This is a genomic window from Amycolatopsis sp. NPDC033938 (assembly GCF_055575975.1).
In genome coordinates this window covers 375,961-431,428 of sequence record NZ_JBVIRO010000005.1, presented here as the reverse complement: position 1 = coordinate 431,428, position 55,468 = coordinate 375,961, and the positions used below count along the sequence as shown (strand labels likewise).

The 55,468-nt window shown below is 68.1% G+C and carries 55 protein-coding genes, 1 tRNA gene and 1 other RNA gene (2 of these 57 running past the window's edge); 35 read left to right on the top strand and 22 right to left on the bottom strand.

Annotated elements, in window-relative coordinates; all coding sequences use genetic code 11:
- A protein-coding gene (locus ACZ5ZX_RS17815) for an FAD-dependent oxidoreductase (protein WP_465503081.1) crosses the window boundary here: on the bottom strand, positions 1-1,222 show its 5' portion. Its footprint begins 230 nt before the window's first position; 1,222 of the gene's 1,452 nt are visible here — the first part of the coding sequence; its start codon is at positions 1,220-1,222; the stop codon falls past the left edge of the window.
- Between the two features lie 93 nt (positions 1,223-1,315).
- Here ACZ5ZX_RS17815 and ACZ5ZX_RS17810 point away from each other — a divergent pair, with 93 nt between their 5' ends.
- The 8 genes from ACZ5ZX_RS17810 to ACZ5ZX_RS17775 all read left to right on the top strand — a co-directional run bounded on the left by ACZ5ZX_RS17810 (position 1,316) and on the right by ACZ5ZX_RS17775 (position 7,214).
- On the top strand, positions 1,316-1,909 hold the full coding sequence (locus ACZ5ZX_RS17810) for a TetR family transcriptional regulator (RefSeq protein WP_465503080.1): 594 nt from the start codon (positions 1,316-1,318) through the stop codon (positions 1,907-1,909).
- Positions 1,910-1,992: 83 nt separating this feature from the next.
- Positions 1,993-2,066: transfer RNA gene (locus ACZ5ZX_RS17805), tRNA-Met, on the top strand.
- Between the two features lie 279 nt (positions 2,067-2,345).
- Positions 2,346-2,846 (top strand): PadR family transcriptional regulator, encoded by a 501-nt coding sequence (locus ACZ5ZX_RS17800; protein WP_465460814.1) that lies wholly within the window; start codon positions 2,346-2,348, stop codon positions 2,844-2,846.
- Between the two features lie 66 nt (positions 2,847-2,912).
- Positions 2,913-4,016, top strand: a complete 1,104-nt coding sequence (gene prfB / locus ACZ5ZX_RS17795; RefSeq protein ID WP_465503079.1) for a peptide chain release factor 2 — start codon at positions 2,913-2,915, stop codon at positions 4,014-4,016.
- A 135-nt stretch (positions 4,017-4,151) separates the two neighbouring features.
- The gene (gene ftsE / locus ACZ5ZX_RS17790) at positions 4,152-4,841 is read left to right on the top strand and encodes a cell division ATP-binding protein FtsE (RefSeq protein WP_005168409.1); all 690 of its coding nucleotides are present in this window, start codon (positions 4,152-4,154) and stop codon (positions 4,839-4,841) included.
- A gap of 51 nt (positions 4,842-4,892) precedes the next feature.
- The gene (gene ftsX, locus ACZ5ZX_RS17785) at positions 4,893-5,786 is read left to right on the top strand and encodes a permease-like cell division protein FtsX (RefSeq protein WP_465503078.1); all 894 of its coding nucleotides are present in this window, start codon (positions 4,893-4,895) and stop codon (positions 5,784-5,786) included.
- Between the two features lie 52 nt (positions 5,787-5,838).
- Entirely contained in the window at positions 5,839-6,321 is a 483-nt protein-coding gene (gene smpB / locus ACZ5ZX_RS17780) for an SsrA-binding protein SmpB (RefSeq protein WP_034322147.1), read from the top strand.
- On the top strand, positions 6,318-7,214 hold the full coding sequence (locus ACZ5ZX_RS17775) for an amidohydrolase family protein (RefSeq protein WP_465503077.1): 897 nt from the start codon (positions 6,318-6,320) through the stop codon (positions 7,212-7,214). The genes smpB and ACZ5ZX_RS17775 overlap by 4 nt, the downstream gene beginning before the upstream one ends.
- Here ACZ5ZX_RS17775 and ACZ5ZX_RS17770 read toward each other — a convergent pair.
- The 5 genes from ACZ5ZX_RS17770 to ACZ5ZX_RS17750 all read right to left on the bottom strand — a co-directional run bounded on the left by ACZ5ZX_RS17770 (position 7,204) and on the right by ACZ5ZX_RS17750 (position 11,532).
- A complete protein-coding gene (locus tag ACZ5ZX_RS17770; protein WP_465503076.1) occupies positions 7,204-8,529 on the bottom strand; it encodes an acyltransferase family protein in 1,326 nt (441 codons plus the stop codon). The two genes, ACZ5ZX_RS17775 and ACZ5ZX_RS17770, sit on opposite strands and share 11 nt — an antisense overlap.
- Positions 8,530-8,622: 93 nt before the next feature.
- Entirely contained in the window at positions 8,623-8,874 is a 252-nt protein-coding gene (locus ACZ5ZX_RS17765) for a hypothetical protein (protein ID WP_465503075.1), read from the bottom strand.
- 132 nt (positions 8,875-9,006) lie between these two features.
- Entirely contained in the window at positions 9,007-9,648 is a 642-nt protein-coding gene (locus ACZ5ZX_RS17760; protein WP_465503074.1) for a response regulator transcription factor, read from the bottom strand.
- Positions 9,649-9,700: 52 nt separating this feature from the next.
- Entirely contained in the window at positions 9,701-10,840 is a 1,140-nt protein-coding gene (locus ACZ5ZX_RS17755; RefSeq protein WP_465503073.1) for a sensor histidine kinase, read from the bottom strand.
- Positions 10,837-11,532, bottom strand: coding sequence for a sensor domain-containing protein (locus tag ACZ5ZX_RS17750; protein ID WP_465503072.1), 696 nt, complete (start codon positions 11,530-11,532; stop codon positions 10,837-10,839). Before ACZ5ZX_RS17750 ends, ACZ5ZX_RS17755 begins: the two co-directional genes overlap by 4 nt.
- A gap of 151 nt (positions 11,533-11,683) precedes the next feature.
- Between ACZ5ZX_RS17750 and ssrA the strand changes: the two genes are divergently transcribed.
- The 4 genes from ssrA (at position 11,684) to ACZ5ZX_RS17730 (ending at position 14,377) form a co-directional block, all read left to right on the top strand.
- Positions 11,684-12,056, top strand: a transfer-messenger RNA (tmRNA) gene (ssrA, locus tag ACZ5ZX_RS17745).
- A gap of 159 nt (positions 12,057-12,215) precedes the next feature.
- Positions 12,216-13,196 carry a type IV toxin-antitoxin system AbiEi family antitoxin gene (locus ACZ5ZX_RS17740; protein WP_465503071.1) on the top strand — a complete coding sequence of 327 codons (981 nt, stop codon included), beginning with the start codon at positions 12,216-12,218 and terminating at the stop codon, positions 13,194-13,196.
- A 92-nt stretch (positions 13,197-13,288) separates the two neighbouring features.
- Positions 13,289-14,026, top strand: a complete 738-nt coding sequence (locus ACZ5ZX_RS17735; RefSeq protein ID WP_465503070.1) for an alpha/beta fold hydrolase — start codon at positions 13,289-13,291, stop codon at positions 14,024-14,026.
- A gap of 135 nt (positions 14,027-14,161) precedes the next feature.
- Positions 14,162-14,377, top strand: coding sequence for a hypothetical protein (locus ACZ5ZX_RS17730; protein ID WP_061981184.1), 216 nt, complete (start codon positions 14,162-14,164; stop codon positions 14,375-14,377).
- Here ACZ5ZX_RS17730 and ACZ5ZX_RS17725 read toward each other — a convergent pair.
- Entirely contained in the window at positions 14,365-15,150 is a 786-nt protein-coding gene (locus ACZ5ZX_RS17725) for an IclR family transcriptional regulator (RefSeq protein WP_465503069.1), read from the bottom strand. The two genes, ACZ5ZX_RS17730 and ACZ5ZX_RS17725, sit on opposite strands and share 13 nt — an antisense overlap.
- 284 nt (positions 15,151-15,434) lie before the next feature.
- Here ACZ5ZX_RS17725 and hutH point away from each other — a divergent pair, with 284 nt between their 5' ends.
- The 5 genes from hutH to hutI are packed head-to-tail and all read left to right on the top strand — an operon-like array spanning position 15,435 to position 22,257.
- Complete coding sequence (gene hutH, locus ACZ5ZX_RS17720) at positions 15,435-16,961, top strand: histidine ammonia-lyase (RefSeq protein ID WP_465503068.1); 1,527 nt, start codon at positions 15,435-15,437, stop codon at positions 16,959-16,961.
- Positions 16,962-16,965: 4 nt separating this feature from the next.
- Complete coding sequence (hutU, locus tag ACZ5ZX_RS17715; RefSeq protein ID WP_465503067.1) at positions 16,966-18,618, top strand: urocanate hydratase; 1,653 nt, start codon at positions 16,966-16,968, stop codon at positions 18,616-18,618.
- Positions 18,615-19,811 carry an allantoate amidohydrolase gene (locus tag ACZ5ZX_RS17710; RefSeq protein WP_465503066.1) on the top strand — a complete coding sequence of 399 codons (1,197 nt, stop codon included), beginning with the start codon at positions 18,615-18,617 and terminating at the stop codon, positions 19,809-19,811. Before hutU ends, ACZ5ZX_RS17710 begins: the two co-directional genes overlap by 4 nt.
- Positions 19,808-21,103: a formimidoylglutamate deiminase gene (locus ACZ5ZX_RS17705; protein WP_465503065.1), complete on the top strand. Its 1,296-nt coding sequence runs from the start codon at positions 19,808-19,810 to the stop codon at positions 21,101-21,103. Before ACZ5ZX_RS17710 ends, ACZ5ZX_RS17705 begins: the two co-directional genes overlap by 4 nt.
- Positions 21,091-22,257, top strand: coding sequence for an imidazolonepropionase (gene hutI, locus ACZ5ZX_RS17700; RefSeq protein ID WP_465503064.1), 1,167 nt, complete (start codon positions 21,091-21,093; stop codon positions 22,255-22,257). Before ACZ5ZX_RS17705 ends, hutI begins: the two co-directional genes overlap by 13 nt.
- Positions 22,258-22,284: 27 nt before the next feature.
- Here hutI and ACZ5ZX_RS17695 read toward each other — a convergent pair whose 3' ends face one another.
- Positions 22,285-23,043, bottom strand: coding sequence for a hypothetical protein (locus ACZ5ZX_RS17695; protein WP_465503063.1), 759 nt, complete (start codon positions 23,041-23,043; stop codon positions 22,285-22,287).
- Positions 23,040-23,249, bottom strand: coding sequence for a hypothetical protein (locus tag ACZ5ZX_RS17690; protein WP_061981192.1), 210 nt, complete (start codon positions 23,247-23,249; stop codon positions 23,040-23,042). The genes ACZ5ZX_RS17695 and ACZ5ZX_RS17690 overlap by 4 nt, the downstream gene beginning before the upstream one ends.
- A 116-nt stretch (positions 23,250-23,365) precedes the next feature.
- Between ACZ5ZX_RS17690 and ACZ5ZX_RS17685 the strand changes: the two genes are divergently transcribed.
- Together ACZ5ZX_RS17685 and ACZ5ZX_RS17680 are read left to right on the top strand one after the other, a co-directional pair.
- Positions 23,366-24,970, top strand: coding sequence for a sensor histidine kinase (locus ACZ5ZX_RS17685; RefSeq protein ID WP_465503114.1), 1,605 nt, complete (start codon positions 23,366-23,368; stop codon positions 24,968-24,970).
- Positions 24,945-25,619, top strand: a complete 675-nt coding sequence (locus ACZ5ZX_RS17680; RefSeq protein ID WP_465503062.1) for a response regulator transcription factor — start codon at positions 24,945-24,947, stop codon at positions 25,617-25,619. The genes ACZ5ZX_RS17685 and ACZ5ZX_RS17680 overlap by 26 nt, the downstream gene beginning before the upstream one ends.
- On the opposite strand, the gene ACZ5ZX_RS17675 is transcribed toward ACZ5ZX_RS17680, so the two are convergent.
- A complete protein-coding gene (locus ACZ5ZX_RS17675) occupies positions 25,564-26,685 on the bottom strand; it encodes an FAD-dependent monooxygenase (protein ID WP_465503061.1) in 1,122 nt (373 codons plus the stop codon). The two genes, ACZ5ZX_RS17680 and ACZ5ZX_RS17675, sit on opposite strands and share 56 nt — an antisense overlap.
- A 43-nt stretch (positions 26,686-26,728) precedes the next feature.
- Here ACZ5ZX_RS17675 and ACZ5ZX_RS17670 point away from each other — a divergent pair, with 43 nt between their 5' ends.
- Positions 26,729-27,274, top strand: a complete 546-nt coding sequence (locus tag ACZ5ZX_RS17670) for a TetR/AcrR family transcriptional regulator (protein ID WP_465503060.1) — start codon at positions 26,729-26,731, stop codon at positions 27,272-27,274.
- A 79-nt stretch (positions 27,275-27,353) separates the two neighbouring features.
- On the opposite strand, the gene ACZ5ZX_RS17665 is transcribed toward ACZ5ZX_RS17670, so the two are convergent.
- From ACZ5ZX_RS17665 to ACZ5ZX_RS17655, 3 genes are read right to left on the bottom strand one after another with little or no spacing between them, the layout of a single operon-like run.
- Positions 27,354-28,100: an ABC transporter permease gene (locus ACZ5ZX_RS17665; RefSeq protein WP_465503059.1), complete on the bottom strand. Its 747-nt coding sequence runs from the start codon at positions 28,098-28,100 to the stop codon at positions 27,354-27,356.
- Complete coding sequence (locus tag ACZ5ZX_RS17660) at positions 28,097-29,131, bottom strand: alpha/beta hydrolase family protein (RefSeq protein WP_465503058.1); 1,035 nt, start codon at positions 29,129-29,131, stop codon at positions 28,097-28,099. Before ACZ5ZX_RS17660 ends, ACZ5ZX_RS17665 begins: the two co-directional genes overlap by 4 nt.
- Complete coding sequence (locus ACZ5ZX_RS17655) at positions 29,128-30,045, bottom strand: ABC transporter ATP-binding protein (protein WP_465503057.1); 918 nt, start codon at positions 30,043-30,045, stop codon at positions 29,128-29,130. The genes ACZ5ZX_RS17660 and ACZ5ZX_RS17655 overlap by 4 nt, the downstream gene beginning before the upstream one ends.
- A 135-nt stretch (positions 30,046-30,180) precedes the next feature.
- On the opposite strand from ACZ5ZX_RS17655, the gene ACZ5ZX_RS17650 reads away from it, so the two are divergent.
- Positions 30,181-30,969: an ion transporter gene (locus ACZ5ZX_RS17650; RefSeq protein ID WP_465503056.1), complete on the top strand. Its 789-nt coding sequence runs from the start codon at positions 30,181-30,183 to the stop codon at positions 30,967-30,969.
- A gap of 4 nt (positions 30,970-30,973) precedes the next feature.
- Here ACZ5ZX_RS17650 and hrpB read toward each other — a convergent pair whose 3' ends face one another.
- Both hrpB and ACZ5ZX_RS17640 read right to left on the bottom strand, forming a co-directional pair.
- A complete protein-coding gene (gene hrpB, locus ACZ5ZX_RS17645) occupies positions 30,974-33,361 on the bottom strand; it encodes an ATP-dependent helicase HrpB (protein ID WP_465503055.1) in 2,388 nt (795 codons plus the stop codon).
- Positions 33,358-34,188 carry a glutamate ABC transporter substrate-binding protein gene (locus tag ACZ5ZX_RS17640; RefSeq protein ID WP_465503054.1) on the bottom strand — a complete coding sequence of 277 codons (831 nt, stop codon included), beginning with the start codon at positions 34,186-34,188 and terminating at the stop codon, positions 33,358-33,360. Before ACZ5ZX_RS17640 ends, hrpB begins: the two co-directional genes overlap by 4 nt.
- Positions 34,189-34,279: 91 nt before the next feature.
- On the opposite strand from ACZ5ZX_RS17640, the gene ACZ5ZX_RS17635 reads away from it, so the two are divergent.
- Complete coding sequence (locus ACZ5ZX_RS17635) at positions 34,280-34,768, top strand: MauE/DoxX family redox-associated membrane protein (protein WP_465503113.1); 489 nt, start codon at positions 34,280-34,282, stop codon at positions 34,766-34,768.
- A 2-nt stretch (positions 34,769-34,770) separates the two neighbouring features.
- Positions 34,771-35,568 carry a DsbA family protein gene (locus ACZ5ZX_RS17630; RefSeq protein ID WP_465503053.1) on the top strand — a complete coding sequence of 266 codons (798 nt, stop codon included), beginning with the start codon at positions 34,771-34,773 and terminating at the stop codon, positions 35,566-35,568.
- A 68-nt stretch (positions 35,569-35,636) separates the two neighbouring features.
- On the opposite strand, the gene ACZ5ZX_RS17625 is transcribed toward ACZ5ZX_RS17630, so the two are convergent.
- Positions 35,637-36,521: a LysR family transcriptional regulator gene (locus ACZ5ZX_RS17625; protein ID WP_465503052.1), complete on the bottom strand. Its 885-nt coding sequence runs from the start codon at positions 36,519-36,521 to the stop codon at positions 35,637-35,639.
- Positions 36,522-36,655: 134 nt separating this feature from the next.
- Here ACZ5ZX_RS17625 and ACZ5ZX_RS17620 point away from each other — a divergent pair, with 134 nt between their 5' ends.
- On the top strand, positions 36,656-37,471 hold the full coding sequence (locus ACZ5ZX_RS17620) for a ThuA domain-containing protein (RefSeq protein ID WP_465503051.1): 816 nt from the start codon (positions 36,656-36,658) through the stop codon (positions 37,469-37,471).
- Between the two features lie 71 nt (positions 37,472-37,542).
- On the opposite strand, the gene ACZ5ZX_RS17615 is transcribed toward ACZ5ZX_RS17620, so the two are convergent.
- Positions 37,543-38,250, bottom strand: coding sequence for an RraA family protein (locus ACZ5ZX_RS17615; protein WP_465503050.1), 708 nt, complete (start codon positions 38,248-38,250; stop codon positions 37,543-37,545).
- 9 nt (positions 38,251-38,259) lie between these two features.
- Positions 38,260-39,210, bottom strand: coding sequence for a hypothetical protein (locus ACZ5ZX_RS17610; protein ID WP_465503049.1), 951 nt, complete (start codon positions 39,208-39,210; stop codon positions 38,260-38,262).
- Positions 39,211-39,393: 183 nt separating this feature from the next.
- Here ACZ5ZX_RS17610 and ACZ5ZX_RS17605 point away from each other — a divergent pair, with 183 nt between their 5' ends.
- Genes ACZ5ZX_RS17605 through ACZ5ZX_RS17585 form a run of 5 tightly spaced genes read left to right on the top strand, consistent with a single transcriptional unit; the run spans position 39,394 to position 43,967 of the window.
- On the top strand, positions 39,394-40,587 hold the full coding sequence (locus tag ACZ5ZX_RS17605; RefSeq protein ID WP_465503048.1) for a lipid-transfer protein: 1,194 nt from the start codon (positions 39,394-39,396) through the stop codon (positions 40,585-40,587).
- An 18-nt stretch (positions 40,588-40,605) separates the two neighbouring features.
- Positions 40,606-41,037, top strand: a complete 432-nt coding sequence (locus ACZ5ZX_RS17600; RefSeq protein ID WP_465503047.1) for a type II toxin-antitoxin system Rv0910 family toxin — start codon at positions 40,606-40,608, stop codon at positions 41,035-41,037.
- Positions 41,034-41,879, top strand: a complete 846-nt coding sequence (locus tag ACZ5ZX_RS17595) for a MaoC/PaaZ C-terminal domain-containing protein (protein ID WP_465503046.1) — start codon at positions 41,034-41,036, stop codon at positions 41,877-41,879. Before ACZ5ZX_RS17600 ends, ACZ5ZX_RS17595 begins: the two co-directional genes overlap by 4 nt.
- A gap of 10 nt (positions 41,880-41,889) precedes the next feature.
- Positions 41,890-42,759, top strand: a complete 870-nt coding sequence (locus tag ACZ5ZX_RS17590) for an SDR family oxidoreductase (protein WP_465503045.1) — start codon at positions 41,890-41,892, stop codon at positions 42,757-42,759.
- Positions 42,756-43,967, top strand: coding sequence for an acyl-CoA dehydrogenase family protein (locus ACZ5ZX_RS17585; protein ID WP_465503044.1), 1,212 nt, complete (start codon positions 42,756-42,758; stop codon positions 43,965-43,967). Before ACZ5ZX_RS17590 ends, ACZ5ZX_RS17585 begins: the two co-directional genes overlap by 4 nt.
- A 137-nt stretch (positions 43,968-44,104) precedes the next feature.
- On the opposite strand, the gene ACZ5ZX_RS17580 is transcribed toward ACZ5ZX_RS17585, so the two are convergent.
- Together ACZ5ZX_RS17580 and ACZ5ZX_RS17575 are read right to left on the bottom strand one after the other, a co-directional pair.
- A complete protein-coding gene (locus ACZ5ZX_RS17580) occupies positions 44,105-46,591 on the bottom strand; it encodes a DNA gyrase/topoisomerase IV subunit A (RefSeq protein ID WP_465503043.1) in 2,487 nt (828 codons plus the stop codon).
- Positions 46,592-46,620: 29 nt separating this feature from the next.
- Positions 46,621-48,672 carry a DNA gyrase/topoisomerase IV subunit B gene (locus ACZ5ZX_RS17575; protein WP_465503042.1) on the bottom strand — a complete coding sequence of 684 codons (2,052 nt, stop codon included), beginning with the start codon at positions 48,670-48,672 and terminating at the stop codon, positions 46,621-46,623.
- 284 nt (positions 48,673-48,956) lie between these two features.
- Here ACZ5ZX_RS17575 and ACZ5ZX_RS17570 point away from each other — a divergent pair, with 284 nt between their 5' ends.
- Entirely contained in the window at positions 48,957-49,898 is a 942-nt protein-coding gene (locus ACZ5ZX_RS17570; protein ID WP_465503041.1) for a hypothetical protein, read from the top strand.
- Here the strand turns inward: ACZ5ZX_RS17570 and ACZ5ZX_RS17565 are convergent.
- Positions 49,882-51,309, bottom strand: a complete 1,428-nt coding sequence (locus ACZ5ZX_RS17565; RefSeq protein WP_465503040.1) for a glycoside hydrolase family 76 protein — start codon at positions 51,307-51,309, stop codon at positions 49,882-49,884. The genes ACZ5ZX_RS17570 and ACZ5ZX_RS17565 overlap by 17 nt on opposite strands.
- 158 nt (positions 51,310-51,467) lie before the next feature.
- On the opposite strand from ACZ5ZX_RS17565, the gene ACZ5ZX_RS17560 reads away from it, so the two are divergent.
- From ACZ5ZX_RS17560 to ACZ5ZX_RS17540, 5 genes are all read left to right on the top strand, one after another.
- Positions 51,468-52,553, top strand: coding sequence for an LLM class flavin-dependent oxidoreductase (locus tag ACZ5ZX_RS17560; RefSeq protein ID WP_465503039.1), 1,086 nt, complete (start codon positions 51,468-51,470; stop codon positions 52,551-52,553).
- Positions 52,550-53,134: an FMN reductase gene (locus ACZ5ZX_RS17555; RefSeq protein ID WP_465503038.1), complete on the top strand. Its 585-nt coding sequence runs from the start codon at positions 52,550-52,552 to the stop codon at positions 53,132-53,134. The genes ACZ5ZX_RS17560 and ACZ5ZX_RS17555 overlap by 4 nt, the downstream gene beginning before the upstream one ends.
- A gap of 106 nt (positions 53,135-53,240) precedes the next feature.
- Positions 53,241-53,654, top strand: a complete 414-nt coding sequence (locus ACZ5ZX_RS17550) for a PGPGW domain-containing protein (protein WP_465503037.1) — start codon at positions 53,241-53,243, stop codon at positions 53,652-53,654.
- 29 nt (positions 53,655-53,683) lie between these two features.
- Entirely contained in the window at positions 53,684-54,367 is a 684-nt protein-coding gene (locus ACZ5ZX_RS17545; RefSeq protein WP_465503036.1) for a TetR/AcrR family transcriptional regulator, read from the top strand.
- A gap of 86 nt (positions 54,368-54,453) precedes the next feature.
- Positions 54,454-55,311 (top strand): oxidoreductase, encoded by an 858-nt coding sequence (locus tag ACZ5ZX_RS17540; protein WP_465503035.1) that lies wholly within the window; start codon positions 54,454-54,456, stop codon positions 55,309-55,311.
- A 59-nt stretch (positions 55,312-55,370) separates the two neighbouring features.
- On the opposite strand, the gene ACZ5ZX_RS17535 is transcribed toward ACZ5ZX_RS17540, so the two are convergent.
- Positions 55,371-55,468 carry the 3' portion of an ABC transporter permease gene (locus ACZ5ZX_RS17535; RefSeq protein WP_465503034.1) on the bottom strand. Its footprint extends 727 nt past the window's final position, so 98 of the gene's 825 nt are visible here — the last part of the coding sequence; its start codon lies beyond the right edge, outside the window — the gene reads right to left on this strand; its stop codon occupies positions 55,371-55,373.

The window sequence follows — 55,468 nt, the reverse complement described above, 5'->3', positions numbered from 1 at the left end:
TCAGCCGCGAGCCGAGCGCGGGATGCGAGGTCCCGTAGGTCGTGTAGCGGATCCCGAGACCGGAGACCATGCCCGACAGATACCGGTTCACCTCGGGAAGCGCGGCCAGATCGCCGAAAAGGGCGCGAAGCGCGCGTGACTCGTGAGACCGCGGAGTCAGCCCCAACTGGGCAGCGACGTTGTGCAGCACTTGCGCACCCACAGGGTGCCGTTCGGCCTCGTAGGTGTCGAGGAGATCGTCACCGGCCCAGCCATGCACGGTCGCCGCCAGCTTCCAGCCCAGGTTCATGGCGTCTTGCACGCCCAGGTTCAGGCCCTGGCCGCCGGCCGGGAAGTGGATGTGCGCGGCGTCGCCCGCCAGCAGCACCCGCCCGTCCCGGTAGTGCGCAGCCTGCCGCGCCGCGTCGGAAAACCGTGACGCCCACCGGATTTCCGACACCGTCGCCGCCTCGCCGTACGAGTCGAGCAGCGCCGTCCGGACTTCGTGGTGGGAGACGGCGGACCGCATGTCCGCAGGCCGGGAGGCTCTGTCGCCGTACACGAAGCGGTAGAGACCCGGTTCTCCCAACGGAATCAGGCCTTTGAACGTGGTTGCGCCGGTCGCCTCGCCGATGTTGCGCATCGTTCGCCATTGCTTTTGCGCCGCGTCAGGTGCCTTGTCGAACAAGACGTCCGCGACCACGCCGAAACCTTCGCCGTCCACGCCGGGAAAGTCCATGTCGAGTCCTTTGCGCACAACGCTTCGTGCGCCGTCGCAGCCGACGAGGAACTTCGCAGACAGCTGTGCTTCGCCGCTGTCTGTTCGGTACCGGACAGACACAGAGTCCTTGTCCTGTACGAAAGTGAGTACTTCGCTGCCGCGCAGCACCTTCGTTCCTTGTGTGGCAAGCCGTTCCTCCAAGAACTCTTCGACCTTCGCCTGCGGAATCCCCAGCTGGAACGGGAATCGAGTGTCCCAACCGTCGTAGACGACCGGGATCATCGCGAAATGCCCGTCCCGCACCGTCGTGAACGAACGCTCCTCGACACCGTCCAGAAGTCCGCGTAGCTCCAGCATTTCCGAGGTGCGCGGCTGCAGGTTCAGCGCTTTCGACAGGCCCGTGCGCTCGGGTTGGCGTTCCAGTACCACCACATCGACGCCCGCGAGTGCCAGTTCGTTCGCGAGCGTCAGCCCCGTCGGTCCCGCCCCGACCACGATTACGTCGGTCCTCAGGTTGTTCATACCACTCCTTAACGACGTTAAATTGACCTGGGCCCAGCGTGCCCTTAACATCGTTAAATTGTCAAGGCGGTAGTACGGGAAGAGAGCGAAAAAGTGGGTCTGACCAGGCAGGACATCGTCCGTGCTGGGCTTCGGCTGCTCAATGACGTCGGCCTCAACGGGCTCACGCTCCGGCTGATCGCGCAAGAACTCGGGGTCAAGGCGCCGGCGCTCTACTGGCATGTGAAGAACAAGCAGGAGCTGCTCGACGAGATGGCGACGCAGATGTATGCGGATGCCATGCCGGGCCGTACTCCGGAAGGTATGGGGGAGCGGGGGTCGCTTGAGCTGGCGTCACAGCAGATGCGCCGGATGATGCTCGCTTACCGTGACGGCGCGAAGGTCTTCTCAGGGACGTTTTTGACCGATCAGACGCTGCTCACCGATAACCCGCTGCAAGGGCGGGTCGACGCGGGGCTGGAACCGTACCTGGCCGGACGAGCGCTGTTCACCGTCTACAGCTATGTCGTGGGCTTCACCATCGAGGAACAAGCCGTCTATCCGGTTCCGGGCGAACGGGACCCGCGTTACGACCTCACGCCCACGGCGTGGGTCTTCGATGACGATGTGGAGGCCAGATTCGGCGATGGGCTGACCATGGTGCTCAACGGCGTCTTCGCCTGGCTGGATGACAAAGTCGCGTCATAAAGGCTGGTCAAAGGCTTTTCGCGGAGTTAAGGGTACCCCCGTGAAACCCGGTTTCGGGCCCATGTAATCTATTAACACAACGACGCGGGGTGGAGCAGCTCGGTAGCTCGCTGGGCTCATAACCCAGAGGTCGCAGGTTCAAATCCTGTCCCCGCTACAGAGAAAACGAGGCGCGTGTCTGCGGAAATCGCAGGCACGCGCTTCTTCTATTTCCGGTTCCGCAGCGCGTGTGCCGTCCGGGTCGATCACTCACCGTCGTTGGGCGGGGCGGGGGACGTGTACCGCTGTCCGTGGCGAAGCCTGGTTGCGCAGCGTGTCCGGTCCTTTGTGGACAGGCGTAGTGCGTTGGGCCGAATGAGCGCATATCACTAGCCACAATGGACAGATGTGCTGACCACAGTGGACACAGGTTCCGAAAAGTGGGACCGTAGAGGACGTGTCCGAATTGAATGCAACAGCCGCCGCACTGCTCGGTCTTCTCCACGACGGTCCCGCCACGGGCGGGCAACTGGTCGCGGGGGCGGGTGAGCGTTTCGGCGCCTTCTTCAGCGTGACCCGCAGCCAGGTGTACCGGGAGCTTCCCGCCTTGTCGAAGGAGGGCCTCGTCCGCCTCGGCAAGCAGGGGCCGCGGTCGAGCCAGCAGTACGTCATCACCGCGGCGGGCAAGAAGGCGTTCAAGACGTGGCTGTCCTCAGAAGCCGGTCCTGACCACCTCCGCAGCCCGCTGATCCTGCGTCTCGTGCACGCCGGTTCGCTGACGGTGAAGCAGCGCTCCGCCCTGCTCGAGTCGGCGCGCGCCAGCTACACGCAGCAGCTCGACGAGGCGAAGGCCGCCACCAAGGCCGCCGACGGTCCGTACGCCAAGGCGGTCGCCGAGTTCGCGCAGGCGCAGGCCAAAGCGGCACTGAAACTGCTGGATTCCATCCCCCAGTCCTGACCCGGACAGGTGCCCACGACCGGTTCCCCGCAACCGGTCGTGGGTTTTGCCGTAACCTTGGCCGACGTGAGTGATGAGTTCGATGCGGCACTGAAGGACCTGACCGGCAAGCTGACGCAGATCGAGTCGGTGATGGACCTGGATGCGCTGCGTGCCCAGGTGGCCGAGCTGGAGGAACAGGCCTCCAGTCCGAACCTCTGGGACGACCCCGAAGAGGCGCAGAAGGTCACCAGCCAGTTGTCCCACCGGCAGAGTGAGCTGCGACGCATCTCCGAGCTGCGGCAGCGGCTCGACGACCTGGGCGTCCTGTACGAACTGGCCGAGGCCGAGGGCGACTCCGCCAGCATGGCCGAGTCCGAGTCCGAGCTCACGTCGCTCACCAAGGACATCGACGGGCTCGAGGTCCGCACCCTGCTGTCGGGTGAATACGACCAGCGCAACGCAGTGGTCACCATCCGGTCCGAAGCGGGCGGCGTCGACGCGGCCGACTGGGCCGAGATGCTGCTCCGGATGTACCTGCGCTGGGCGGAGCGGCACAACTACCCGACGGACGTCTACGACATCTCCTACGCCGAAGAGGCGGGCATCAAGTCCGCCACCTTCAAGGTGAGCGCCCCCTACGTCTACGGCACGCTCTCGGTCGAGCAGGGCACGCACCGGCTGGTGCGCATCTCGCCGTTCGACAACCAGAGCCGTCGCCAGACCTCCTTCGCGCACGTCGAGGTGATGCCCGAGGTCGAGGAGGTCGATCACGTCGACATCCCCGAGAAGGACATCCGCGTCGACGTGTACCGCTCGTCCGGCCCTGGTGGTCAGAGCGTCAACACGACCGACTCGGCGGTGCGGATCACGCACATCCCGACCGGTGTGGTCGTGTCGTGCCAGAACGAGAAGTCGCAGCTGCAGAACAAGGCGGCGGCGATGAAGGTCCTCCAGGCGCGGCTGCTGCTGCGGAAGAAGGAGGAGGAGCGCGCCGAGATGGACGCGCTCAAGGACGGCGGCTCCAGCTGGGGCAACCAGATGCGCTCCTACGTGCTGCACCCGTACCAGATGGTCAAGGACCTGCGGACCGAGTTCGAGGTCGGCAACCCGTCGTCGGTGCTCGACGGTGAGATCGACGGTTTCCTGGAGGCGGGCATCCGCTGGCGCAAGCAGTCCGGAGCCGCGTAACAACCCTGCGTGAGAGAGCAAGGGACCTTTGCTATCACTTTCCGGAAGAGAGTGATAGCAAAGGTCCCTTGCTCGCTTGGCCGCCGGGACCGGGCTACCCGGGCTTAACGAGCGGCATGGGTAGTATGCCGAACCGTGATCCGGCTCGAAGAGGTTTCCAAGGTCTACAAGACCTCGACCCGTCCCGCCCTCGAAAGGGTGTCGGTCGAGATCGACAAAGGTGAGTTCGTTTTCCTGATCGGTCCCTCGGGATCCGGGAAGTCGACCTTCCTGCGCCTCCTGCTGCGCGAAGAGGTGCCGAGCAAGGGTCGCGTGATGGTCTCCAACTTCGACGTCGCCAAGCTCGCCCGTCGCCGGGTGCCGCGCCTGCGGCAGACCATCGGCTGCGTCTTCCAGGACTTCCGCCTGCTGTCGAACAAGACCGTCGCCGAGAACGTCGCCTTCGCGCTCGAAGTGATCGGCAAGCCGCGCCCGACGATCCGCAAGGTCGTGCCCGAGGTGCTCGAACTCGTCGGCCTCGACGGCAAGGCCGACCGCCTGCCCAACGAACTCTCCGGTGGTGAGCAGCAGCGCGTCGCGATCGCCCGCGCGTTCGTGAACCGCCCGCTCGTGCTGCTCGCCGACGAGCCGACCGGGAACCTGGACCCCGACACCAGCCAGGACATCATGTTGCTGCTGGAGCGGATCAACCGCACCGGCACGACGGTGCTGATGGCCACCCACGACCATTCGATCGTGGACTCGATGCGGCGGAGGGTCGTCGAACTCCAGCTCGGCAAGGTCATCCGTGACGACGCCCGAGGCGTCTACGGCATCGGCCGCTGACCGGCCCCGCCCTCCTCCGTTACCCACGACTTCCAAGGGACATCAACCCCGATGCGCGCCAGTTTCGTCTTCAGCGAGGTAGTCACCGGCTTGCGCCGGAACGTCACGATGACCATCGCGATGGTCCTCACCACCGCGGTCTCCCTCGCCATGCTCGGCATCGGCCTGCTGGCCGTCGGCACGATCGACAAGATGAAGGCCAACTTCCTCTCCGACGTCGAGGTTTCGGTCTATCTGGTCAACGACATCAGCGCGGGTGACCCGAATTGCTCGCAGTCGGCCTGCCAGTCGCTGCGCCAGGAGCTGCAGGGCAACGAGGGTGTCGAGTCCGTCGTGTACGAGAACCGCGCGCAGGCCTTCGAGCGGTTCAAGAAGATGTTCGAGAGCCAGCCGGAACTGCTCGCGCTCACCGGCCCGGACGCGCTGCCCGCGTCGCTGCACGTCAAGCTGAAGAATCCCGAGCGCAGCCAGGCGATCATCCAGGAGTACACCGGCAAACCGGGCGTCAGCAAGGTCGACGACCAGCAGAAGGCGCTGGATCGCGTGTTCAACGCGCTCAACGCCGTCCGGAACCTCGCCTTCGGCGCCGCGGTGATCATGGCGCTGGCCGCGCTGCTGCTGATCGCCAACACGATCCAGGTGTCGGCGTTCACCCGGCGCACCGAGGTCGGCATCATGCGCCTGGTCGGCGCCACCCGCTGGTACACGCAGCTGCCGTTCCTCTTGGAGGCGGTGGTCGCCGGCCTTGTCGGTGCCCTCATCGGCATCGTCTTCCTGATCCTCACCAAGGTGTTCCTGCTCGACCTCGTACTGACCGGGGACGTGTTCCCGGCGATCAGCATGCTCGAATTGCTGTTCCCGGTGGCGCCGATCCTGCTCGCCGTCTCGGTGATCATCTCGGCGATCACCGGCTATGTGACGCTGCGCCTGTACGTGCGCCACTGACCCGTCCGATAACCACCTGCTCGAATACAGAAACTCACGTAGAGTCGCCATCATGCCCAAGGAACGTGGACACAAGGTGATCGTGTCGAACCGCAAGGCTCGCCACGATTACTCCATCCTCGACACCTACGAAGCCGGTCTCGTGCTCGTAGGTACCGAGGTGAAGAGCCTGCGTGAGGGACGGGCATCACTGGCCGACGCGTTCGCCACGGTGGACGACGGCGAGGTCTGGCTGCGCAACGTGCACATCCCGGAGTACGTGCAGGGCACCTGGACGAACCACACGCCGCGGCGCACGCGGAAACTGCTGCTGCACCGCCAGGAGATCGAGAAGCTCATCGGCAAGACCAAGGAGAGCGGCCTTTCGCTGGTCCCGCTGTCGATGTACTTCAAGGACGGCAAGGTCAAGGTCGAGATAGCGCTCGCGAAGGGCAAGAAGTCCTACGACAAGCGTCAGGACATCGCCAAGCGGGACGCGGACCGCACCATCAGCCGAGCCATGGGCCGGGCGCTGAAGGGCCGGTACAACGATTGATCCACGGCCCAGCCTCGGACGCCGAGATCCCTGACTGGATCTCGGCGTTGGGCATCGACGGACTCGTGGACATCCACCTGCACTTCCTGCCGAAACCGGTCATGGACAAGGTGTGGGCCTACTTCGACCAGGCCGAGGAGCACTACGGCATGGCCTGGCCGGTGCACTACCGCACCTCCGAAGAGGAACGGGTCGAAACCCTGCGTTCATTAGGTGTGCGCAAGTTCGCGCCGCTGGTCTACCCGCACAAACCCGGGATGGCCGAATGGCTGACGTCCTGGGCGCTGGAGTTCGCCGAGCGGGTTCCGGACGCGGTGCCGACGGGGACGTTCTATCCCGAGCCCTCGGCCGTGTCCGTTGTGGACGGAGCACTGCGCGCGGGCGCTCGCTGTTTCAAGGCGCACGTCCAAGTCGGCGCCTACGACCCCCGTGACGAACTGCTGGACGGTGTCTGGGGCGCGCTGGCGGACGCGGGCGTCCCGGTGGTCGTCCACTGTGGACACGGTCCGTTGAAGGGCGCCTACACCGGGCTACGGTTGTTCGAAGAGATTCTGGTGCGGCATCCGGATCTGACGCTGGTCCTGGCGCACGCCGGTATGCCGGAGATCGACTTCGCGTTCGAGCTGGCCAGGAAGTATCCGCGCGTGTACCTCGACACCACGATGGTCGGGGTGGAGTTCACCCAGCGCGGCAACCCGCTTCCGCCGGACTGGACGGACCTGCTCGCGGAGTTCCCCGATCGCGTCGTGCTCGGCACGGATTTCCCCAACATCCCGTACTCCTACGCCACACAGCTGCAGGCGATCGCCGGCTGGGCGGCCGACGATCGCCTGGGTGAGCCGTTCCTGCGGGCGGTGCTGCACGACACCCCCGCGAAGCTGCTCAGCGTTTGAGCTGCGCCAGCTCGCTGATCGAGACAGCGCGGCCGAGCAGACGCGTCCCCAGCTCCGAGACCGGGATCTGCTTGCCCGCCAGGTAGAAACCACCCGTCGCCAGCGCCACCCACGGCACCGGACCCTGTGCGAGACCGTCGCTCAGGGGGGCGAAACCGTGCGCGGCAAGTCCCAGCAGGCCACCGGAGATCGCCAGCCCGGCCAAGACGAGCTGAGGAGTGTGCGCGGTCGACGCGGGGCCGGAGCTCTGTGTTTCGAAGCGGTCGAAGAGCCGCAGGAGACCGAGGAGCACCAGTCCGCAGGCGCCGAGCCAAGCCGGGACCATCGTCAGCCACAGCACGGAACCCGGTTCGGGCGTCGCGTAGCCGAGGCCGTAGACAGCGACACCGGAGACGATGATCAGTGCGGGCATATGCCACAGGTAGACGCTCATGAAGCGCGGGCCGATCCACTTCAGGGCGGCATCGAGGTTCGGACGCGCGGCCAGCGTGTTCAGCTGCGGTTTGAAGGCCAGCAGGAGACCGATCTGGCCGATCGCGAGGAAGGCCAGCAGCACGGTCGGCGGGCTCATGTTCGACACCGGAGCGCCCGGCATGCCGATCATGCTGGCCGGGTAGGGGCCGAAGGCGACCATCAGCGCGGTGATGCCGAAGCCGGCGCCCGCCATGCCCAGCGCGGCGTTGCGGCGGATCGAGCCGAGACGGCCTTGCGTGTAGTGGAAACCGACCTGATGCACGGCGACCCAGACGAAGATCGCGTTCGCGAAACCGATCAGGCCGAGGTCGTTGAAGCGGGCGATGTCGACGAGGACGGCGGCGGCGAGCATCGCGAACGGAACCTTGAGGCCCCAGCGGCGATGTGCCGCGGCCATCAGCGGGGTGAGCAGCACGGTGAGCACGTAGACGGCCAGGAACCACAGCAGTTGCGCGGCGATCGCGCCCGCGACCTGCAGCGGCTGCTCAGGGATGCCCATCCCGCGCAGGATGTCCGGGACGAAGAGCCAGACGGCCACGAGCGGCAGCACCGGGAGCATCAGCCGCTTGAGCCGGGCCGCGAGCCAGGAACGGGAGCTTTCCGCCCGGGTGAACGAGATCAGGTTCGCCGCGCCACCGGCGAAGAAGACGAGCGGCATCACTTGCGAAGCCCACGTTATGACCCACCAGCCGGGCGTCGCGAGGGCGTTCCCGGTGGAGAGGTGGCCGTCGGAGTAGGAAAGCACCGGCATGCCCCAGTGCTGAACGACGACCGCGAGGATCGCGATCGCCCGGACGATGTCGAGGAACCGGTCCCGGCCCCGCTTCTGGCTCGTGTGCATGCCAAGAAGCCTGGTGTTTCAGGGCTTCGGAAACAGCGGTGCGGGCCGCCGTATCCGTCTTCCTGTTTTCGCCCTTCGAAGGTGGAGTTTTCCCTACCCCACGCCGTCGGGTTCCGGCTCCGGCCGTGGCGCGGGCTCCGGAACCGGGGCGGCGCACAGCCGGAACTCCCAGCAGTCGTCCTCGGCGAGGCCGAGTTCGTAGCGGGTCTCGATCTTCGGCCCGTCGTGCAGATGGACGTGTTTGAGGACGGTGCCCGCGATCGGCTCGGTGTCGCCGAGCTCCTGGACACGTCCGTCGAGCGGACCGCCGAAGAAGCGGACGCTGTGGGAGGGCCTGCCGGTCATGGGTCCTCCTCGGTTCGGCTCGTCGCTCACCAACAGTCTGCCAATGTTAGGTGAGTGACGGCTCCGCCACCAAGAGCTACTTCAGCGTCGTCGAGAGGCGATAGCAAAGGTCCCTTGCTCTCTTTGTGCAGGTCAGCGCCCCAAGTACGTGAGAACCGCGCGGACCCGGCGGTGCTCCACCGAACTCGCTTCGAGGCCGAGCTTCGAAAAGATGTTGCCGATGTGCTTCTCGACGGCGCCGTGCGAGACGACGAGCGAGTTCGCGATCGCGGTGTTCGACAGACCCTGCGCCATCAGCCCCAGCACCTCGGATTCGCGGGCGGTGAGCGCGTCGAGGGGGTTCTTGCGGCCTCGTGCCATCAGCTGCGCGATGACGTCCGGGTCGATGGCCGTACCACCGCCGGCGACTCGCTTCACCGCGTCGAGGAAGTCCCCGACGTCAGCGACGCGCTCCTTGAGCAGGTAGCCGACGCCGCCTGCGCCACCGGAGAGCAGTTCGACGGCGTAGCTCTCTTCGACATACTGCGAAAGCACCAGGACGGGCAGCCCGGGGATGGCGTCACGGGCGCCCAGCGCCGCGCGCAGGCCCTCGTCGGTGAAGGTGGGCGGCATCCGCACGTCGACGATCGCGAGATCCGGCCGGTGCTCCTTGACCGCGCCCAGCAGATCGTCGCCGTTGTCCACGGCCGCGACGGTCTCGATGTTCTCGTCGGCGAGCAGACGGATCACCCCCTCGCGCAACAGAACCGCGTCTTCGGCGATGACAACCCGCATCCTGCCCCCAGCGTCGTGAGTGAACGGCAGGGCCTATTCACTCACGAGCTGGTCACCATTGACACGGCAGGTCCGCACGAATCACGGTGGGGCCACCGACCGGACTGACGACGGTGATCACGCCGTCGATCGTGGCCGCCCGGTCGGCGAGCCCGGCGAGTCCGCCGCCGGGCCGGACCTCGGCGCCGCCGTGGCCGTTGTCGGTGATCTCGACGATCACCTTCGAATCGGTGCGCCACACCTTCACGCCCGCTTCGGTCGCGCCCGAGTGCTTCGCGATGTTCGTCAGTGTCTCGCCGACGATGAAGTACGCCGTCGTCTCGACCGCCGCGGGCGGCCGCGGTTCGACGTCCACTTGGACGTCGACGTGGATCGGCGATTTCGCGGCCTGCGCGGACAGCGCGGCGTCGAGGCCGCGGTCGCCGAGCACGGCCGGGTAGATGCCCCTGGCGAGGTCGCGCAGTTCCGACACCGCGAGCTTCGCGTCGAGGTGGGCTTCGTCGATCAGTTCACGCACGGCGTTCGGGTCGTGGTCGAATTTCGACTTCGCGCGGCCGAGGCTCATGGCGACGGCGACCAGGCGCTGCTGCGCGCCGTCGTGCAGGTCGCGTTCGATACGGCGGCGCTCGGCTTCGGCGGCATCGACACCGCGGGCCCGCGATGCCTGCAGGTGCTCCGCTTTCTGCTCCAGCCGCTGGGTGCGGTTCGGGCCGAGGAAGGAGAACGCCAGGTTGCCGTGCAGCCACGCGATCCACGGGGTCACCCAGAGCGCCATCGGCAGCAGCACGATGGACGCGAGTGCGATCGGAAGCTCCACACAGGCCAGCGGGAACGCGAGCATCAGGTAGGCGAGGTCGCGCCACGTGGTCGGGTCGGTCAGGCGGGTCATCCAGCGCTTGACCAGCGAAAGACCCTCCAGCGGGAGCCGCTCGACCGGCTCCAGCGGGGTACCGAGCATCTTCCGCGCCCAACCGCGCTCGCGGTCGGCGGACCAGCGGATGAAGTTGGTCGTGGCCATGAGGATCGGGAAGCCGATCCACACCACCGCGGTCGCGATGCCGACCGCCAGACCGACGACGATCAAAATGAACTGGAGGAGCCGGAAGAACCAGCTGACGATCATGTAGACGATCGATTTCAGTGGTCTCGGGCGCGGGATCTCGACGTGCCGCACCTGCTGGTCGATCGTCATCCGTTCACCGTGCTCATCGTCGAAACCTCGCCCCAGGACTCCTCCAGGCGGCGGCGCTGGGCGTGGGTCGGCCCGAGCAACGCCGTCGCCAGCCGGGCATGCATTCCCGCCAGCGCTTTCGTCAACGCTACCGAGAGCGCGACGCACAACACGCCGAGAGCCGCCCAAGGCAACGCCGACACCGTCGAGTCGACGGTGAACCACGGCAGGTCCCAGCTGGGGAAGCGGTACTCGCCGCCCGGGAGGAAGCGGTAGTAGATCGGCAGCCCCGCGAGCCCGAGACTCGTCGACCAGAACACCGTGACCAGCACGAACTCGATGATCCCGACCGGGAAGAGCAGGAGGAAGTAGCCGAAATCGCGCCACGTCGAGCCGTCCTTCAGCCGCGCCTTCCAGCGCGAGGACTGGCCCCCGTCGGGCAACGGGAGGTACGGCAGGTCGATGTAGCGATCCAGCAGCGCGTACACCCTGGCGCGTTCCATTCGGGCCGCTCCGCGGACCGACAGGATCACCAGCGCGAGGATGGGGACCCCGATCCAGATGATCGCCGTGCCGATGCCCAGCCAGAAGAACGACATCAGGAGCGCGAAGGCCAGCACGCCCATCGGCAGGTTCATCAGCAGGTAGGCCAGCGAGCCGCCGAACGACGGATCGGACCTGCTCAGCTCCCGCTCGGCCGCTAGCGAACTCATGGTCGTGCTCCTCTCCAGGATCGATGGGACAAGCATCGTCTCCGGAGGGGGCGGATGACATGGTGCCCGCGGGCATCTCGCAGGTGGGGCTAGCCCCACCGCCGGAAATAACCCTGTTGCCGTCCGCGTTATGATGGACAGGTCCCTACAAGGGGGTGAACGGTTTCGACTTTGGACGTTGAATCAGGAGAAGCGTGCCGGTGCAGGCGAGAGACCACCGTAAGCGTCATCGCAAACCAATAAGCGCCGAGCCTAAGAGCCAGCGCGAGTTCGCTCTTGCTGCCTAAGCAGTAGAGCAACTCTGTCGGTCCGGGGTCGCCTCCGACCCGGTCACCGGCATCAGCTAGGAGGCTTACCGCCACACTCGGCTACGGGGTGTGGTTGGGAAACAAACAGTGGCTGGGCTCGTCACTTCAGCTTGTTCGCGTGACTGAAGGGGCCAAGTAGAGACATAGCGGACTGCGCACGGAGAAGCCCTGGTGATACGCCAGAGGACCCGGGTTCAATTCCCGGCACCTCCACTGGACGGCTGAAGCGGTCCTGCCCCTCGGGGTGGGGCCGCTTCTCGCGTTTGGTCAGGATGGTTTGACAAAAGCTCGTGCGTGTCGGGGCGGCGGGTTGCTTCAAGGTCGCCGCACGTTCAAAATTTACGCATGTTCAATTCGAATGAACATGATGATTCGTTGAACACCGAAGCGCGCTCCCGGCTCCAGGAGCTGGGACTCCGCAGTGAAGTGCTCGCCGACGCCCTGATGCAGCTCACCACGCGGTCCGGCGCCGCCCGGACATACCGTGTCGAGATCAGGCGGCGGATGAGCGCGGAACTGGCTACGGCAGTCCATTTTCCGTCGTCTCCGCCGCCGCTGCTGTTCACCACGTACCTCAGTGAACCGGTCGCCGAGCGGCTGCGCGTCCGGGGCATCGACTACGTGGACACCGCGGGCAACACTCACCTCGCCTGGGACGACGTCCTGATCGACGTCCGAGGCCGCCGCAAACCCGCCGTTCCCACCGGACGCGCCTCATCGCGGGGTGCGGGTGCCTTCGGCCGGGCCGGTCTTCAGGTCCTGTTCGTCCTGCTCAGCTGGCCGGAGGCCGCCGACTTTCCGTACCGTCGGCTGGCGGAGATGAGCGGCGTGTCGCTCGGAACGGTCAAGACGGTGATCGATGAGCTCACCCGCGCCGGCTATCTGTACGAACGAGGGAGTGAGCGACTGCTCGCCCGCGGAGCCGAGTTGCTCGACCGGTGGTCGGAGGCTTACTCGATCACCCTGGACGCTTCGTTGGCTCTCGGCGAGTTCGCCGCGGCCGACCTCTCGTGGTGGCGCGACGCGGAAGCCGACTTGCTTTCTTCGGGGGTCCAGGTGGGCGGAGAGGCCGGGGCGAGCCTCATCGATCCGCATCTGCGGCCGGCCTCGCTCACTCTCTACGCCCACGGGCTACCGGTGCAGGTCATCGGCCGGCATCGGTTGGCGCGAGCGGAGAACGGCGGCAACGTTCACATCAGAAGCCGGTTCTGGCGGGCTTCCGGGCCGGAGTCGTGGATCGTGCCGTCGCCGCTGATCTACGCTGACCTGCTTGCCTCAGGCGATCCTCGCCAGCGCGAGCACGGCGACCGGATTCGGAGCGGTGATGATCGACTTAAGCGCATCGACCGAACCTGAGCTCCGGCTTGCCGCGAGAGTGCTGACTCGGGTCGATGCCGTCGAATGGTGCTGAACAGACTTGATTCCAGAGAAACCCTTAGCCTCGGAGCATGCGGCTTCATGTACATCAATGGGGATCCGGACCTCGTGTCGTGCTCGTCCACGGCGTGCTGCTCGGCGGTCGGGAGGCGTGGCGGGCGCAGCGGCCGTTGACCGAGCGGTGGACGCTGCTCGCGCCGGACCGTCTCGGTCACGGGAAGTCGCCGGACGGCGTGCAGGACTTCGAAGTCGACGCTGGGCTGATTGCCGAGCAGCTGCTCGACGAGCCCGCGCATCTGGTCGGGCTGTCCTACGGCGCGATCGTCGCGATGCTCGCCGCCGCGCGACGGCCCGAGATGGTCCGGTCGCTCACCGTGGTCGAACCGCCCGCGGCCGGAGTGGTCCGCGGGAACGAGGTTGTCGACGCGTGGGACGCGGAGCTGCGAGGGTTTCTCGACGGTCCGTTGGAAGACCCTCGCGAGGTCTTCGAGGCGTTCTTCCCGCTCGCGGGTGTGCCACTGCCGATCCCGGATCCGGTGCCGGAAACGTTGCGGCGCGGCGCCAGGGCCTTGATCGGGATGCGACCGCCGGGAGACGCGGAATTGCCGCTCGATGTGTTGGCGTCAGCGGATTTTTCGATGCTCGTGCTGACCGGAGATCATCGGCGGGAGTACGAAATCATCGCCGACGAGATCGCGAAACAGACCGGTGCGCGCCGCGACGTCGTGGCGGGAATGGGGCATTTAGTACCGGACACCGGGAGGCCGTTCAACGACCGGCTTGAGACTTTTTTGGATCACGGAGAGTAGTAAAACCAAGGTCATTTTCATCTCAATTCACCCGCGCCGGGAACAGTCGCGGGGTGGGATGTCATGCTGTGTGTCCGACCATGGCCCTCTTTCGAACCGACCCCGTGTCGCCGGAGGGCCGGAAGAAGGTAGCAGATGACCTGGGCCAGGCATTCCAGTCGTCCCGATCCCGCAGAAGACCAGAGCCGCATGGCAGGTGTGCGGGCTGAAGAAGAAATCCGCCTCACCGTGCAGAACGGCCGGGCCGCAAGGACCGTCGCCGGGCACTCTTCGGACGCACTCGACTGCGCCGAACTGCTGGCGATGCTCGGCCTCGAAGGAGTCCAGAAAAGGCACGCTCAGCGCACCTGACCCCCGATCCGGGTGGTCAGTTCGGCCGCGGTCACGCGGACCTCTTCGGCGAGGTCAGGCCAGGTTTCTTCGCAACCTTCCGTTCCAGGGCAAAGGTGGCGCAGGGTCACGCTGATCGCGGCCATCGGACGGCCGCCGTGGTCGAAGACCGGGCAGGCCACCGAGGCGAATCCCTCGGTGACGTGGCCGTCTTCGACCGCCCAGCCGAGCCTGCCCTCCGCGTTCAGCGTGCGGCGCAGTTCGGCGAGGGTGCGCGGGCCGCGGCCGGTACGCGACACGAACGCGGACGCGGCCGGGAAAAGCGCGCGCACATGCGGCGACGGCAGATGCCGCAGGATCGCCCTGCCCGACGCCGTGAGCTGGCCCGGCAGCCGGACACCGACTTCGGTGACCAGCGTTTCCGGACGCGTGGGCCGTTCCTTGACCAGGTAGAGCGACTCGTTGCCGTGCAGCACGCCGAGATGCGCGGTGTGCCCGACGCGGTCGGCGAGTTTGCGCAGCAACGGGACGGCGAGCCTTTCCAGCGGATCGTGCCGCAGGTAGGCCGAGCCGAGTTCGAACGCGGCGATGCCGAGCCCGTACCGGCGCTCGGCGGGTAAGTGCGCCACGAAACCGGCGGTCTCCAGTTCGGCGAGCAGGTGATACGTCGTCGAGCGCGGGAGGCCGAGTTCGCGTGCGATCGCGGCCGCGGACACCGGGCCCGGACGCGCGGCGAGGGCGCGAAGGATGCCGAGGCCGCGTCGGAGGGCCGGTACTTCGCTGCTCTCACCCATGCTGACCTCCTGTTTCGTTCAGCGGGGGGAGCAAGGGACCTTTGCTATCGCTTCTCTCAACGTTGAGAGAAGCGATAGCAAAGGTCCCTTGCTCTCTTTCCGCAGGTGGGCGCCGCGACTGTGTGGATTTCGCTTCATCTGACGCAGCAAAATCCACACAGCCCCTCCCGTCGTGGGCCGGCGATAGCAAAGGTCCCCTGCTCTCTTCCGTTGTGTCTTGGATACCAGACACAACCACCGGTTGGGGCCGCCCACCAGCGGGCATGGCGTTGTCCAATGGGGCTATGCCGGAAACCGTACTTCTGGGGACCGAACCGCTTCGGCCCGAACAGGTCGTCGCGGTCGCCCGTGACCACTCGCCCGTCGCGGTCAGCGAAGCGGTCGAGAAGAACCTCGCCGCGACGCGTCAGCACATCGACAACCTCGCCCACGCCGAGACGCCGACGTACGGCGTGTCGACCGGTTTCGGGGCGCTTGCCACCAGGCACATCCCGCTCGAGAGTCGCACCGCGCTCCAGCGGTCGCTGATCCGTTCCCACGCGGCAGGCGCGGGGCCGGTCGTCGAGACCGAGGTCGTGCGCGCCCTGATGTTGCTGCGTCTCCGCACCCTCACCAGCGGCTACACCGGCGTCCGCCCGCAAACGGCGCAAGCGCTTGCGGCCCTGCTCAACGCCGGAATCACCCCGCTTGTGCACGAGTACGGCTCCCTCGGCTGTTCCGGCGACCTCGCGCCCCTGGCCGCCGTCGCGCTCGCGCTGATGGGGGAGGGCGAAGTCGAGTACAGGGGCGAAGTCGTCCCGGCAGGCGAAGCGCTGAAGCACGCTGGGATCGAGCCTGTCGTCCTCGCGGAGAAGGAGGGCCTCGCCCTCACGAACGGGACCGACGGCATGCTCGGCATGCTCCTGTTGGCCGCGGCCGACCTGCACAGGCTCCTCGACACCGCCGACATCACCGCGGCGATGAGCGTCGAAGCGCTCCTCGGCACCGATCGCGCCTTCGCCGCCGACCTCCAGGCCCTGCGCCCGCACCCCGGGCAGGCGCTGAGCGCCCAGCGCATGTGGACGGCGCTCCAGGACTCGAAGATCGTCGAGAGCCACCGCGGCCCGGACTGCAATCGCGTCCAGGACGCCTACTCCCTCCGTTGCGCACCTCAGGTGCACGGAGGCGCACGCGACAGTCTCACGCACGCCGAACTCGTCGCCGAGCGTGAGCTGCATTCCGCGGTCGACAACCCGGTCGTGCTGTCCGACGGCCGAGTCGAGTCGAACGGCAACTTCCACGGCGCGCCGGTCGCCTACGTGCTCGACTTCCTCGCCATCCCGCTCGCGGACGTCGCGAGTATCGCCGAGCGCCGCACCGACCGCATGCTCGACAAGGCCCGTTCGCACGGGTTGCCGCCGTTCCTCGCGTTCGACCCCGGCGTCGACTCCGGCCACATGATCGCCCAGTACACGCAGGCCGCGGTGGTCAGCGAACTCAAACGTCTCGCGGTCCCGGCGTCGGTCGATTCGATCCCGAGCAGCGCCATGCAGGAGGACCACGTCTCGATGGGCTGGTCCGCCGCGCGCAAGCTGCGCAAGGCCGTCGAGGGGCTCAACACCGTCCTCGCCATCGAACTGCTCACCGCCGCGCGGGCGCTCGACATGCGCGCGCCCCTGGTCCCGTCGCCGGTCACCGGCCGCGTCCGGGATCTGGTCCGTACCAAGGTCGAGGGCCCCGGCCCCGACCGTCATCTGGCGCCGGAGATCGCCGCCGCCGAAGAACTCGTCGCGTCGGGCGCCGTCCTCGCCGCGGCCCGACTGGAGGTCTGAGCACATGTCCCGCACGGTCCGTGCCGCCCGAGGCACCACACTCACCGCGAAGAACTGGCAGACCGAAGCCGCCCTGCGGATGTTCCACAACAACCTCGACCCCGAGGTCGCCGAACGCCCCGACGACCTGGTCGTCTACGGCGGCACCGGCAAGGCCGCCCGCAACTGGGCCAGTTTCGACGCGATCACCCGCGAACTGACCACTTTGGAGCGTGACGAGACTCTGCTCGTCCAGTCGGGCAAGCCGGTCGGGGTGTTCCGCACGCACGAATGGGCGCCGCGGGTGCTCATCGCGAACTCCAACCTCGTCGGCGACTGGGCGACCTGGCCGGAATTCCGCCGCCTGGAGGCGCAGGGCCTGACCATGTACGGCCAGATGACCGCGGGGTCCTGGATCTACATCGGCACACAGGGAATCCTGCAGGGCACTTACGAGACCTTCGCCGCTGTCGCGAAGAAGCGGTTCGGAGGCAGCCTCAAGGGCACGCTCACCGTCACCGCCGGCCTCGGTGGCATGGGTGGCGCGCAGCCGCTGGCCGTCACGATGAACGACGGCGTCGCGCTCGTCATCGAATGCGACCCGCAGCGCGCCCACCGCCGCGTCGAGACCCGCTACCTCGACGAGGTCGCCGACGACCTCGACGACGCGATCCGCCGCGTGGAAGCCGCGAAGAAGGAGAAGCGCGCGCTGTCGGTCGGCGTGGTCGGCAACGCCGCCGAAGTGCTGCCCGAACTGCTGCGCCGTGGCGTCGAGGTCGACATCGTCACCGACCAGACCTCCGCGCACGACCCGCTTTCCTATCTGCCCAAGGGCGTCGCCGTCGACGAGTGGCAGGACTACGCGGACAAGAAGCCCGACGAGTTCACCGAACGCGCCCGCGAGTCGATGGCCGACCATGTCGAAGCGATGCTCGGCTTCCTCGACAAGGGAGCCGAGGTCTTCGACTACGGCAACTCCCTGCGCGGAGAGGCGAAACTCGGCGGCTGCGAGCGCGCGTTCGACTTCCCGGGATTCGTGCCCGCCTACATCCGCCCGCTGTTCTGCGAAGGCAACGGCCCGTTCCGCTGGGCGGCGCTGTCCGGTGACCCGGAGGACATCGCGGCGACCGACCGCGCGATGCTGGAACTGTTCCCGGAGAACGAATCGCTCGCCCGCTGGATCAAGCTGGCTGGCGAACGCGTTGCCTTCCAAGGACTTCCGGCGCGGATCTGCTGGCTCGGCTACGGCGAGCGGCACCTCGCCGGTCTGCGGTTCAATGAGATGGTGGCCAGCGGCGAGTTGAAGGCGCCGGTCGTCATCGGCCGCGACCACCTCGACTCGGGCAGCGTCGCCTCGCCGTACCGCGAGACCGAAGGCATGGCCGACGGTTCCGACGCGATCGCCGACTGGCCGCTGCTGAACGCGCTGGTCAACACCTCGTCGGGCGCCAGCTGGGTGTCGATCCACCACGGTGGTGGCGTCGGCATGGGCCGCTCCATCCACGCCGGTCAGGTCAGCGTGGCCGACGGAACCCTGCTCGCCGCGCAGAAACTCGAGCGCGTGCTCACCAACGACCCGGGCATGGGCGTCATCCGGCACGTCGACGCGGGCTATGACCGCGCGGCCGACGTCGCCGACGAGCGCGGGGTCCGCGTACCGATGCGGGACGCCCAGTGACCGCCTCCTCGCTGCTGGCGGAGATCGCGGACGTCGGCCGCGACCCGAAGCGTGGCGGCTATTCCCGGCACGCCTTCGACGCGGCCGAGACGGAGCTGCGCGCGTGGTTCGTCGAACGCGCGGGACGGCTGGGACTGGGCGTCGAGACCGACCGCAACGGCAACCTCTGGGCCTGGTGGGGTTCGCCCGGTCCGGACGCCGTCGTCACCGGCAGCCACCTCGACTCGGTGCCCGGTGGTGGCGCCTTCGACGGCCCGCTCGGGGTCGCGAGCGCGCTCGACGCGGTGGAGACCTTGCAAGCCAAGGGATTTCGTCCCGCCAAGCCGTTCGCCGTCGTGGTCTTCGCCGAGGAGGAGGGCGGCCGGTTCGGCGTGCCGTGCCTCGGCTCGCGGCTGCTGACCGGGGCCATCGACGCGGACAAGGCACGCGGTCTGCGCGACCCCGATGGCGTCACGTTCGCCGAAGCGGCGGCGAAATCCGGTCTCGACCCCGAACGGGTCGGCCGGGACCCCGAACGCCTCGGTCTGATCGGGCGGTTCCTCGAACTGCACGTCGAGCAGGGGCGCGGGTTGATCGACTTCGGCTCGCCGGTCGCCGTCGGCAGTACGGTGATCGCGCACGGCCGGTGGCGCTTCTCCTTCCAGGGACAGGGAAACCATGCCGGTGCCACGCTGATCGGCGATCGTCGCGATCCGATGATCCCGGCGGCCGAGACCGTGCTCGCCGTGCGGAAACTGGCGAAGGCGACGGCCGACGCCAGGGCCACGGTCGGCAGGCTCGTGCCGGTTCCCGGCGGGACCAACGTCATCGCGTCCACTGTGGACCTGTGGCTGGACGCGCGGGTGCCGGGTGCCGGCACACCCGAATTGGTCGCGGAGATCGCGAAGCTGGCCGAGGATGCGGCGGGCCAAGAGGGCTGCCGGGTCGAGGTCACCAGGGAGTCGTACGCGGGCGACGTGGTCTTCGACGACGCGCTGCGCCGTGACCTGGGTACTTGGCTCGGCGGGCCGCCGGAGCTGCCGACCGGCGCCGGACACGACGCGGCGATTCTCGCCGGGTTCGTCCCGTCCGGAATGCTCTACGTGCGCAATCCCACCGGGATCAGCCATTCTCCGGAGGAGTTCTCGGAGGCGGAGGATGTCGACCACGGTGCTCGCGCGCTCGCGGACGTCCTGGAGAAACTGTCGACATGACGACATATTGGTGTGAACGGGCCTGGTTGCCGGACGGGATCACCGACGCCGTCCGGATCGAGGTCGACGGTGGGCTGATCACGGCCGTGGCGGCGAACGCGCCCCGTGCCGGGACAGTCCTCAATGGACTGACGCTGCCGGGGTTCGCGAACGGGCACTCGCACGCGTTCCACCGGGCGCTGCGGGGCAGGACGCACCACGATCGCGGGACGTTCTGGACCTGGCGCGAGCGGATGTACTCGCTCGCGTCCAGGCTCGATCCGGACTCGTACCACCGGCTGGCGCGCGGTGTCTACGCCGAGATGGTGCTGGCCGGGTACACGAGTGTCGGCGAGTTCCACTATCTGCACCACGCGCCGGGCGGAAAGCCTTATGCCGAGCCGAACGCGATGGGGGAGGCGCTGCGGCAGGCCGCCGCCGACGCGGGGATCCGGCTCACCCTGCTCGACACCTGTTATCTCGCCGGCGGCATCGGCGTGGAACCCGACGAGGTGCAACGACGGTTCTCCGACGGGTCCGCCGCGAAGTGGGCGCGGCGAGTCGGCGAATTGCGGGAGCGGGAGACGTTCCGGGTCGGCGGCGCGATCCATTCGGTGCGTGCCGTTCCCGAGGATCAACTATCCGAAGTGGATAGTGGGTCGGGGCCGCTGCACATCCATCTTTCCGAGCAACGGGCCGAGAACGAGCAATGCCTGGCTGCCTATGGCCGGACGCCGACAGGTCTGCTTCACGACCACGGTGTGCTCAGCGAGCGGCTCACCGCGGTGCACGCGACGCATCTGACCACGGAGGACGTCGAGTGGCTTGGCGAGGCGCGGAGCCGCGCCTGTTTCTGCCCGACGACCGAACGGGATCTCGGTGACGGCATCGGTCCCGCACGGACGCTGCTGGACGCGGGTGTGCGACTGTGCGTCGGGAGCGACAGCAACGCGGTCGTCGACGCGTTCGAGGAGACCAGGGCGCTGGAACTGAACGAACGGCTCGCCAGCGAGCAGCGCGGCCGGTTCACCGCGGAGGATCTGCTCGCGGCGGCGACCGAGCACGGCGCGATCGGCTGGCACGAGGTCGGCGAGCTGGCCGCGGGGGCGGGCGCGGACTTCGTCACCGTCGGCCTCGATTCGGTGCGGACCGCGGGAATCGAGCCGTCCGGGGTGGTCTTCGCCGCTTCCGGGGCGGACGTGCGGAACGTCGTGGTCGCCGGGCGTGAGATCGTCCGCGATGGCGCGCACCAGCTGATCGACCGGCCGGAAACGGTCTTGGCCAAGGAGATCGAGGCATTGTGGCAGTCCTGATCACGGGTATCGGCGAGCTCACCACGAACGACACCGAGCTGGGCAAACTCCGCGACGCCGCCGTCGTCGTCGAGGGCGAGACGATCGCTTGGGCCGGTTCGGCGGCGGACGCGCCCGACGCCGATGAGCGGATCGACGTCGAGGGACGCGCGGTGCTGCCCGGCTGGGTGGACAGCCACACGCACCTCGTCTTCGCCGGGGACCGGACTGCCGAGTTCGAGGCACGCATGGCCGGGAAGGCGTACAGCGCCGGGGGGATCGCGGTCACCGTCGAGGCGACGCGGTCGGCTTCGGACGAGCAGCTGGCGGCGAACCTGCGGCGTCACGTCGACGAAGCGGCGAAGCAGGGCACGACGTGCCTGGAGACGAAGACCGGGTACGGGCTGAACGTCGAAGACGAGGTGCGCTCGGCGCGAATCGCGGCCGATGTAGCCGACGAGGTCACCTTTCTCGGCGCCCATCTGGTGCCACCTGGTGCCGACGCGGAGTCCTATGTGGACCTGGTGTGCGGTGACATGCTCGACGCCGTGGCGCCGCTCGTGCGGTGGGCGGACGTGTTCTGCGAGACCGGCGCGTTCGACGAGGCGCAGTCCGGGCGGGTGCTGAAGGCGGCGCGGGAACGCGGCCTGGGACTGCGGGTGCACGGGAACCAGCTGGGGGAGGGGCCGGGCGTGCGGCTCGCCGTCGAGCTGGGGGCGGCGAGTGTCGACCACTGCACGTACCTGAGCGAAGCGGACGTCGAGGCTCTCGCGGCTTCGGACACCGTCGCGACCCTTCTGCCGGCGTGTGACCTTTCGACCCGGCAGCCGTTGGCTCCGGCGCGGCGGCTCCTGGACGCCGGAGCGACGGTCGCGCTGGCGAGCAACGCGAACCCGGGCAGCTCGTACACGACGTCGATGGCCTTCTGCGTGACGACCGCGGTGCTGCAGATGCGGATGACGATCGAGGAGGCCGTCTGGTCGGCGACGGCGGGCGGCGCTCGGGCTCTGCGGAGGGACGACGTCGGGGTGATCCGGCCCGGCGCGCGGGCGGACCTTCAGGTGCTTGAAGCGCCTTCGGTCACCCATCTCGCGTACCGGCCGGGCGTGCCGCTGACGGTCGGTGTGTGGCGGCGCGGGAGGCTGCTGACCAGCGGTTTCGGCTCAAAACGATAGCAAAGGTCCCTTGCTCCCCCGGCGGGATCAGGAGGCTTGGCCGAGGGTTTCTTCGACGCGCTCGCGCAGGGCGGGCGGGAGTTCGCCGAGCAGGTGTGACCACTGCTCGATCCGCTTCTCGCTCAGGTGGGTGAGCAGGTCGAGCAGAGACGGCCACAGGCCCTCGTCGGCGGCCGCGACCCGGAGGAGGCCACGGAACCGGTCTTCGGACAGCAGGCCGAGGACGTGATCGATCCGGCTCTTGTCGTCGAGGACGAACGCGATCCGGATCAGCGCTTCGTCGCCGATGACGTCGAGAGCCTTCCGAACCGTCGGATCGGGCAGATGGCCGACGAACCGGCCGACGGTGATCCAGTCCTCTCGGCGCACCAGTTCTCCGGCGACCGCGACGACGGTGTCGAGCGGGATCCGGGTGATGATCGCGCTCGCCCGGCGCGGGTCGAGTTCGGCCGCGACGTCGGCCAGGAAGCGCGGCTTCAGCCGCTTCGCGACGTCGACGCCCCGAGCGACGTCCACCAGCCCGGCGATCCGCGCGCACAGAAGCGGGCCGAAGACCTTCTCGGCGATCTTCGCCAGAATCGGGCCGGGGACGAGTTTGCTCGCCATCGCCATCCGCTCGAGGACGGCGAGGTTGGCGTCGAACAGCGTGTCCGTCACCTGCTCGCGGAACGCCTGCAGTTCGGCGGCGTCCACGCGATCGAGGTAGGCGAGTCGCTCGGGCGTGGTGCCCAGGACGCGCGCGAGTTTGAGGATCTCCGCCTGCGAGGCGAAGTTTTCGGTGGTCACAGGCCCACCACCCGGCGGACGGTGCCACGGAGAAGGGCGGGTACGTACTTCAGGCCCTCTTCGCCCGCTTCCGCCAAGGCCTTGGCCTGGCGGTGGCGCGCGTCGCGCAACGCGTCGGAGAGGTCCTGTTTCTCGTGGTCGGCCAGCGCTTCGATGCCTGCCGGGACAGGACCGCCTAGCTGACCGGAGAGTGTGCGCTCGGCCATGGTGGATCATCATGCCTCATCGATCCGGGGGAAGCAGGGGACCTTTACTTTCGTCCATGGCGGACCGCTGGTCACGGCTTGTAGCGTCCCAGTCTGTGAAGGACGCGGAGGAGCCCGTGCGGCGCGGGCGGCGGCTGATCATGGACGTCGCGCTGTGGCTCGGGCTCTGTGGCTGGGTGACCATCGACGCCGGCTCCAGCACGAAGCACTGGGAACTGCTCTTCGGGCTCACCGCGACCACGGCCGCGATCGCGGTGGCGCGCCGGTACCCGCTGATCTCACTCGCCATCGCCATGGTCGCGAGCTTCATCGTGCTGGGCAGCTTCGGCGGCCGGGTGCCGATCTGGGAGGGCTTCCTCCTCGTCGCCGTGAGTTACCTCGCGGGCTACCGGCAGCCGGTGGCGAAGCCGATGTTGCGGGTGTTCACCGTCGTCTCCGTGATCGCGGTCCCCGTGGCGCTGCTGTGGAGCAAGGACGGTTTCTCGTCCTGGGGCGCACTGCTCGGCATCCTGGTCTTCGCGTCGGTGACGCCGTGGCTCTTGGGTCGCTACGTCCGGCAGCGCGAGGACATGGCTCGCGACGGCTGGCGCCGCGCCGAGGAGATGGAGAGCCGTCAGCGGCTCATCGCCGACCGCGCGCGGCTGCGCGAACGGACCCGGATCGCCAGCGACATGCACGATTCGCTGGGCCACGAGCTGAGTCTCATCGCGGTGCGCGCGGCGGCGCTGGAGGTCGCGAGCGGACTCGACGAGCAGCAGCGGCAGGCCGCCGGCGAATTACGGCAGAGCGCCGCGACGGCGACCGAGCGGCTGCGCGAGATCATCGGCGTGCTGCGCGAGGACGACGCCCCGACCGAGCCGGTGGACGAGCGCATCGACGAACTGCTCGACCGCGCGAGGGCCTCCGGCGTGCTGATCGAGTCCTCTGTGGACGCTCAGGTCGACGGCGAACCGGGGATGGTCGACCGCGCGGCGTATCGCGTGGTCCAGGAGTCGTTGACGAACGTCGTCAAACACGCGCCGGGAGCCGCCGTCACCGTCCGGGTCACGCGCTCGGCGGGGCAGACGGACGTCGTGGTCACCAACGCGCCACCGCCCGCGGGGCCGCTGCCGGGCCGGTCTTCCGGCCGCCGTGGCCTGATCGGCCTGCGCGAGCGGGTCCGGCTGGTCGGCGGGACACTGCGCGCGGGGCCGAGCGGCGGCGGGTTCGAGGTCAGCGCCACGCTGCCGCATGACGCGGCGCCTTCGGAGGAATCGCCGGAGAGCCAGGCGGCGATGGACGCGGAGGTCGGGCAGTCGACATCGGCCAGGGAACTGGAACGCGCCCGCCGCGACGTGCGGCGCAGCCTGATCCAGGCGATCGTCATTCCGATCGGGCTCTTCGGCCTGGTGGTCGGGATCAGCGGGGTGGTGTTCCTCGTCCAGTGGTACGGATCCGAACTCCCCAGCGGAGCCTACGAGCGGATCAGGGTGGGCCAGACGCGGGCGGAGATCGCGCCCGTCCTGCCCGGCGGTCAGCGGATCGCGCGGCCGCGGGCGGTGGAGCCGCCGGTGCCCGCGGGAGCGGTATGTGAGTACTACGGCACCGAGCGCACCGTGTTCAACTTGAACTACGAGGCCTATCGGCTGTGTTTCGCCGACGGGAAACTCGTGGCGAAAGACGTGATCAGTGAGGACGAGCAAAGGGGGAACCCGGATGATCCGGGTGGTGCTGGCCGATGACGAGGCGATGATCCGGGCCGGTGTGTCGGCGATCCTGGCGGCCGACGCCGAAATCGAAGTGGTCGCGGAGGCCGAAGACGGCCGTTCCGCCGTCGAGCAGGTGCGCGCGACCAGGCCGGACGTCGTGCTTCTCGACATCAGGATGCCGGTCATGGACGGGCTCAAGGCGGCGGAGGAGATCCGGCGGCTGCTGCCCGAGGTCGGGGTGATCATGCTGACCACGTTCGGTGAGGACACCTACATCGAACGCGCCCTCGGCCTCGGCGCGAGCGGCTTCCTGCTGAAATCCGGTGATCCGCGCGAACTGCTGTCCGGGATCCACGCGGTCGCGGGTGGAGCGGCGTTCCTCTCACCGAAGGTCGCGCAGCGGGTCATCGCCCGCTTCTCCGGTAACCAGGTGTCCCGTGCGGAAGAGGCGAAGGCGTTGATCGGCAAGCTGACGCCACGTGAACAGGAAGTGCTGGCACTGCTGGGTTCCGGACTGTCCAATGCGGACATCGCGGGCAAGCTGTTCGTGGTCGAGGGCACGGTGAAGGCCTACGTGAGCACCATTCTCAACCGGCTCGGCGCGCGGAACCGGGTGCAGGCCGCGATCACCGCGTACGAGGCGGGGCTGGTCGGCGGGGAACCGGAGGCGTCCAGCCGCTGATGCCGGCCCCGATGCGGGCGGTGAGCGCGCCGGGAAGCAGTCGCAACACACCGTTGCGGACGGCCACGGCGACCGGGTTCCTCAACTGTGGCCCCATTTTGCCCGCCTGAATCGACGATTTGACCACCGACTGGCTGCGCGGGCGGCGTTGCTCGTCGTAACTCTTCAGCGCCGCGTCGACGTCCTCGGTGGTACTGAGCGCGGCGGCGAGGACGACGGCGTCTTCGATCGCCTGGCAACCGCCTTGGCCGAGGAACGGCGGCATCGCGTGCGCTGCGTCGCCGAGGAGGGCGACCCGCCCCTTCACGTAGGACGGCAGGGGAGTGCCGAGCAGGTAAAGGTCGTGGTGGAGCAGCGTCTCGGGGGTGGTGGCGTCGATAAGCTCCGGGATCGGTTCGTGCCAGCCGCCGAAGCGTTCACGGAGATAGGCCTTCGGGTCTTCGTGCCGGATGCCCGCTTCGGCGACGTAGCTCGCCCACCAGTAGACGCGGCCGTCGTGGAGCGGGATGACGCCGATCTCGGCGCCGTCGTCCCAACTCGTACTGAGTTCTGTCGGATGCGGGAGTGCGGTCACGGCGCGGAAGGCCGTGCTTCCGCTGTAGACCGGTGCGGGATGCCGTGGCCACAGCTGCTTCCGGAGTGCGCTGTGGATTCCGTCGGCGGCGATGACGACGTCCGCGTCGAGACCGCCGAGGTCGGTGACCGCGGTGCCGGTGCGGACGCTTCCGGCGGGCAGGGCGTCACGGAGTGCCTCGATGAGGTCGGCGCGGTGGATGGCGGCGAGCGGTCGGCCGTGGTGACGGCGGAACGCGTCGGCGTCCCATCGGGTGATGCGGCGGCCTTTCCGGTCATGGAGGCCGCCGGACGCTTGCTCTTGGAGCTTGCCGAGGCGGATGCCCAGTGTTTCGAGTGAACGCAGGGCGTTCGGCCACAGGGAGATGCCCGCGCCCACGGCGGTGAGTTCCGGCGCCTGTTCCAGGACGGTGACCTCCCAGCCGATGCCGTGCAGCCCGATGGCGGCGCCGAGTCCGCCGATTCCCCCGCCGATCACGATCGCTTTGCGCATGTCGACCTCCTCTACATGTGTAGAGTACTACTACACTTGTAGAGTGCGAAAGGCGATAATCGGAGACGCGGCCATCGAGGTGATCGCGGCCGAAGGGATGCGCGGGCTGACGCATCGCGCTGTCGACCGGTTCGCGGGGCTGCCGTCGGGATCGACCTCGTATTACGCGCGGACGCGGGCGGCGCTGCTGGAGCTGGCGATCTCGCGGATGGTCGAACTCGACGAGGTGACCATCGAGCCGCGGCCCGGGAAACTGGCCGAGTACTTGGCGGGGTTCGCGCACGCGGCGATCACGCGGGGACGGACGCGGATGCTGGCGCGGTACGAGTTCGCGCTGGAGGCGACGCGGCGGCCGGAGTTGCGCGAGGCCTACGACCGCGGAGGGCTGGTGATCCGGCGAAGGTGTGCCGAGGTGCTGGCCGACCGCGGGTCGGCGGAGCCGGAGCGGCACGCGAGGGTGCTCGTCGCGTGGCTGGACGGGACGATCTTCGACGCGCTGGCCGGGACCGGGTCGCTGCGGCCGCCGGGGCTGGCGGAGCTGACGCGGGACGCGGGGGAGGTTTTGGCTGGGCTCGGGGTGGCGGGGTAGGCCGCGTAGCGAGGGATGCGGACTGTGTGGATTTTGCTGCGTTAGATGAAGCGAAATCCACACAGTCACGGCGTCCCCCTCAGGCGTCCCGGCGCCGGAGCACGGTGGAACCGGTGACGAGACCGGCCGCCGCCCAAGCCGTACAGAGCGCGATGCCGACCCAAGGCGCGTAGGGCGCGACGCCGCCGAAGATCGGGTTCGGCTCCCCTGAAGTGACCATCGCGTTGACGCCCGCGAAGCCGGGGAAGTAGTTCACGATGTCTTCCCCACCGAGTGAACCGGCGAACATCGGGATCATCACCAGGAGCACGAAGACCGTCACGATCGTCCCTGCCGTGCTCCGCAGCGCCGTCCCGAGCCCGAGGCAGAGCAGGCCCAGCAGCGCGAAGTAGCCGCCCATGCCCGCCGAGGTCGCGAGGACGTCGCTCACCGAAGAATCCCGCGCGGGGATCAGCGGCGCCGAGATCGCCACGCCGGCGAGGGTGTTCAGCACGCCGTAGCCGAACAGCACCGGCAACAGGACGGCCGATTTCGCCGCGAGGACCCGGTTCCGCACGGGAACCCACTGCAGGGTCGAGCGGATGCTGCCACTGGCGTACTCGCTCGTGATGAACAGCGTCGCCAGCGCGACCACGGCGAACTGCGTGAGATAAAACGCCGCCCCGGTCACCACGGCGTGCGGGGCCATCGAGCGTTCGACGCCGGAGTTCGCGGCGAGGCCCAGCGCGCCGGAATAGGCGAGCATCAGGACCAGCCCGCTGATCAGGCACCACCAGGTGGAGCGGACCGACCAGAACTTGGTCCATTCCGAAGAGATCGTGTTCATCGTGCGCTCCACTGCTTGAAGAAGGCGGTCAGCCGGTCACGGTAGAAGTCCAGTGCCTCCCGCGAACCGATCGAGCCGTACTGGTTGCGGACGAAATCGGCGGGCAGTGAGGACCGCAGGCCCAGCTGGTCGATCAGGATCGCGCCGTCGGTCACCGAGGAGTGGCCGCTGTTCTCGAGCAGATGCCGTTCCTTCGGCCCGGTGAGCCGCGGCCAGGTCTCGTCCCACGTCGGGCTGTAGTACTGCTCGCCGATCGGGCTGGCCAGCAGCAGGAACGGCCGGTCCAGCGAAACCGTGCCGAAGAACGGGCCGTCGACGTTCACGCCCGCCTTGATCCGCCGGTCGGCGACCATCGACGCGGCCGTCGCCGAACCCCCGGCCGAGTGACCGGCCATGCCGATTTTCGCCGGATCGATGGAGAAGCGCCGGTCCTTCAGCAAGGTGTCGATGACGAACGACACGTCGACGGCGCGGTTCTCGATCGCCGACGGCCATGGTTCGCCGGGAAGTCCACAAGGGACACATTGGCGGAGACCGTCGGGGAACTCCGTCGCCCACGCTTCGTAGGCGTGATCGACCCCGGCGACCACGAAGCCTTGTGCGGCAAGGCGTTCGGCGACCGCGGCCAGGGTGATCCGGTTGTTGCCCGCGCCGGGCGACAGCACCACCAAGGGACGACGTCCGGGCAGTGAGGGCGCGTTCTCCCTCGAATGGACCCGCACCTCACTCAGCGTGTCCGGCGGCAGGTCGAGTTTCCGTCCGGCGATCGCCGCCGCCGACTCCGCGCGCGTCATGTACAGCGGGGCGCGGCCGATCGGGGCCGCCGGGTACCAGACGTTGACCATCAGCTCGCGCCGCTTTTCGGGCACCCAGGGGTCGGCTCGCCGCTGATCGGTGAGGTGCAGTGTGCGCAGGCCGATCGGGAACGGGCCGCCCGGCGCGGGCAGGGACGGATTCGGCGAAGCGGACGCGGCCGACGGCACTCCCAGCAAGACGGCGATCACCGCCACCAGGACCATGAGTGACTTCATGCCGCGACTCCCGTTCCGTACTCGACCGACGAGGCGGTCAGTTCCATGTAGGCCTGCTCCAGCGACGCGGTCCGTTCGGTCAGCCCGTGCACGCGGATCCCCAGTTCGTGCACCACGTCGCCGACACCCGCGACGGACAGGTCGTGCACGATCAGTTCGTCCTGATCGGTTTCGGTGCTCGCGCCGAGTGCGCGCAGCCGCTGTTCGAGCGCGCGCAGGTCGGCGGGAGCGGGTAGCCGCACCGCGACCGACGTCCGCGAGTTGCCCGCGATGAATTCGTCGACCGGGGCGTCGGCGAGCAGTTTCCCCTTGCCGATCACGACGAGCCTGTCCGCGGTCAGCTGCATCTCGCTCATCAGATGGCTCGACACGAACACCGTGCGACCCTCCGCGGCGAGTGACCGCATCAGGTGCCGTACCCAGCGGACGCCGTCGGGGTCGAGGCCGTTCACCGGCTCGTCGAACATCAGCACACCGGGGTCGCCCAGCAGGGCGCCGGCGATGCCGAGCCGCTGTCCCATCCCGAGCGAGAACGCACCGGCTCGCTTGCCCGCGACGTCGGTGAGACCGACCGTCGCGAGCACTTCGTCCACCCGGCTCGCCGGGATCCCGTTGCTGCGCGCCATCGCCAGGAGGTGCTTGCCCGCGCTCCGACCGGGGTGCAGCGCCTTGGCTTCCAGCAACGCTCCGACCTCACGCAGCGGATACCGCAGGTCCGCGTACTGCTTGCCGTCGATACGGACCTCGCCGCCGCTCGGGGCGTCGAGGCCGAGCGTCATCCGCATGGTCGTCGACTTCCCGGCGCCGTTGGGACCCAGGAAACCGGTCACCTTGCCCGGCTCGACGGCGAAGGTCAGCCCGTCGACGACCGTCTTCTCCCCATAGCGCTTCGTGAGTCCTCGAAGCGTGATCATCCGCGTCCTCCTTCGTGTCGTGCCAGTTTCCGGCGTGGTGGCCCCCGCGGGCATTGCCCCGAAGTCATCGGCCACCCCTTACTTTCGGCAGGTGCCGTTCGGCACGAGTCACCGCGGAAAGGCACAATCGGCGCCATGACCACCCGTGGACAACGGCGCGTGAATCCGCTCGACCTGGTGATGCTCGCACTCGCCGTGTTCTCCGTCGGCCTGCTCGTCTATGTGACGTTCTTTCCGCATTCGGACGAGACGGCGCATCGCGTCTTCATCATCGACACGACGGTGTGCGGGCTCTTCGCACTCGAATTCCTGTGGCGGTGGCGGCGCAACGGCTGGGAGAAATGGTTCCCGCTGCGCAACTGGTACGAGATCCTCGGCATGATCCCCATCGCGCATCCGGCGCTGCGCGGGTTCCGGCTGTTGCGGATCATCGTGGTGCTGGTCCGGCTCGCGCGGACGGCGGACCGCGCCTTCGGGGAGCAGTTCACCCAGCGGCTGGTCGAACGGCTGTCGCGGCCGATCGTGCTGGCGATCAAGAAGCCGATCACGATCGCGGTACTCGACGAGGTCGTCAAGGTGCTGGAAACCGGGAACTACCCCCAGAACCTCGCGCGTTCGCTGCGCGAGAACCAGACACAGCTGCGGGGGATCATCGCCGAGAAGCTGAAGAACGACCCGCAGGCGGGGCGGCTTTCGAGGCTGCCGTTCCACGACGAGGTGGTCCGTTCGGTGATCGACACCGCGATGCGCGTGATCCTCGAAGTACTGACGGATCCGCGGACCGACGAGTTCTTCGCGCATGTCGTGCGGGAAAACCGGGAGCAGATCCGCAGCGCGGTGCAACTGGGACTGAACGAGCAACTGGACGACGAGGAGCTGGCGGAGCGGCTGCCGACCCGGCCTCAGCACCAGATGATGGACTGACCGGTCAGGAGCCGCGCCGCGTGGTCCGCCGGGTGGGGGCGGCGCTCAGCGGGTCGTCCGGCCACGGATGCTTGGGGTAGCGCCCGCGGAGATCGGCCCGCACGGCGGCATAACCGTTGCGCCAGAACGATTCCAGATCGGCGGTGACGGCGGCGGGCCGCCCGGCCGGCGAGAGCAGATGCAGGACGACGGGGACGCCCGCCAGTTCCGGTGTCGCGAGCCAGCCGAAGGTTTCTTGCAGTTTCACGGCCAGCACCGGCTGCTCACCCGAGTAGTCGACCCGGATCCGCGAACCCGACGGGACCTCCAGCCGGTCCGGCGCCAGTTCGTCCAAACGCGACGCTTCGGGCCACGGCAGCAGGCCGCGTAGCGCGGCACCCGCGTCCAGCGACGCCAGGTCCGACCGGCGGCGTGCCGAGCCGAGGTCGAGCCAGGAGTCCAAAGTGGACAAGAGTGTCGCGTCATCGACCGGTGGCCAAGGTGAACCCACTACCCGATGCAGGAAGGCCAACCGCTCACGGAGCCGCCGCCCGTCCTCGGACCAGCGCAACAGGCCGAGCCCTTCGGTGCGCAATCCCTCCAGCAGCGCGGCGCGAATCTCGTCCGGCGCGGGCGAACGCAGTGGCTTCTCCGACAGCACGATCGCGCCGAGCCGCCGTATCGAACGCGCCACGACGTCACCTTGGGACCAGTGCACCTCGTCGGCCGACGAAACCAGATTCGGTGCCGCGCGGACGGCGAGGTCCTCGTCGGCGGGCGCGGCCAGCCGGATGATGCCCTGCGCGCGGCCGGGGTCGCGGGTCGCTTCGGCCACCGCCAGCCATTCGACGTCGGCCAGCCCGCTGCCGCGCGGCAGTTCCGCCGCCGTGCCACCGGCCATCAGATAGACCGGCGTACCCGCGGAACGCCGTCGGGCGAGCCGTTCGGGATGCGCCAGCGCCACGATCAGCGCCGGATCGGGCGCGCCACCGCCGTCGGGCACCAGCTTGGTGAGCCGTCGCACGTCGGACTTCCAGCGGTCGTCGCCCCGTATACGCCGCAGTTCCGCTTCGAGGTCGGTGAGGGTGCCGCCGCTGTCCAGCAGCGCGACGACCTCGGCGGCCGAACGCGCGTTGGTCCGCGCCGCGCCGTCCAGCAGCGCCCTGGCCAGTCGCGGATGCAGGCCGAGCCCGGCCATCTTCCGGCCGCGTTCGGTCACCGTTCCGTCTTCCGTGGTCGCGCCGAGCGTCGTCAGCAGCGCGCGACCGGCGGCGAGCGCGCCTTCGCCGGGCGGGTCCCACCAGGAGAGCCCGGAACCGTCCGGAGTGGACCAGCACGCGAGCTCCAAAGCGAACCGGGCCAGTTCGGCCGTGCGGATTTCGGGTTCGGGGTACGCGGGCAGGGAACCCTGCTCGTGGGCCGCCCAGCAGCGGTAGGCCCGTCCCGGCGCTTCACGCCCGGCCCGTCCGGCGCGCTGCTCGGCGACAGCCGCCGAAACGCGCACGGTCGCCAGCCCCGGCAGTCCGCGCCGGTGATCGACACGAGGCACCCGGGACAACCCGCAGTCCACCACCGCGCGCACGCCCGGCACGGTCAAACTGGACTCGGCGACCGACGTCGAGAGCACCACCCTGCGCCGAGCGCGGGGGCGCAGCGCGTCGTCCTGGCTCGCCGCCGAAAGCCGTCCGTGCAGTGGCAGCACGTCGGCGTCCAGACCGCTGAGCAGCCCGCTCACCCTGGCGATTTCGCCTGCACCGGGGAGGAACGCGAGGACATCGCCGTCCCCTTCGGACAGTGCTTTGTGGATAGCGCGGACCACGGTCGCCTCGATCCGCTCGCCGCGCGCGGGTGGCTGATACGAGACATCGACCGGAAAGGTCCGTGCCCGCGCGGTGATCACCGGCGCGTCCCCGAGCAGGGCGGCCAGCCGTCCGGCCGCCACGGTGGCGGACGTCGCGAGCAGGCGCAGGTCGTCCCGCAGCCCGGCGCGCACGTCCAGCAGCAGCGCGAGCAGGAGGTCCGCGTCGAGGTGGCGCTCGTGGCATTCGTCGAGCAGGACGGTCGAAACCCCGGCGAGTTCGGGATCGCCCTGCACCCGCCGGACCAGCAACCCGGAGGTGACGACTTCGATCCGCGTCGAAGACGACACCTTGCGGTCCCCGCGCACCGAATAGCCGACCGTCTCGCCGACCCGTTCACCCAGCAGGGACGCCATCCGCGCCGCCGCGGCCCGAGCGGCCAGCCGCCGCGGTTCGGCGACGATCACCCGGCCCTCGCCGTCGTCGAGCGCGAGCGGCACCAAGGTGGTCTTGCCGGTTCCAGGGGGCGCGACGAGCACCGCGGTGCCATGCGCGTCGAGGGCGGCTCGGAGTTCGGGCAGGACGGCGCGAACCGGCAGGTCGGGGAGGGTCACTGCTCGGTGACCCGCGGTGGGGGAGGGATGCGGTAGCCGGACGGGCCGATGTTGCGGTTCAGCGAGGCCAGCCATTCACCGGACGAGATCATCTTCTGGATGGCCCTGGCCACCGCCGCGCGCCCTTCGTTGTCGCCCTTGCGCAGGCCGACGCCGTATTTCTCGGTGGAGAACGGCTTGCCGACGACCCTCAGCAGTTCCGGGTTCTGCGCGACGTACCCGGCCAGGATGACGTCGTCGGTCGTCACCGCGTCGACCTGTCCCGCGAGCAGTGCCGTGACGCAGTCCTGGTAGCGCGGGTATTCGACGAGCTGGACGGCCTGCGCGAACTTGTCGCGCACCTGCTCGGCCCCGGTGGTGCCGCCCACGGCGCACAGTTTGCGGCCGTTGAGATTCTCCGGACCGGCGATGTCGGTCGACCGGAGGCGGACCAGCAGATCCTGGCCCGCTTCGAAATAGGGACCGGCGAAGTCGACCACCTGTTTGCGTTTCTCGGTGATCGAGTAGGTCGCCACCATCAGATCCGTGATCCCGGATGTTATGTCCGTCTCACGAGTCGACGGTTTGCTCTCATGCCAGGTGATGCGGTCCTGGTCCACGCCCAATTCACTCGCGACGTACTTCGCCACGTCGACATCGAAGCCGACGTAGCGGCCGTCGACCGTCCGTTTCGAAAGCCCCGGCTGGTCGAAGCGGATGCCGATGGTGAGCTTGTTGGCTCCGACGGCGCGCGCGACGAGCGAATCCGACGGACCGGCCTCCGGCCCGCAGGCCGCCACAGTTGTGACCAGCGTCAAGCAAGCCGCCAGCAGAGCACGTCCCCTCATCGGGTGCCTCCGTCCGCCGCCTCACATTGTTCTCAGGGTTGCCCGTTAGCCTAGGCCCGTGCGTAGACCGCCCCAAGTCGTGCTCGACGCCGTGGGCACCCTCGCCCGGCTCGGACTGGCCGCCGTCTGGTTGATTTCCGGAGCGCTGAAGATCAGCGATCCGGGGCAGACCTACATCGCGGTGCAGGCTTTCGACGTCCTGCCGGACGGGCTCGTCCGCCCGGTCGCGATCGGGATGCCGCTCGCCGAACTGGCGCTCGGCCTGTTCCTGCTCGCCGGGTTCGTGACCCGCTGGGTGTCGGTGCTGTCGGTGCTGCTGCTCGCGGTGCTCATCGCCGCGATCGCCCAGTCCTGGGCGCGCGGGCTGAGCATCGACTGCGGCTGCTTCGGTGGTGGCGGTCAGATCGCCGCGGATCAGACGCAGTATCCGCAGGAGATCGCCAGGGACCTCGGGTTCGCGTTGCTGGGCGTCTGGTTGATCGTCCGGCCGCGGACCTGGTTCTCCGTGGACGGCTGGCTCGGGAACTTCCGTGCCCCCGCCGACGACGACTATGTGGGTATCGCTGAAGGGAACGAATAATCGTGGGTGGAGCTGAGCGCAACGCTCGGAAACGCAAGCAGCAGCAGACGGCGGCGCGCTCGGTGGCACAGGCCAGAGGCGTCGCCGGCGGCGACAAGAAGAAGGTCGTCGCGATCACGGTCGCCGTGGTCGTGCTCGCCGCGCTGGTGATCGGCGGTGTCCTCTGGACGACGTCCAGCAAGAACAGCACCGAAGGCAAGGTGATCCAGCCGCAGGCGTCGGCGACGGTGGCGCCCGGTGTCGTCCAGAAGCGTGACGGGGCCGTCGTGGTCGTCGGCAAGCCGGAGGCGAAGAAGTCGATCGACATCTACGCCGACTTCCTCTGCCCGATCTGCAAGCAGTTCGAGGAGAAGTTCAAGGACCAGATCCAGGAGCAGGTCAACAACGGCGTCCTGCAGGTCCGCTACCACATGCTGCCGATGCTCAACCAGCGCTCCGACCCGCCGGGGTACTCGATGGACTCCGCCAACGCCTCGCTCGCCGCGGCCGACGCCGGCAAGTTCCTCGCCTTCCACGACGCGCTGTTCAAGGACCAGCCGCAGGAAGGCGGACGAGGGTTCGACAAGGCGCAGCTGATCAAGCTCGGCCAGGACGTCGGCATCACCGACCCGGCTTTCGCCACGGCGGTCAACACCGGTGTCTACGAGCAGCAGATCCAGGACGCGTACAAGAAGACCTCCACGGATCCGTCGTTGCAGCAGGACTTCGGCAATGGACCCGGTTTCGGCACACCGACCGTCGCTTCGAACGGCCAGGTCGTGAAGCTCGAGGACGGCTGGGTGCAGAAGGTCGTCGCCTAGTTTCTCGCGTGAAGGCCCCCTTCCCTCGGCTGAGCCGAGGGAAGGGGGCCTTCACGCTGTTCGGGGAGTCAGGGGCGCGCGGAGGAGGCGACGTTCGCGAAGGCCTGTACGCGAGCTGTCTCCGCGGAACGCGGCCAGACGAGGCCCCACTCGACGTCGGGTGATCCCGTGAAGGGCACAAAGCGGATTCGCGGGTGGCTGAAGTACTCCCGCGCGTGCGCGGCGAGGGGACAGATCCCGGCTCCGGTGGCGATCGCGGCGAGCAGTTCCTGAAAGGTCGCGAACGGCTTGCCCCGCGTCACCGGATGTCCGGCCGGGGTCAGCCACTGCCTCGGCTCCTCGACCCAGTACGGCTCCGGCGGATGCGCCGCGCGGAGGACGGTGTCGCGGGCGAGATCGTCCAGGGTCACCGACTTCCGCCGCGCGAACGGATGTTTCGACGACACCGCGAGCACCATCGGTTCGGAGTACACGGCCGAGCCGGTGGTGAGATCGGCTTCGTCGGCCGGAAGCAGGGTCACCAGGACGTCGATCTCCCCCGAGCGCAGCATCGCGAACGGGTCGGCGAAATCCGCCTCCCGGATCAGCAGTTCCGTTTCCGGGTAGCGCTGCCGGAAGCGGTCCAGCAGGCTCTCGACGAGGTCGGCGACGCCGGGGGCCTCGAAGCCCAGTCGTAGCACTCCACCAATCCCGCGTCCCGCGGTGATCGCGCGCTCGATGCCCTCGTGCAGCGCGCGGTAGGCGGGCCCGAGGTCGTCCCGCAGCCGCCTGCCGATCGGCGTGAGCTGGACCCGCCTGCTGGTGCGGGCGAACAGAGGCGCGCCGATCCGGCGCTCCACCTGTTTGATCGTCTGGCTCACCCGTGCCTGCGAGACGTGCAGCCGCTCCGCGGTGCGGCCGAAGTGAAGCTCGTCGGCCAGCGTCAGGAAGATCTCGATGTCCCGCAGTTCCATAATCCACAGGTTATCGATCCGGGGCCGTGCCGATCACCGGCAACCGTCTTTCCGCTTAGGTCTAGACCACCTGCTGGCTGTCATGCATTAATTCAAGCCTTGAATTTATACTCCTGGCTTGGGTGGTGAGCAAGATGAAGAAATTCGTACTCCGGCTCGCTCTACTGTTCGCCTCATGTCTCGCGCTGGCCATGGCGCCGGTGCCTGCCGGGGCCGCGCCCGCCTTCAAGGTGCTGGCCTTCTACAACGGCACCTACGACGCGGCGCACATCAGCTTCGTCAAGGAAGCCAACCAGTGGTTTCCGAAAACCGCCGCGGAGAACAACTTCGGCTACACCGCGACCAACGACTGGAACCGGCTGAACTCCCTGCAACCGTCGCAGTACCAGGTCGTGATGTTCCTGGACGACCTGCCGCAGACCTCGGCGCAGCGCGCGGGCTTCGAGCGCTACATGCGGGCGGGCGGCGCGTTCTTCGGCTTCCACGTGGCCGCGTTCACCACCGATCCGTCCACTTGGGACTGGTACCACCACAGGTTCCTCGGGACGGGCGCGTTCAAGTCGAACACGTGGGGCCCGACGACGTCGACGCTGCGCGTGGAGAACCGGTCACACCCCTCGACGACGCGGCTGCCCGCGACGTTCACCTCGTCGGTGAGCGAGTGGTACGCCTGGGCCAGCGACCTGCGGAAGAACCCGGACATCCGGATCCTCGCGTCGGTGGACCCGGTGAGCTTCCCGCTCGGGACCGACCCGAATCAGTCCTGGTACAGCGGGTATTACCCGATCCTCTGGACCAACGACAAGTACAAGATGCTGTACGCCAACTTCGGCCACGACAAGATGAACTACGAGACGAACCAGCCGTTGTCGTCGACCTTCGCCAGTGAGGTGCAGAACCGGTTCGTCATCGACGGCCTGCTGTGGCTCGGGGGAGCGAAGACCGCCTAGAGACCTGCCGGAGGGCCGGGCCGGGGGTGTTTTCCCTGGTCAGGCCCTCCGGCGAGAGCAAAGGTCCCTTGCTACTCCTCGATGGCGCCGCCGACTGCCCGCAGGTGCTCCCGGAACGTCAGCGAAGGTGACTTCTCGCGCTCCACGAGGAAGTCGGCGAAGCGCACCTGTTCGCGAAGGGTCTCTCCGGCGCGGATCCGCTCGGCTTGCCGTCGTTCGGTGTCGCGGATGGCTTCCGCCCGGTCCAGGACCTCGTCGGCGCGGTCGGCAGGGACGAACAGCACGCCGTCCTCGTCGCCGAACACGAAGTGGTCCCTGGTCACCGTCCATTCCCCGACGACGGCCGATTCCAGTGCACCGTCCGGGCGGGCGGAGACCGAGAGCGGTCCGGTCGGGATCGAGCCGAGGCTGAACACCGGCAGGTCGATCTTCTTGATGTCGGCGGTGTCGCGGTGCAGGCCCCAGATGACGACACCGCTCAGCCCGGCCGCCTCCGCTTCGAGGACCGCCAGGTCGCCGACGCAGCTTTCGTCGAGCCTGCCGCCGTTGTCGACGACCAGGACGTCGCCGGGGTTCGCCGTTTCGTACGCCTCCAGGAAGACGTCGACACTGCCGACGTGCCGGGCGGGGATGACCCGCCCGGCGACGCGGCTGCCGGGCACGATCGCGTGCGTTCCGGCCGGCGCGCAGCGGACCGGGACGCGGGCGCGGACGCAGCCGTCGGTCAGATGCGCGGTGGTCAGCAGGGAGAACCGCTGCCGAAGCTCCTCGGGATCCATGCTCCGACTTTAGCCACGGCGCCACACCACGGGTGTGTCGTAAGGCCCGTGCTCCGGCAGGGTGCCCGCGACTTCCCCGTTCTCTCCCGCGATGGTCGCGCAGCCGCGGGACGGCGCGGGAAGCGTCTCGACCTCGCCGCCGAGCGGCCATACGGCGGGAATCGTCGAGAAATCCGGGGTTCTCAGGCAGCCGGCCACCTGTCCCGAGCTGGTGAGCGCGTTCGCCGTCATGCTGTCCGGCACCGGAACGGAGGTGTCGAAGGCCGTCCACACCCGGGCGCCGCCTTCGAGGTCGGCCAGTACCTTGCCGCCCCGGATCGCGAGGGCGCGTGACTCACGGATGCCGTCGGGAAGCACGAGCTTCTGCGCCACCCCGTCCTTCCAGAGCCAGGTGCTGCCGAACTGTTCCTGCATAAGGATCGTGCCGTCGTGGTCGACGTCCACCGGGCTGAGCAGCGGCGGGGAGTCCAGCCGCACCGGGTGCGCGCGGTCGCCGCCCGGCCAGAACGCCGCCCAGGAGCCGTATCGCGGATCGTTGAACACCGTGCCGACGATGTCGCCGCGGTCGTTGATGCCGGTGACCCGCGTCTGGGCGTAGCCCGGCACGTTCTCCAGGACCTGGAACGCGCCGTTCTCGAAGACGAGCGAGCGATTGGTCCGGGTGGAGATCGCGTAGCTGTTGAGGAGAACGGTCCCGGACGCGTTCTCGTCCACGGTGTCGACGGTGTTGTAGCCCGCCGGGACGCCGTGGTCGTGGACGGTCCCGCCGGACCAGGTGAGCAAACCGCCGTCGAAGTGTCCCGCGTAGCTTCCGGCCCCGTCGGTGGCCACGACCCGGAGAGCGTCGCCGCCGGGCGGCAACGGCAGGTAGCTCATCGTCCAATCGCCCGCCGATGCCGTGCCCGCCGACAGCAGTCCGGCGGCGACGGTCGCGGCGAGAACCATGCTCGTTCTTCTCATCGAATACCCCCTGTGAAGTGGTGTTCTCCCTGTTTAACGGGGGTGTGAACCGCCTGTCTGCGTCACCTGACACTCAACGTGCGGTAAGTAACATCCGTGCAGTCCTGTATGTAAGGGGTTGATAAATACAGTCCTGTCTGTATCTTCAATTCCAGTAGCGACCCGGCAAGGGCAAGGAGCGTCGTGGTGGGCAACAAGGTGTACGTCGTCGGCGTCGGCATGACGAAATTCGAGAAACCCGGACGCCGCGAGGACTGGGACTACCCGCAGATGGCCAAGGAGTCCGGGACCAAGGCGCTCGAAGACGCCGGGATCTCCTTCGACGAGGTGCGGCAGGCCTACGTCGGCTACGTCTACGGCGAGTCGACCTCGGGGCAGCGCGCGGTCTACGAACTGGGCATGACCGGCATCCCGGTGGTCAACGTCAACAACAACTGCTCGACCGGATCGACCGCGCTCTACCTGGCCGCGGAGGCGATCCGGGGCGGCCGCGCGGACTGCGTGCTCGCGCTTGGTTTCGAGAAGATGCAACCGGGTTCGCTCGGTTCGACCTACGACGACCGCGAGCAGCCGATGGGCAGGCATCTCCAGGCGCTCGCGGAGATCTCCGAAGTGCTCTTCCCGCCGGCACCGTGGATGTTCGGCGCGGCGGGCCGCGAGCATATGAAGACCTACGGCACGACCGCCGAGCACTTCGCCAAGATCGGCGAGAAGAACCACCGGCACTCGGTGAACAACCCGTACGCGCAGTTCCAGGAAAGCTATTCACTGCAGGACATCCTCGACTCGCGGATGATCTACGACCCGCTCACGAAGCTCCAGTGCTCGCCGACCTCGGACGGTTCGGGCGCCGCGATCCTGGCCAGTGAGTCCTTTGTGGACTCGCATGGGCTGGCGGGGCAGGCGGTCGAGATCGTCGGGCAGGCGATGACCACGGACTTCGCGAGCACGTTCGACGGCACCGCGAAGAACATCATCGGCTACGACATGAACGTCCAGGCCGCACGCCAGGTGTACGACCAGGCCGGGCTCGGCGCCGAAGACTTCCAGGTCATCGAACTGCACGATTGCTTCTCCGCCAACGAACTCCTGCTCTACGAAGCGCTGGGACTCTGCGCCGAAGGGGAAGCCGGGAAACTCGTCGATTCCGGGGACACCACCTATGGCGGCAAGTGGGTCGTCAACCCGTCCGGCGGGCTGATCTCCAAGGGGCACCCGCTCGGCGCCACCGGCCTCGCGCAGTGCGCCGAGCTGACCTGGCAGCTGCGCGGTACCGCGGACAAGCGCCAGGTCGACGGCGTCGAAGCCGCACTGCAGCACAACATCGGACTCGGCGGCGCCGCCGTCGTCACCGCCTACCAGCGCGCCGAGCGCTGAGCACCGAAAGGAACAACCATGGGCAAGATCAGTGCCTCCGTCGAACTCCCCGCCGCTCCCGGCAAGGTGTGGGCGGAGTTCTCGAACCCCAACAACTTCGAGAAATGGCTGACCATCCACACCAAGTGGAAGGGTGCCGTCCCGGCCGAATTCTCCAAGGGCGCGCAGGCTTCCGAGGTCGTCACGATGCTCGGGATGCCGAACACGATCACCTGGACCGTCGACGAGTTCGAGGCGCCGTCGAAGCTGGCGATCTCCGGCACCGGGATGGCCGGGGTGAAGGTCAAGTTCGAGCTGTCCGTGGAGCCGTCCGGTGACGGATCGCTCGCCAGCATCGACGCCGAGTTCGCCGGGCAGATGATCGTCGGAGCGCTCGGCAAGGCCGTCGAGAAGGACGGCAAGAAGAATCTCGACGCCTCTCTCGAGAACTTCAAGGCGCTGGTCGCGTGACCGAGGACCGGTTCGATCCGGGCGGGCTCGGCAAGTGGACCGACGAGTCCCGGTTCGAGGTGACCCGCGAGCGGCTGATCGAGTACGCCAAGGCGACCAACGACCCGATCCCGGCGCACCTCGCGGGTGATGTCGCGAGCCCGGTGTTCGCGATCGTGCCGGTGTTCGAGTCGCTGATGGAACCCGCGCTGGAGGTCGTGCCAGTGGGATTGTTCGGCCGGATCGTGCACGGGGAACAGGAATTCCGGTTCCACCGCCCGATCCGTCCCGGCGACAAGCTCGTGTCCCGGGCGCGGATGACCGGCTACGAAGGTCTGCCGAACGGTACGCGCGGCACCATCCACCTCGAATGCCGCACCGAGGACGGCGACCTCGTCAACGAGCATTACGTGACGTTGTTCGTGCGCGGGTTCGACACCGGCGACACACGCGGCGAACTCGGGCCGGAGCACAAGTTCGACGAAGGCCTGCGCGCACAGGCGCCGGTGGCGGAAGTCAGCCAGCACGTCGACGACGACCAGACCTACCGGTACGCGCCCGCCGCGGGTGACCCGATGCCGATCCACCTCGACGAAGAGGTCGCGAAAGCTGCAGGACTGCCGGGGATCATCGCGCACGGCCTGTGCACCATGGCGTTCACCTCGTGGGCGCTGCTGACCGAGGTCGCCGAGTCCGATGTGGACAGACTGAAGCGGTTCGCCGTCCGGTTCGCCAAACCGGTGCTGCCCGGCCAGGACCTGACGACATCCATCTGGCGCGCGGGCGCCGGGAGCTACGCGTTCGAAACCACCGTCGGCGAAACCGTCGTCGTCAAAGACGGCCTCGCGGAATTCGCGGAGTAGGAGCAAAGCCATGGGAGCACTCGACGGGCGGGTCGCCGTCATCACCGGCGCCGGCCGGGGAATCGGCCGCGAACACGCGCTGCTGTTCGCGCGGGAGGGCGCGAGCGTCGTGGTCAACGACCTCGGCGGGGCGAACGACGGCAGCGGGGCCGATACCGGGCCGGCGCAGGAGGTCGTCGACGAGATCCGCGCGGCGGGCGGGAAGGCCGTGGCGAACACGGCCGACGTCGCCGACTGGGCGGGCGCCGAGGAACTGATCGCCCAAGCGGTCGGCGAGTTCGGCCACCTGGACGTCGTCGTGAACAACGCGGGCATCCTGCGCGACGCGTTCATCGCCGGACTGGAGGAGTCCCAGTGGGATTCCGTGATCGCCGTGCATCTGAAGGGGCATGCGGCGGTGCTGCGGCACGCGGCGGCGTACTGGAAGTCGGCGAGCAAGGCCGGTGAGCAGGTGGCCGGTTCGGTGATCAACACCGCCTCCGCGTCCGGGACCACGGTGCCGAACGCGGGGCAGGCCAACTACGGCGCCGCGAAAGCGGGGATCGCCGCGTTGACGCTGGTCGCGGCCGAGGAACTGGAGCGGTACGGCGTGCGGGTCAACGCGATCGCGCCGATCGCGCGCACGCGGCTCACGCTGGCGACGCCGGGGATGGGCGCGATCTTCGCGCAGGAGGTCGAGGAAGGGGAGTTCGACGCCTTTTCCCCGGCCAACATCTCGCCGCTCGTGGCCTACCTCGCGACCGAGAAATGCCCGCTCACCGGCAAGGTTTTCGCGGTGCAGGGCGGGGCGATCTCGGAACTCGCCGGCTGGCACGACGTCAAGGTGATCGAAACCGAGGAAGCCTGGACGATCGACGACATCGCGGCCAGGCTGCCGTGATCGAGTGGTCCGAGACCGAACTGCTGATCCGGGACGCGATCCGCGAGTTCGTCGACAAGGAGATCCGGCCGCAGCTGGACGCGCTGGAAAGCGGCACGCTGCCGCCGTACGACATCATCCGCAAGATGTTCGCGTCGTTCGGGATCGACGCGCTCGCGCGGGAATCGGTGTCGAAGCTGCTGTCGAAGGACCGGGGCTCCGGTGGTGGCGGTGGCTTGGCGTTCGGCGGGCAGGAGGCGATGGCGCTCATCGCGGTGAGCGAACTGGCCGGGGTCAGCCTCGGCATCGTCGCCTCGCTCGGGGTGAGCATCGGGCTGACCGCGCAGACGATCCTGACGAAGGGCACGCAGGCGCAGAAGGAACGCTGGCTGCCCGGGCTGGCGACCTTCGAGAAGATCGGCGCGTGGGCGATCACCGAACCCGACTCTGGCTCGGACGCTTTCGGCGGCATGAAGACGTCGGTGCGGCGCGACGGCGACGAGTATGTCCTCAATGGACAGAAGACGTTCATCACCAACGGCCCGTACGCCGACACGATCATCGTCTACGCGAAGCTCGACGACGGCTCGGAGGTGCGGGACCGCAAGGTGCTGACGTTCGTGCTGGACAAGGGGATGCCCGGGCTCACGCAGGGCAAGCCGTTCAAGAAGATGGGCATGATGTCGTCGCCGACCGGTGAGCTGTTCTTCAGCGACGTCCGGCTCGGGCGGGACAGGCTGCTCGGGGAGTCCGAAAGCGGTCGTGACGGTGACAGCAAGGCCGAAGTGAAGTCCGGGTTCGCCGTCGAGCGGATCGGGGTCGCGGCGCTGGCGCTCGGGATCATCAACGAATGCCATCGGCTTTGCGTGGACTACGCGAAGAACCGGAAGCTGTGGGGCCAGGAGATCGGGCGGTTCCAGCTGATCCAGCTCAAGCTGGCGAAGATGGAGGTCGCGCGGATCAACGTGCAGAACATGGTGTTCCAGCTGATCGAGACGTTGCGCGCGGGCAAGATGCCGACGCTGGCCGAGGCTTCGGCGATGAAGCTGTACTCGTCGGAGGCGGCGACCGAGGTCGCGATGGAGGCCGTGCAGCTCTTCGGCGGCAATGGGTACATGGCCGAATACCGGGTGGAGCAGCTGGCGCGGGACGCGAAGTCGCTGATGATCTACGCGGGGAGCAACGAGATCCAGGTGACGCACATCGCGAAGGGGCTGCTGGGCCGCTGAGAGAGCTGCGGCCGGGCGGAGCGTCCGGTGACCTGACCGTGTTGCTGAAGGGGACTTTCACCTCATGTCATGCGGCGAAGGGCGCTTTCCTCGCATCGCATGCGGGGAAAGCGCCCTTCAGCTCGCGGGAGCGGGGGTCAGCTGCGTTCGATCAGGTGGCCGACGACCTCCGGACCCGGGTGCGCGTGGCCGGAGCCGTCGCGCCGGACGTCGATCTCGGGCAGTTCCACCGGGTCGCCGTTGCGGGCGGCACCGGCCGGACGCGGGCCGATCCAGCCGACGGCCAGCCGCGTTTCGCCCTTCAGGAACCGCTGTGCCCGGACACCGCCGGTCGCGCGGCCCTTCGCCGGGTACTCGCTGAACGGTGTCACCTTCACACTCAAGCCTGTCGCGGTGACGACCATCGGCTCGCCGTGCTCGGCGTCATCCGTACGGACGGCGCCGAAGAAGACCACTTCCGCCTCTCCGCGCACGGCGATCCCGGCCATACCGCCGCCCTTGAGGCCCTGCGGCCGCACCAGCGAAGCGGGGTAGCGCAGCAGCGACGCTTCGGACGACAGGAACGCCAGTGTCTCCTCGCCGTCGGTGAGCCAGGTGGCGCCGACGACCTCGTCGCCGTCCTTCAGGCTGATCACGTCGAACTCATCCGAGCGGACCGGCCATTCCGGCGAGCACACCTTCACCACGCCGAGTTTCGTACCGAGTGCGAGACCGGGGGAGCCGGCAGCCTGCTCGCCGAGCGGGGCCAGCCCGATGACGCGCTCACCCTTCTCCAGCGGCACGAGTTCCTTCGCGGCCATTCCGCCGCGAAGCGACACAGTGCCCGCCTGCTCGGGCAACACCGGCAGCGGCAGGACATCGGTCTTGAACGCGCGGCCGCGGTTGGTCACCAGCAGCACCTGACCGCGTGCGGTCGAGTGCACGACGGCGGACACCGAGTCGTGTTTGACGCGGCCGTTGCGGCGCCGCACTTCCGACGCCTCCTCCGATTCCGCCGCCGTCCGCGCGACCAGCCCGGTGGCCGACAGGATCACCTGGCACGGGTCGTCGGCGACCTCCAGCGGACCCGACGGCTTCGACGCGGCGAGGACCTCTTTGAGATCACCGTCGATCAGCGCGGTGCGGCGTTCGGTGGGGTGGTCCTTGGCGACCTTGGCCAGTTCGGCCGAGACGACCTTCTTCAGCACCGACTCGTCGTCGAGGATCTTCGACAGCTCGGCGATCTCCTCGCGCAGCTTGTCCTGCTCGGCCTCGAGTTCGATCCGGTCGTACTTCGTGAGCCGCCGCAGCGGGGTGTCCAGGATGTAGGTCGCCTGGATCTCCGAGAGCTTGAACCGCTTCATCAGGCCGTCCTTCGCGGCCGCGGCGTTCTCGCTCTCGCGGATCAGTTTGATCACCTTGTCGATGTTGAGCAAGGCGATCAGCAGACCGTCGACCAGGTGCAGGCGCTCTTCGCGCTTGCGGCGGCGGTAGCGCGTGCGGCGGGTGACGACCTCGTAGCGGTGGCTGAGGAAGACCTCCAGCAGCGCCTTGAGCCCCAGCGTCTGCGGCTGCCCGTCCACCAGCACCAGGTTGTTGATGCCGAAGGACTGCTCCAGCGGGGTCAGCCGGTACAGATCCGCCAGCAGCGCCTGCGGGTTCACGCCGACCTTGCACTCGATGACCAGCCGCGTGCCGTTCTCGCGGTCGGTGAGGTCCTTGACGTCGGCGATGCCGGTGAGCCGCTTGGACTTGTTGACCTCGTCGGTGATCTTCTCGATCACCTTCTCCGGGCCGACGCCGTACGGCAGCTCGGTGACGGTGATCGCCTGGCGGCCGCGGCTGCCTTCCAGCGGTCCGGTCTCGGCGCTGGCGCGCATGCGCACCACTCCGCGGCCGGTCTCGTAGGCACGGCGGACCTCGTCCAGCCCGAGCAGCGAACCGCCGGTGGGCAGGTCGGGGCCGGGGACGAACTCCATCAGCTTGTCGAGCGTGGCGTTCGGATGGTTGATCAGCCACCGCGCGGCGCCGATGACCTCGGTGAGGTTGTGCGGGATCATGTTGGTCGCCATCCCGACCGCGATCCCGGACGTGCCGTTGACCAGCAGGTTCGGGAAGGCGGCAGGCAGCACCGTCGGCTCTTCGAGCGAACCGTCGTAGTTGGGCCGGAAATCGACGGTGTCCTCGCCGAGTTCGCCGACCAGCAGCATCGCCTCGGGCGAGAGCCGCGCCTCGGTGTACCGGGAGGCGGCCGGGCCGTCGTCGGGCGAGCCGAAGTTGCCGTGCCCGTCGACCAGCGGGACGTTGAGCGAGAAGTCCTGCGCCAGCCGGACCATGGCGTCGTAGATCGCCGTGTCGCCGTGCGGGTGGTACTTGCCCATCACGTCGCCGACCACGCGGGACGACTTCACGTACGCGTGCGTCGGCCGGTAGCCGTTCTCGTTCATCGAGTACATGATCCGGCGGTGCACCGGCTTCAGCCCGTCCCGCGCGTCCGGGAGCGCCCGCGAGTGGATGACCGAGTAGGCGTACTCCAGGTACGAATCCTCGATCTCCGTCTTCAGCGAGTTGTCGAAGACGTTCGCGCCGGGCTGGTCGAACGCGGTGGGGTCGACCTTGGTGGTGGTGCCCTTACGGCGTGCCATTGCTCAAAGCTCCTTGAATAGCAACGAAATCAGGCGTCGATGGCTTCGCGGTCGACCCGGTCGGAGGATTCGACCAGCCAGTTGCGGCGCGGTTCGACCTTCTCGCCCATCAACAGTTCCAGCGCGTTCTCCGCGGCTTCGACGTCGTCGAGGGTGATGCGGCGGACCGAGCGGGTGGCCGGGTTCATCGTGGTGTCCCACAGTTCGTCGGCGTCCATCTCACCGAGACCCTTGAACCGGGGCACCGGCGTGACGATCTGCTTGCCCGCGCGTTCCAGCGCCGCGTACTTGGTCTCCATCTCCTTCTGGGAGAAGGTGAAGTGGGTTTCCGGGTTCCGGCCCTTGGTGACCAGTTTGTGCAGCGGCGGCATCGCGGCGTAGAGCCTGCCGTCCTCGATCACCGGCCGCATGTACTTGGCGAACAGGGTGATCAGCAGCGTCCGGATATGCGAACCGTCGACATCCGCGTCGGCCATCAGGATCACCCGGCCGTAACGCATGGTCGACAGGTCGAAGGTGCGTCCGCTGCCGGCGCCGAGCACCTGCACGATCGAGGCGATCTCGGCGTTCTTCAGCGTGTCACCGAGCGACGCCTTCTGGACGTTGAGGATCTTGCCTCGCAGGGGAAGCAGTGCCTGGTACTCCGACACGCGCGCCATCCGAGCCGAACCGAGCGCGCTGTCACCCTCGACGAGGAACAGTTCACTGCGGGAGACGCCGGTGGTGCGGCAGTCGACCAGTTTCGGCGGCATGGCCGCGCCTTCGAGCGCGGTCTTGCGCCGGGCCGCGTCCTTCTGCTGCTTCTGGGTGAGCCGGACGCGTGACGCGTCGACCACCTTCTGCAGGACGACCTTGGCCTCGGATTTGGTCTTGCGCTCTTCGGTCCAGGCGCGGATGTGCTTGTCGACGATGCCCTGGATGACCCGGGTGATCCCGGCGGTGGACAGCTCGTCCTTGGTCTGCGACGTGAACTGCGGCTCCGGCAGCCGGACGTGCACGACCGCCGTCATACCTTCGAGCACGTCCTCGACGGTCGGCATGTCCTCCTTGGGCTTCAGCAGCCCGCGGGTTTTGGAAATGGCGTCCTGCAAGGCTTTCAGCACCGCGCGGTCGAAACCGCGGCGATGCGTGCCGCCGTGCACGTTGCGGATGGTGTTGGTGAAGCACTCCACCGTCCGCTCGTAGCCGGTGCCCCAGCGGAGCGCGACCTCGATCTCCGCTTGACGCACCACATTGGACTGCATGACCCCGTTGGCGTCGGCCGCGTTCTCCTTGTACGTGCCTTCACCGGTGATGAAGAGCGTGCCGCAGACGGGTTTTTCGCCAGCGGGGGAAAGGAAGTCGACCATGTCGGACAGGCCGTTGGGGAAGTGGAAGGTCTCTTCGCTGATCGAGTCGTCGACAGCGGTGCGCAGTACGTACGTGACGCCTGGGACCAGGAAGGCGGTGTTGCGCATCTTCGTGCGGACGCCTTCGACGTCGAGCGAGGAGCCCGTCTCGAAGTAGCGCGAGTCGTACCAGTACCGGATCGACGTGCCGCTGCGTTCGCCGCGCTTCATCTTCCCGGTGATGTTCAGCCCGGACTTGCGGGTGAACTTCGCCTTCGGGCCGGGCCCGTCGAACACGCCGGGGACGCCGTGCGCGAACGACATCTGGTGGACCTTGCCGTTCTGCTTCACGGTGACGTCGAAGCGGTGCGACAGCGCGTTCACCGCCGAAGCGCCGACGCCGTGCAGACCGCCGGAGGTCTTGTAGCCCGAGCCGCCGAACTTGCCGCCGGCGTGCAGCCTCGTCAGCACCAGCTCGACACCGGACAAACCGGATTTGGCGTGCGTGCCGGTGGGGATGCCGCGGCCGTCGTCGTCGACCTGGACACTGCCGTCGGCGTGCAGGGTGACCACGATCTTCGTGGCGTGACCCGCCACACCTTCGTCGGTCGAGTTGTCCACGACCTCGGAGAACAGGTGGTTGATACCGCGGCTGTCGGTGGAGCCGATGTACATCCCGGGGCGCTTGCGGACCGCTTCCAGACCCTCGAGATGCGTCAGGTCGTCGGCCCCGTACAGGGTCTCAGCAGTCACTGGGTCTTTCTCCTGGAGTCGTGGCTCGCGAACTTGCTCGTGGAGGTGGCGTTCAACGCGACACCGTACTGGAGGATATCCGGCGGCCCCGACAGTTCGTCTTCTCCAGCGCCCTCGGTGTGGCGAACACCTGTTCGTGGCCACGCCCTGTCATCCGGAGTCGCCCTTTCGCGACCGTCCGTGAAGACCGTCGCTTTTACCCTGGTCCTGCTCCTGACAGTCACCTGGTGAGGCGTTATGGTTTCCGATGTCACACTGCTGGGGGCGGCAGGGGGAATCGGGAAGTGACCGTCGGAGTCGGTCCCACGCGCGCGTCGACCGCACAGCGCGTGGTGAGTCTTTGGTATTTCGTGGTGGTCATCGCGTCACTCGGGCTGCTCGCGCCCTTGCCGTTCGTGCACGCGGCGATTCGGCTGCGCCGCACCTTCGTGTTGCTGTACGTGCTGATCTACGGCATGGCCTCCTTCGGGCTGATCTGGCTGCTCGCGACCGGGGAAACAGAGGGCGACGTCGGGACGGCCATGGCCCTCTCGTGGTTCTTCGGCACGATCCTGTTGATCACCGTGTCCTGCGTCCACCTCGCCCTGCTGCGGAAGAAGATCCTCTACCCGCAGCGGACGGTCTGGGTCGAATCCGGCATGCACTGCGGGCTGTTCTCGATCGACATCGCCGGATTCGGCCAGGTCGGGCGCAGCAGCGACATCTTCGTCCAGGTGCGGCGGATGCTCTTCGGCCTGCTGGCCAACGCCTTCGAGGCCAGCGGGATCTCCTGGAACATGTGCCTGAAACGGGATACCGGCGACGGGATGATCGTCGTCGTCCCGCCGCATTTCCCGAAGTTCCGGCTGCTGCTCCCGCTGCTTTCGCAACTGGCGGCGGAGCTGGCCAAATACAACGTGGTCACCGATCCGGCGCTGCGGATCCGGGTGCGCGTCGCGATCCACGCCGGAGAGGTCACGCTCGACGAGTACGGCGTGACGGGGCGGCCGAAGGTGCTGCTCGCCCGGTTGCTCGACTCGCGAGTGCTGCGTGACGCGCTCGCCGAGGCGCCGGACGAGTCGCCCGTCGTCGTACTCGTCTCGGACCGGTTCCACGAGGACGTCCAGGACCAGGGTGGCCCCGGTCTCGACACGATGAGCTACCGGCAGGTGCTCGTGCAGGAAAAGGAGACCGAGGTCCTCGCCTGGCTGCACGTCCCGACGCCGGTGATCAGAGGGCTGCCGTGAGGACCTCCAGCGCGCTGTGCTGACGGGCCGCGTCGACCCGGTCGACCGGACCGGCCCAGCGCAGGCCGTGCTGATCGAGCGAGGTGCGGTTGTTCGCGATGGTCGAATTCGCTTGGCGGGTCAGGTAAGCGCGGTACGGCCTGCCCGCGAGCGCCCGGTCCAGTTCGCCGAGGTTGCGGGCGTACGCGCCCTTGAACGACGGGCCGTCCGCGCCGCAGTCGCCGGATTCGCACGGGTCGCGCAGGATCCCGCCGGAATGCAGCGACGGTGCCGTGGTGGAGGCGTCGGCGAGCTGACGGGCCCTCGTGAGCAGCGCGGCGTCACCGGTCTCGCGGTTCAGCTCGACCAGCGCGCCGAGGACGATGCCCTGGTTGTAGCTCCACACGGCGTCGCCGTTGTTGGCGCACGAGGAGTTCAGCCCGTCGTTGACGAGCCCGCTCCCGTTGATCATGCCGCTGTTCTCGAACCAGTCCCAGACCTCACGGGCCCTCGCGAGCTGGACCGTGTCTCCGGGGAGGCGGTTGTGCAGTGACGCGGCGACCTTGACGTACAACTCGTTGGTGACCGCGTTCTTGTACGTGCGCGCCGTCGACCACCACAGACCGCCACCGCAGGTGCCGTCGCGGTAGGAGTACATGTAGTTCGCCGCGATGACGGCGGTGTCGAGGTAGCGGCGGTCCTTGGTCAGGTCGTAGGCCCGGATCCAGGCGAGCGCCCACCAGCCGGTGTCGTCGATGTATTCGTTCGTGAAGTCGTTACCGCGGTTGCGGTCGAAGGTGTTCCCGATCGCGTAGCGGTAGTTCTGCGAGCCGGTGCGGGCGCTGTAGTCGAGGATCGCGGTGAGCGCGTTCGCCGAGTTCCACCAGCCGGTGGTCTGCCAGAGCCCGGTGCCGTTGTCGTAGAACTGCATCAACGCGGTGGCCGCCGCTTCGGAGCGGTCGCCCGCGGCGACGGTGGTGCGGAACCACGGCGTGCAGGCGATTTCCGGCCGGTTTCCCGCCTTCCCGCAGGCGCGGAGCGCGCCGAACCGGTGGGCGGCGGGGTCGTCGACGTTGAACATCAGTGTCCGCCAGCCGCGGTGGCCCGCCGGGATCTTCGTGTCGCCGATCCGGCTGTCACCGGCCCAGGTGCGGCCGCCGTCGAAGGAGCGGTCGAGCCAGACTTCGTCGCCGGGATCGCCGTTTTCGATGCTGCCCCAGCCCATGTCGTCACCGTCGGAGAGGTGCAGGGTGAGGGCGCGGCCCCAGACCGTCGCCGTGCCGGGTCTTCTGTCGCCGACGGCGACCGCGGGATCGCGGCCGTCGCAGTACTTCGCGCAGATGGTCGCTGTGACGGAGGGGGCCGGAGTGGTGGGAGTGGCGGGGGAGAGTGCCAATGTCAACGTTGTCACAAGCAGGGAAGTGAGCCACATGGCTTCGAGTGTGAGGGCGCTCACCTCAGCGTCCGCCCAAGTCACTCGTTCGGCTCGCGTCGAAGGTCTGGACCAGCGGGGCGGCGGCGGGGAATATCTCTTCCGCGCGTAAGGTTGAACGCTCAAGCAACGATAACCCGGTGACTAGGGAGCAGGTCATGCAGTTCGGAATCTTCACGGTGGGCGATGTGACGACCGACCCGACCACCGGAAAGGCGCCCAGCGAGCACGAGCGCGTCAAGGCGATGGTGCGGATCGCGCTCAAGGCCGAAGAGGTCGGCCTGGACGTGTTCGCCACCGGCGAGCACCACAACCCGCCCTTCGTGCCGTCGTCGCCGACGACGATGCTCGGCTACATCGCCGCGCGGACGTCGAAACTCGTTCTTTCCACGTCGACGACGCTGATCACCACGAACGACCCGGTGAAGATCGCCGAGGACTTCGCGATGCTGCAGCATCTCGCCGACGGACGGGTCGACCTGATGATGGGCCGCGGCAACACCGGACCGGTGTACCCGTGGTTCGGGCAGGACATCCGGCAGGGCATCCCGCTGGCCATCGAGAACTACCACCTGCTGCACCGGTTGTGGCGCGAGGACGTGGTCAGCTGGTCCGGCAAGTTCCGGACGCCGCTGCAGGAGTTCACCTCGACCCCGCGTCCGCTCGACGGCGTGCCGCCGTTCGTCTGGCACGGTTCCATCCGCAGCCCGGAGATCGCGGAACAGGCCGCTTACTACGGCGACGGGTTCTTCGCGAACCACATCTTCTGGCCGAAGGAGCACTTCCAGGCGTTGATCGAGCTGTACCGCGAGCGGTACGAGCACTACGGGCACGGCAAGGCGGACCAGGCCATCGTCGGCCTCGGCGGCCAGGTGTTCCTGCGGCCGAAGTCGCAGGACGCGGTGCGGGAGTTCCGGCCGTACTTCGACAACGCGCCGGTGTACGGCCACGGCCCGTCGCTGGAGGAGTTCACCGAGCAGACACCGCTGACCGTCGGCAGCCCGCAAGAGGTGATCGACAAGACGCTGACCTTCCGCGAGCACTTCGGCGACTACCAGCGCCAGCTGTTCCTGATGGACCACGCGGGGCTGCCGCTGAAGACCGTGCTGGAGCAGCTCGACCTGTTGGGCGAGCACGTGATCCCGGTGCTGCGCAAGGAACTCGACTCGCTTCGTCCGGCTCATGTTCCTGAGGCGCCTACGCACGCTTCGCTTGTCGAGGCTTCTTCGGCGGTGACCGCATGACCACGATCGCTGTCGTGACCGCGGGGTTGAGTCAGCCGTCTTCGACGAGGCTGCTCGCGGACAAACTGGCCGCGGCGGTTTCTTCCGCGCTGCCGGAGGTGAAGATCGAGGTGATCGAGCTCCGCGACCTGGCCCTCGACGTCACGAAGAACATGCTGACCGGGTTTCCTTCCCCGGCGCTGCGTGCGGCCATCGACACGGTGACCGCCGCGGACGGTCTGATCGCCGTCACACCGGTGTTCACCGCGTCGTACAGCGGGCTGTTCAAATCGTTCTTCGACGTGCTGGACCCGAAGGCGCTCGACGGGAAGCCGGTGCTGATCGGCGCCACCGGCGGGACCGAACGGCACTCGCTGGTGCTCGACTTCGCGCTACGTCCGCTCTTCGCCTACCTACGCGCCGAGCCCGTCGCGACGGCGGTGTACGCGGCTTCGTCGGACTGGGCGTCTCCGGGAGATCTCGACGCGCGGGCTTCGCGGGCGGGGCGGGAGTTCGCCTCCCGGCTGTCCTCGGAGGGCACGGCGGCGGCTCCGACCAGCGGGTTCGTACCTTTCGAGCAGCTGCTGCGCGCGGGGGAATGAGCAAGGGACCTTTGCTATCGCTTCCGCGGGTCGGGACCGGCCGGACCAGCGCGTTTCCCGTCCGACCGGCACAATCGAGGAGGAAGACGACGGCGAGGAGAAAACGGTGGGCATCGGAAAACCCGTGAAGCAGGTGCTGATCCTGGTCGCGGGCGGCATTCTCCTGCTGGTCGGCATCGCGCTGCTCGTGCTGCCAGGGCCGGGCCTGTTGCTCGTGCTCGCGGGGCTGCTCGTGCTGGCGTCGGAGTTCCCGGTGGTGGAGAAGTACGTCGATCCGATCCGGGACAGGGCGATGAAGGCGGCCGAGGACAGCGTTTCCTCGCCGCTGCGCATCGCCGGTTCGGTGCTGGCCGGGCTGTGCCTGCTGGCGGCGGGGGTCGTCTGGTGGCTGGTGCCCGGGCTGCCGCTCGGCGGCTGGAGCACCGGTTCGAGCCTGATCCTGTCCGGGCTCATCCTGTTCGCGCTGCTGATCTGGAGCTACAAGAGGGTGCACGACCGGCGGGCCGCGAAGACCGAATAACAGCCGGGTGGTCTGGTAGCGTGCGGCGCGTGGCCCCCGACTTCCAGCGCGCCCGGCGGCCGGAACAGGTGGAGGCCCGGCGCACGGCGATCCTCGGGGCGGCGCGCGAACTCCTGGCCGAGCGGCCGGTTTCCCGGATCAGCCTGCGAGAGCTGAGCGAACGCGTCGGCCTGGCGAAGTCGAACGTGCTGCGGTACTTCGACAGCCGTGAGGCGATCTTCCTGGAAGTCCTCGACGCGATCTGGGTCGCGTGGCTCGACGAGCTTGAAGGCGAGCTAGTCGCTCCCCGTGACGCGAAGGCTGGTTGCGAGCGCGAAGTGCGCGTCGCGACCGTCATAGCGACGTCGATCTCGCGGCAGCGGCTGCTGTGCGAGCTGATCAGCACGATGGCCGCCGTGCTCGAACGCAACATCTCCGTGGAGACCGCGCGGACGTTCAAGAGCCGGGCCGCCGAGCGGACCGAACGGCTCGCCGAGGTCGTCCGCGCCCAGGTCCCGTTGGACGCCGAGGCGGCCGGGCACTTCGCGAAGGCCGTCTTCATCCTCGTCGCGGGTCTGTGGCCCTACGCGAACCCGGGTGAGGCAGTGGCGACGGTTCTGGCTGAGCGGGGAGCACCCGCGGGCCGCGAGATGTTCGTCGACGGGCTGACCGAAGGGCTGGCCAATCAGCTGGTCGGCCTGGTTGTTCGCGCTGGTCAGAGCCTCGGGCGATAGCAAAGGTCCCTTGCTCCCTTCCTGCCCGCGCCGGAGTGGCCGGACCTGCCTAAGGTGAGCGCAACCCACTTGCACAAGGAGCGATCATGAGCCCAGGCGGCACCCTCACTCTCGGCGATCTCACCGTGAGCCGGATGGGCTACGGCGCCATGCGGCTGTCCGGCCCCGGCATCTGGGGGCCGCCGAGTGACCGCGAAACCGCGATCGCCGTCCTTCGCGAAGCTGTCGAGCTGGGCGTGACCCACATCGACACCAGCGACTTCTACGGTCCGCACACGGTCAACGAGCTGATCCGCGAGGCGCTGCACCCGTACCCGGAGAACCTGCACATCGTCACGAAGGTCGGGGCGAAGCGGACTCCGGACAAGGGCTGGCCTTCGGCGCTCTCGCGGGAGGAACTCACCTCCGCGGTCCACGACAACCTGCGCAACCTAGGCGTCGACGTGCTCGACGTCGTCAACCTGCGGCTCGCGGGGGAGCACGGCGTCTTCCCGATCCCGGTTTCGATCACGGAGCCTTTCGAGGTCCTCGCCGAGTTGCGACAGCAGGGCCTGATCCGGCACCTCGGCCTGAGCCACGTCTCGGCGGAGCAGGTCAAGGAAGCCCGCGCCATCGCGCCGGTCGTCTGCGTGCAGAACGAGTACAACGTCGCGCAGCGTGCCAACGACGGGCTGCTCGACGCCCTCGCGGCCATCAGCGTCCCGTTCGTGCCGTACTTCCCGCTCGGCGGGTTCACCCCGCTGCAGTCCGGCGTGCTCGACGACTGCGCCCGCCGCGTCGACGCGACGCCGATGCAGGTCGCGCTCGCGTGGCTGCTCCAGCGGTCGCCGAACATCCTGCTGATCCCCGGCACGTCGTCGCTGTCGCACCTGCGCGAGAACATCGCCGCCGCGGAGCTGGAACTGCCCAAGGACGTCATCGCGGACCTCGACGCCCTCGCCTGATCCCGCGTGAAGGCCCCCTTCCCTCGGCTCAGCCGAGGGAAGGGGGCCTTCACGCGCATTCAGAGGACATCCCGGCGCCGCAGCAGCCAGCCGCCGAGAACGGCGAAGGCCACCAGGTACCCGGCCACCACCAGCGTCGCCTGGGGGATGCTGACGA

Bases quoted from the DNA above. Each gene is read 5' to 3' on its own strand.
- ACZ5ZX_RS17620 (WP_465503051.1), top strand. From the start codon at position 36,656: ATGAAGAAATTCGTACTCCGGCTCGCTCTACTGTTCGCCTCATGTCTC.
- ACZ5ZX_RS17625 (WP_465503052.1), bottom strand. From the start codon at position 36,521: ATGGAACTGCGGGACATCGAGATCTTCCTGACGCTGGCCGACGAGCTT.
- ACZ5ZX_RS17725 (WP_465503069.1), bottom strand. From the start codon at position 15,150: ATGGGTGAGAGCAGCGAAGTACCGGCCCTCCGACGCGGCCTCGGCATC.
- hutU (WP_465503067.1), top strand. From the start codon at position 16,966: ATGTCCCGCACGGTCCGTGCCGCCCGAGGCACCACACTCACCGCGAAG.
- ACZ5ZX_RS17650 (WP_465503056.1), top strand. From the start codon at position 30,181: ATGACCACCCGTGGACAACGGCGCGTGAATCCGCTCGACCTGGTGATG.
- ACZ5ZX_RS17755 (WP_465503073.1), bottom strand. From the start codon at position 10,840: ATGACGATCGACCAGCAGGTGCGGCACGTCGAGATCCCGCGCCCGAGA.
- ACZ5ZX_RS17610 (WP_465503049.1), bottom strand. From the start codon at position 39,210: ATGAGAAGAACGAGCATGGTTCTCGCCGCGACCGTCGCCGCCGGACTG.
- ACZ5ZX_RS17690 (WP_061981192.1), bottom strand. From the start codon at position 23,249: ATGGCCGAGCGCACACTCTCCGGTCAGCTAGGCGGTCCTGTCCCGGCA.
- hutH (WP_465503068.1), top strand. From the start codon at position 15,435: ATGCCGGAAACCGTACTTCTGGGGACCGAACCGCTTCGGCCCGAACAG.
- ACZ5ZX_RS17560 (WP_465503039.1), top strand. From the start codon at position 51,468: ATGCAGTTCGGAATCTTCACGGTGGGCGATGTGACGACCGACCCGACC.
- ftsX (WP_465503078.1), top strand. From the start codon at position 4,893: ATGCGCGCCAGTTTCGTCTTCAGCGAGGTAGTCACCGGCTTGCGCCGG.
- ACZ5ZX_RS17750 (WP_465503072.1), bottom strand. From the start codon at position 11,532: ATGAGTTCGCTAGCGGCCGAGCGGGAGCTGAGCAGGTCCGATCCGTCG.
- smpB (WP_034322147.1), top strand. From the start codon at position 5,839: ATGCCCAAGGAACGTGGACACAAGGTGATCGTGTCGAACCGCAAGGCT.
- ACZ5ZX_RS17655 (WP_465503057.1), bottom strand. From the start codon at position 30,045: ATGATCACGCTTCGAGGACTCACGAAGCGCTATGGGGAGAAGACGGTC.
- ACZ5ZX_RS17600 (WP_465503047.1), top strand. From the start codon at position 40,606: ATGGGCAAGATCAGTGCCTCCGTCGAACTCCCCGCCGCTCCCGGCAAG.
- ACZ5ZX_RS17660 (WP_465503058.1), bottom strand. From the start codon at position 29,131: ATGAAGTCACTCATGGTCCTGGTGGCGGTGATCGCCGTCTTGCTGGGA.
- ACZ5ZX_RS17760 (WP_465503074.1), bottom strand. From the start codon at position 9,648: ATGCGGGTTGTCATCGCCGAAGACGCGGTTCTGTTGCGCGAGGGGGTG.
- ACZ5ZX_RS17580 (WP_465503043.1), bottom strand. From the start codon at position 46,591: ATGGCACGCCGTAAGGGCACCACCACCAAGGTCGACCCCACCGCGTTC.
- ACZ5ZX_RS17705 (WP_465503065.1), top strand. From the start codon at position 19,808: ATGACGACATATTGGTGTGAACGGGCCTGGTTGCCGGACGGGATCACC.
- ACZ5ZX_RS17665 (WP_465503059.1), bottom strand. From the start codon at position 28,100: ATGAACACGATCTCTTCGGAATGGACCAAGTTCTGGTCGGTCCGCTCC.
- ACZ5ZX_RS17555 (WP_465503038.1), top strand. From the start codon at position 52,550: ATGACCACGATCGCTGTCGTGACCGCGGGGTTGAGTCAGCCGTCTTCG.
- ACZ5ZX_RS17615 (WP_465503050.1), bottom strand. From the start codon at position 38,250: ATGGATCCCGAGGAGCTTCGGCAGCGGTTCTCCCTGCTGACCACCGCG.
- ACZ5ZX_RS17680 (WP_465503062.1), top strand. From the start codon at position 24,945: ATGATCCGGGTGGTGCTGGCCGATGACGAGGCGATGATCCGGGCCGGT.
- ACZ5ZX_RS17765 (WP_465503075.1), bottom strand. From the start codon at position 8,874: ATGACCGGCAGGCCCTCCCACAGCGTCCGCTTCTTCGGCGGTCCGCTC.
- ACZ5ZX_RS17730 (WP_061981184.1), top strand. From the start codon at position 14,162: ATGACCTGGGCCAGGCATTCCAGTCGTCCCGATCCCGCAGAAGACCAG.
- ACZ5ZX_RS17735 (WP_465503070.1), top strand. From the start codon at position 13,289: ATGCGGCTTCATGTACATCAATGGGGATCCGGACCTCGTGTCGTGCTC.
- ACZ5ZX_RS17640 (WP_465503054.1), bottom strand. From the start codon at position 34,188: ATGAGGGGACGTGCTCTGCTGGCGGCTTGCTTGACGCTGGTCACAACT.
- ACZ5ZX_RS17565 (WP_465503040.1), bottom strand. From the start codon at position 51,309: ATGTGGCTCACTTCCCTGCTTGTGACAACGTTGACATTGGCACTCTCC.
- ACZ5ZX_RS17590 (WP_465503045.1), top strand. From the start codon at position 41,890: ATGGGAGCACTCGACGGGCGGGTCGCCGTCATCACCGGCGCCGGCCGG.
- ACZ5ZX_RS17540 (WP_465503035.1), top strand. From the start codon at position 54,454: ATGAGCCCAGGCGGCACCCTCACTCTCGGCGATCTCACCGTGAGCCGG.
- ACZ5ZX_RS17675 (WP_465503061.1), bottom strand. From the start codon at position 26,685: ATGCGCAAAGCGATCGTGATCGGCGGGGGAATCGGCGGACTCGGCGCC.
- ACZ5ZX_RS17770 (WP_465503076.1), bottom strand. From the start codon at position 8,529: ATGCACACGAGCCAGAAGCGGGGCCGGGACCGGTTCCTCGACATCGTC.